General features: G+C 58.0%; 51 protein-coding genes and 5 tRNA genes. 7 read left to right on the forward strand and 49 right to left on the reverse strand.

All coding sequences use genetic code 11. The annotated features are described in order from the left end of the window. Positions 1–122, forward strand: a 122-nt coding sequence (locus D6Z24_RS19040; RefSeq protein WP_162605112.1) for a transposase, incomplete at its 5' end; no start/stop codon positions are given. 46 nt (positions 123–168) lie between these two features. On the opposite strand, the gene D6Z24_RS21725 is transcribed toward D6Z24_RS19040, so the two are convergent. The 6 genes from D6Z24_RS21725 to D6Z24_RS19065 all read right to left on the reverse strand — a co-directional run bounded on the left by D6Z24_RS21725 (position 169) and on the right by D6Z24_RS19065 (position 7,087). Then, positions 169–336, reverse strand: a complete 168-nt coding sequence (locus tag D6Z24_RS21725; RefSeq protein ID WP_198419590.1) for a hypothetical protein — start codon at positions 334–336, stop codon at positions 169–171. Between the two features lie 159 nt (positions 337–495). Continuing rightward, complete coding sequence (locus D6Z24_RS19045) at positions 496–1,146, reverse strand: outer membrane beta-barrel protein (RefSeq protein ID WP_129128207.1); 651 nt, start codon at positions 1,144–1,146, stop codon at positions 496–498. Positions 1,147–1,163: 17 nt separating this feature from the next. Continuing rightward, the gene (locus tag D6Z24_RS19050) at positions 1,164–2,864 is read right to left on the reverse strand and encodes an Ig-like domain-containing protein (protein WP_129128208.1); all 1,701 of its coding nucleotides are present in this window, start codon (positions 2,862–2,864) and stop codon (positions 1,164–1,166) included. A gap of 107 nt (positions 2,865–2,971) precedes the next feature. Beyond that, complete coding sequence (locus D6Z24_RS19055) at positions 2,972–3,613, reverse strand: hypothetical protein (RefSeq protein WP_129128209.1); 642 nt, start codon at positions 3,611–3,613, stop codon at positions 2,972–2,974. Between the two features lie 348 nt (positions 3,614–3,961). Further along, positions 3,962–4,048, reverse strand: a tRNA-Leu gene (locus D6Z24_RS19060). Positions 4,049–4,165: 117 nt separating this feature from the next. After that, a complete protein-coding gene (locus tag D6Z24_RS19065) occupies positions 4,166–7,087 on the reverse strand; it encodes an EAL domain-containing protein (RefSeq protein ID WP_162605192.1) in 2,922 nt (973 codons plus the stop codon). A 434-nt stretch (positions 7,088–7,521) separates the two neighbouring features. Here D6Z24_RS19065 and D6Z24_RS19070 point away from each other — a divergent pair. Then, a tRNA-Ala gene (locus D6Z24_RS19070) sits at positions 7,522–7,597 on the forward strand. Positions 7,598–7,682: 85 nt separating this feature from the next. Here the strand turns inward: D6Z24_RS19070 and D6Z24_RS19075 are convergent. The 12 genes from D6Z24_RS19075 to D6Z24_RS19130 all read right to left on the reverse strand — a co-directional run bounded on the left by D6Z24_RS19075 (position 7,683) and on the right by D6Z24_RS19130 (position 22,888). Next, positions 7,683–8,867 (reverse strand): lipocalin-like domain-containing protein, encoded by a 1,185-nt coding sequence (locus tag D6Z24_RS19075; RefSeq protein WP_129128211.1) that lies wholly within the window; start codon positions 8,865–8,867, stop codon positions 7,683–7,685. A gap of 1 nt (position 8,868) precedes the next feature. Then, on the reverse strand, positions 8,869–11,403 hold the full coding sequence (locus tag D6Z24_RS19080) for an ABC transporter permease (protein WP_129128212.1): 2,535 nt from the start codon (positions 11,401–11,403) through the stop codon (positions 8,869–8,871). Beyond that, positions 11,400–12,098 (reverse strand): ABC transporter ATP-binding protein, encoded by a 699-nt coding sequence (locus tag D6Z24_RS19085; RefSeq protein ID WP_129128213.1) that lies wholly within the window; start codon positions 12,096–12,098, stop codon positions 11,400–11,402. Before D6Z24_RS19085 ends, D6Z24_RS19080 begins: the two co-directional genes overlap by 4 nt. Positions 12,099–12,145: 47 nt before the next feature. Next, positions 12,146–13,063 carry a hypothetical protein gene (locus D6Z24_RS19090; protein ID WP_198419591.1) on the reverse strand — a complete coding sequence of 306 codons (918 nt, stop codon included), beginning with the start codon at positions 13,061–13,063 and terminating at the stop codon, positions 12,146–12,148. A gap of 38 nt (positions 13,064–13,101) precedes the next feature. Continuing rightward, positions 13,102–14,166 (reverse strand): AI-2E family transporter, encoded by a 1,065-nt coding sequence (locus D6Z24_RS19095; RefSeq protein ID WP_129128214.1) that lies wholly within the window; start codon positions 14,164–14,166, stop codon positions 13,102–13,104. Between the two features lie 117 nt (positions 14,167–14,283). Beyond that, on the reverse strand, positions 14,284–14,568 hold the full coding sequence (locus D6Z24_RS19100) for a hypothetical protein (protein ID WP_129128215.1): 285 nt from the start codon (positions 14,566–14,568) through the stop codon (positions 14,284–14,286). A 269-nt stretch (positions 14,569–14,837) separates the two neighbouring features. Further along, entirely contained in the window at positions 14,838–15,539 is a 702-nt protein-coding gene (locus D6Z24_RS19105) for an outer membrane lipoprotein LolB (RefSeq protein ID WP_246014734.1), read from the reverse strand. A gap of 287 nt (positions 15,540–15,826) precedes the next feature. Then, positions 15,827–17,071, reverse strand: coding sequence for a spinster family MFS transporter (locus D6Z24_RS19110; protein ID WP_129128216.1), 1,245 nt, complete (start codon positions 17,069–17,071; stop codon positions 15,827–15,829). A 28-nt stretch (positions 17,072–17,099) separates the two neighbouring features. Continuing rightward, complete coding sequence (locus tag D6Z24_RS19115) at positions 17,100–19,577, reverse strand: AMP-binding protein (protein WP_129128217.1); 2,478 nt, start codon at positions 19,575–19,577, stop codon at positions 17,100–17,102. A 652-nt stretch (positions 19,578–20,229) separates the two neighbouring features. Beyond that, a complete protein-coding gene (locus tag D6Z24_RS19120) occupies positions 20,230–20,475 on the reverse strand; it encodes a hypothetical protein (RefSeq protein ID WP_129128218.1) in 246 nt (81 codons plus the stop codon). 69 nt (positions 20,476–20,544) lie between these two features. Then, complete coding sequence (locus D6Z24_RS19125; RefSeq protein ID WP_129128219.1) at positions 20,545–21,585, reverse strand: cytochrome d ubiquinol oxidase subunit II; 1,041 nt, start codon at positions 21,583–21,585, stop codon at positions 20,545–20,547. After that, positions 21,578–22,888: a cytochrome ubiquinol oxidase subunit I gene (locus D6Z24_RS19130; RefSeq protein WP_129128220.1), complete on the reverse strand. Its 1,311-nt coding sequence runs from the start codon at positions 22,886–22,888 to the stop codon at positions 21,578–21,580. Before D6Z24_RS19130 ends, D6Z24_RS19125 begins: the two co-directional genes overlap by 8 nt. Before the next feature lie 223 nt (positions 22,889–23,111). On the opposite strand from D6Z24_RS19130, the gene D6Z24_RS19135 reads away from it, so the two are divergent. Next, the gene (locus D6Z24_RS19135) at positions 23,112–23,720 is read left to right on the forward strand and encodes a hypothetical protein (RefSeq protein WP_129128221.1); all 609 of its coding nucleotides are present in this window, start codon (positions 23,112–23,114) and stop codon (positions 23,718–23,720) included. A gap of 465 nt (positions 23,721–24,185) precedes the next feature. Here the strand turns inward: D6Z24_RS19135 and D6Z24_RS19140 are convergent, their stop codons facing one another. Then, entirely contained in the window at positions 24,186–25,139 is a 954-nt protein-coding gene (locus D6Z24_RS19140; RefSeq protein ID WP_129128222.1) for a homocysteine S-methyltransferase family protein, read from the reverse strand. A gap of 254 nt (positions 25,140–25,393) precedes the next feature. Between D6Z24_RS19140 and ycaC the strand changes: the two genes are divergently transcribed. After that, positions 25,394–26,020 carry an isochorismate family cysteine hydrolase YcaC gene (gene ycaC, locus D6Z24_RS19145; protein WP_129128223.1) on the forward strand — a complete coding sequence of 209 codons (627 nt, stop codon included), beginning with the start codon at positions 25,394–25,396 and terminating at the stop codon, positions 26,018–26,020. Positions 26,021–26,138: 118 nt separating this feature from the next. Here the strand turns inward: ycaC and D6Z24_RS19150 are convergent, their stop codons facing one another. From D6Z24_RS19150 to D6Z24_RS19170, 5 genes are all read right to left on the reverse strand, one after another. After that, on the reverse strand, positions 26,139–26,543 hold the full coding sequence (locus D6Z24_RS19150; RefSeq protein WP_129128224.1) for a YybH family protein: 405 nt from the start codon (positions 26,541–26,543) through the stop codon (positions 26,139–26,141). A gap of 271 nt (positions 26,544–26,814) precedes the next feature. Continuing rightward, positions 26,815–27,408, reverse strand: coding sequence for a hypothetical protein (locus tag D6Z24_RS19155; RefSeq protein ID WP_129128225.1), 594 nt, complete (start codon positions 27,406–27,408; stop codon positions 26,815–26,817). Between the two features lie 153 nt (positions 27,409–27,561). Then, on the reverse strand, positions 27,562–28,776 hold the full coding sequence (locus D6Z24_RS19160; RefSeq protein ID WP_162605193.1) for a serpin family protein: 1,215 nt from the start codon (positions 28,774–28,776) through the stop codon (positions 27,562–27,564). A gap of 72 nt (positions 28,777–28,848) precedes the next feature. Continuing rightward, positions 28,849–29,457: a hypothetical protein gene (locus D6Z24_RS19165; protein WP_129128227.1), complete on the reverse strand. Its 609-nt coding sequence runs from the start codon at positions 29,455–29,457 to the stop codon at positions 28,849–28,851. An 82-nt stretch (positions 29,458–29,539) separates the two neighbouring features. Further along, entirely contained in the window at positions 29,540–31,225 is a 1,686-nt protein-coding gene (locus D6Z24_RS19170; protein ID WP_129128228.1) for a DUF3592 domain-containing protein, read from the reverse strand. A gap of 146 nt (positions 31,226–31,371) precedes the next feature. Here D6Z24_RS19170 and D6Z24_RS19175 point away from each other — a divergent pair, with 146 nt between their 5' ends. After that, positions 31,372–32,328 carry an IS1595 family transposase gene (locus D6Z24_RS19175; protein WP_129128229.1) on the forward strand — a complete coding sequence of 319 codons (957 nt, stop codon included), beginning with the start codon at positions 31,372–31,374 and terminating at the stop codon, positions 32,326–32,328. Between the two features lie 132 nt (positions 32,329–32,460). Here D6Z24_RS19175 and D6Z24_RS19180 read toward each other — a convergent pair whose 3' ends face one another. Then, on the reverse strand, positions 32,461–33,066 hold the full coding sequence (locus D6Z24_RS19180; protein WP_129128230.1) for a YajG family lipoprotein: 606 nt from the start codon (positions 33,064–33,066) through the stop codon (positions 32,461–32,463). 408 nt (positions 33,067–33,474) lie between these two features. Between D6Z24_RS19180 and D6Z24_RS19190 the strand changes: the two genes are divergently transcribed. Together D6Z24_RS19190 and D6Z24_RS19195 are read left to right on the forward strand one after the other, a co-directional pair. Further along, entirely contained in the window at positions 33,475–33,657 is a 183-nt protein-coding gene (locus tag D6Z24_RS19190; protein WP_129128231.1) for a hypothetical protein, read from the forward strand. Between the two features lie 7 nt (positions 33,658–33,664). Then, positions 33,665–33,943, forward strand: a complete 279-nt coding sequence (locus tag D6Z24_RS19195) for a type II toxin-antitoxin system RelE/ParE family toxin (protein WP_129128232.1) — start codon at positions 33,665–33,667, stop codon at positions 33,941–33,943. 451 nt (positions 33,944–34,394) lie between these two features. Here the strand turns inward: D6Z24_RS19195 and D6Z24_RS19200 are convergent, their stop codons facing one another. From D6Z24_RS19200 to D6Z24_RS19320, 24 genes are all read right to left on the reverse strand, one after another. Next, positions 34,395–34,871, reverse strand: a complete 477-nt coding sequence (locus D6Z24_RS19200; protein ID WP_129128233.1) for a hypothetical protein — start codon at positions 34,869–34,871, stop codon at positions 34,395–34,397. Beyond that, a complete protein-coding gene (locus D6Z24_RS19205) occupies positions 34,864–35,730 on the reverse strand; it encodes a hypothetical protein (RefSeq protein ID WP_129128234.1) in 867 nt (288 codons plus the stop codon). The genes D6Z24_RS19200 and D6Z24_RS19205 overlap by 8 nt, the downstream gene beginning before the upstream one ends. Positions 35,731–35,848: 118 nt before the next feature. After that, a complete protein-coding gene (locus D6Z24_RS19210) occupies positions 35,849–38,356 on the reverse strand; it encodes an SPFH domain-containing protein (protein ID WP_246014735.1) in 2,508 nt (835 codons plus the stop codon). Positions 38,357–38,829: 473 nt separating this feature from the next. Beyond that, on the reverse strand, positions 38,830–39,036 hold the full coding sequence (locus tag D6Z24_RS19220; RefSeq protein WP_129128235.1) for a type II toxin-antitoxin system HicB family antitoxin: 207 nt from the start codon (positions 39,034–39,036) through the stop codon (positions 38,830–38,832). 232 nt (positions 39,037–39,268) lie between these two features. Further along, positions 39,269–39,345, reverse strand: a tRNA-Met gene (locus tag D6Z24_RS19225). 159 nt (positions 39,346–39,504) lie between these two features. After that, a complete protein-coding gene (locus D6Z24_RS19230; protein WP_129128236.1) occupies positions 39,505–40,167 on the reverse strand; it encodes an FKBP-type peptidyl-prolyl cis-trans isomerase in 663 nt (220 codons plus the stop codon). A 173-nt stretch (positions 40,168–40,340) separates the two neighbouring features. After that, the gene (locus tag D6Z24_RS19235; RefSeq protein WP_129128237.1) at positions 40,341–40,874 is read right to left on the reverse strand and encodes a MucR family transcriptional regulator; all 534 of its coding nucleotides are present in this window, start codon (positions 40,872–40,874) and stop codon (positions 40,341–40,343) included. Between the two features lie 244 nt (positions 40,875–41,118). Next, entirely contained in the window at positions 41,119–42,102 is a 984-nt protein-coding gene (gene glk / locus D6Z24_RS19240; RefSeq protein WP_129128238.1) for a glucokinase, read from the reverse strand. A gap of 218 nt (positions 42,103–42,320) precedes the next feature. Then, entirely contained in the window at positions 42,321–42,914 is a 594-nt protein-coding gene (locus D6Z24_RS19245; protein ID WP_129128239.1) for a PqiC family protein, read from the reverse strand. A gap of 2 nt (positions 42,915–42,916) precedes the next feature. Further along, positions 42,917–44,596 (reverse strand): PqiB family protein, encoded by a 1,680-nt coding sequence (locus D6Z24_RS19250; protein ID WP_129128240.1) that lies wholly within the window; start codon positions 44,594–44,596, stop codon positions 42,917–42,919. Further along, positions 44,589–45,230, reverse strand: a complete 642-nt coding sequence (locus D6Z24_RS19255) for a paraquat-inducible protein A (protein WP_246014737.1) — start codon at positions 45,228–45,230, stop codon at positions 44,589–44,591. Before D6Z24_RS19255 ends, D6Z24_RS19250 begins: the two co-directional genes overlap by 8 nt. Then, positions 45,227–45,859, reverse strand: a complete 633-nt coding sequence (locus D6Z24_RS19260; protein WP_129128242.1) for a paraquat-inducible protein A — start codon at positions 45,857–45,859, stop codon at positions 45,227–45,229. Before D6Z24_RS19260 ends, D6Z24_RS19255 begins: the two co-directional genes overlap by 4 nt. A gap of 154 nt (positions 45,860–46,013) precedes the next feature. Beyond that, positions 46,014–46,090, reverse strand: a tRNA-Pro gene (locus D6Z24_RS19265). 14 nt (positions 46,091–46,104) lie between these two features. Further along, a complete protein-coding gene (locus D6Z24_RS19270) occupies positions 46,105–46,443 on the reverse strand; it encodes a MerR family transcriptional regulator (RefSeq protein WP_129128243.1) in 339 nt (112 codons plus the stop codon). A gap of 2 nt (positions 46,444–46,445) precedes the next feature. After that, positions 46,446–46,727: an integration host factor subunit alpha gene (locus tag D6Z24_RS19275; protein WP_129128244.1), complete on the reverse strand. Its 282-nt coding sequence runs from the start codon at positions 46,725–46,727 to the stop codon at positions 46,446–46,448. Between the two features lie 86 nt (positions 46,728–46,813). Then, the gene (pheT, locus tag D6Z24_RS19280; protein WP_129128245.1) at positions 46,814–49,219 is read right to left on the reverse strand and encodes a phenylalanine--tRNA ligase subunit beta; all 2,406 of its coding nucleotides are present in this window, start codon (positions 49,217–49,219) and stop codon (positions 46,814–46,816) included. 114 nt (positions 49,220–49,333) lie between these two features. Next, positions 49,334–50,350 carry a phenylalanine--tRNA ligase subunit alpha gene (gene pheS / locus D6Z24_RS19285; protein ID WP_129128246.1) on the reverse strand — a complete coding sequence of 339 codons (1,017 nt, stop codon included), beginning with the start codon at positions 50,348–50,350 and terminating at the stop codon, positions 49,334–49,336. Between the two features lie 75 nt (positions 50,351–50,425). After that, complete coding sequence (gene rplT / locus D6Z24_RS19290; protein WP_015720525.1) at positions 50,426–50,779, reverse strand: 50S ribosomal protein L20; 354 nt, start codon at positions 50,777–50,779, stop codon at positions 50,426–50,428. 167 nt (positions 50,780–50,946) lie between these two features. After that, a complete protein-coding gene (gene rpmI, locus D6Z24_RS19295) occupies positions 50,947–51,144 on the reverse strand; it encodes a 50S ribosomal protein L35 (RefSeq protein ID WP_129128247.1) in 198 nt (65 codons plus the stop codon). A gap of 27 nt (positions 51,145–51,171) precedes the next feature. Further along, entirely contained in the window at positions 51,172–51,690 is a 519-nt protein-coding gene (gene infC, locus D6Z24_RS19300) for a translation initiation factor IF-3 (RefSeq protein WP_129128248.1), read from the reverse strand. Positions 51,691–51,701: 11 nt separating this feature from the next. Further along, entirely contained in the window at positions 51,702–53,612 is a 1,911-nt protein-coding gene (gene thrS / locus D6Z24_RS19305; protein WP_162605194.1) for a threonine--tRNA ligase, read from the reverse strand. Between the two features lie 94 nt (positions 53,613–53,706). Beyond that, positions 53,707–53,781, reverse strand: a tRNA-Val gene (locus D6Z24_RS19310). Between the two features lie 88 nt (positions 53,782–53,869). Beyond that, positions 53,870–54,970: a glycosyltransferase family 9 protein gene (locus D6Z24_RS19315; RefSeq protein ID WP_129128250.1), complete on the reverse strand. Its 1,101-nt coding sequence runs from the start codon at positions 54,968–54,970 to the stop codon at positions 53,870–53,872. Positions 54,971–55,397: 427 nt separating this feature from the next. After that, positions 55,398–56,927 carry a sigma-54-dependent transcriptional regulator gene (locus tag D6Z24_RS19320; protein ID WP_129128251.1) on the reverse strand — a complete coding sequence of 510 codons (1,530 nt, stop codon included), beginning with the start codon at positions 56,925–56,927 and terminating at the stop codon, positions 55,398–55,400. Positions 56,928–56,945 lie beyond the last annotated feature (18 nt).

Here is a 56,945-nt window from a genome sequence, read left to right on the forward strand (position 1 = left end):
CAGGCATCCTCGAAGGCATCAACAACAAGATCAAAGTGATCAAAAGAGTAGCCTATGGATACCGGGACCATGACTACTTCTTTCTCAAAATCAGAGCAGCATTTCCCGGAATTCCCGGATGAACCTTTGCGAAGGGGGGACGGGGGGGATTTGCTCTTTGCTGGACGCTCACCCCCGGCAGGCTGTGCAGTAACGTTCCAGGGTCCCGTCGATCCTGCAGCCGCAGCTATCACAGGCATTCTCCCACTCGGGGTGCCCCGCCACTTCCGCCCTCTTCTTGGCCTCCAGCCTTCTCACCTCGGCTTCCATCTCTTCGTTGTACTGATTTTCAAACATGCTCAGGCTCCTTAAGCGAAACATCCATTGAATGGATTCAATCCTGCGAAACGTATATCAACTTTTTGGTATCAAAGCCCAACGCTGCGGCTTTAGAAACCAGACGTTCTTTTATTGCAGTTTCCATCCTGGGCGGGTGGATGCGAGGGATAGGAAGGCTCAGAATCCCACCCGCAGACCGACGTCGACACTGTGGCTGAAATAGTCGGTCTTGAACCTCTGGCCGCCGGGTTCGGTAAACGTTGGCGCGGTCGTGCCGAAGAAGCGGTAACCGAAATCTAGACTGAGCGCATCAGTGAGTGCGTAATCGACGCCGGTCCCCAGCTGGTAGGCAAAGACGGTCGTCGTATCCGTGCTCAGGGGCTGACCTGAAACTTTCAGCCCGGAAGCGTCGAGCCGGGCTGCACCAAGACCGATAAGTATGTAAGGAGACCAGCTGCTCTCGTCGCGGATCATGCCGATGCAGTTGAGGAGCAGGCTGTCCGCTGTCAGGTCGCCCCCCCCGGACACCTTCCCTTCAACAAACTCAACGGAGTCGAGCGAGTTGCTCCGCCGGGTGTATTCGAGCTCGACCCGCCCTTCCCCCACGGAACTATTCGGCTTCAGATCCCATCCCACGACGGCGCTCCACTGCAGCGCCGGGCTGTAGCTCATGTTGAAGTTCCCCAGTTCATCGGTTGCCTTGGCGTCCATGAGCAGGTTCACCCCGAAATTAGCTCCCACATAAGGGCCGATGTGCTGCGCCCGGACCGGTCCGCAAATCAGTAGCGACAGGGAGAGGGCAATCATCATCAAGAAGATTCGCTTCATATGTTCTATTACCTTTCCTAGTGTACTGTGATATTGACCGTCTGGCTCTTGCCGCCGAAGCTGGCCGTGAGGACTGCCGTGCTGGTATCGATCCCGACGACCTGCCCCGGCTGGTTAGTGCTGTCGGCGAAAGCAGCAATGTTCAAGTTGTCGATCGTCCAGGTCGCGATCTCGGTCACATTCTGGGACGTGCCGTCGCTGTAGACAGCCGTTGCCGTGAACGCGACAGGATTGCCGATAGCGATCGTGGCAGGGGATGGGGTGACTGTCAGGGCCGTGAGCGTGCGTGCACGAACCGTCATCATGGCCGCAGTCGGGGCGCTAAGGCCGCCATATGCGGCGTTGACGGTGGCGCTCCCGGAAGCGACGCCGTGGACACGTCCTTTGACAATGCCGGTGTTGTCGACCGTGGCAATTCCGGCAGCGCTGGCTGTCCAATTTGCGTTCAAAGTAACGTCCTGCTGCGTACCGTCGCTGAAGGTGGCGGTCGCGGTAAAGCGCCCGGTGGTTCCAACGGCCAGGTCGAGGCTCGCCGGGAAGATGGCGAGGGATTGAAGGAGGGGGGCGGCGACCGTCAGATTGATGTTCCCGGTCACCGCGTTGAACGTCGCCGTTAGCGTGGTCGGTGCCGCCGTCACAGCATTGGCGGTTAGAAGCGCCACGCCTCCCCCGGGAGTGGATACCGAGCCGACGGTCGGGCTGCCGACCGACCACCCGACCACCCCAGTGATGTCGCGTGAACTCCCATTGCTGAAGAAGCCATTGGCACTCAGTTGCACGGTGGTCCCGAGGACCAGCCGCGGGTTGGCGGGCGTGACGGTGATCCCAGTCAAGTTCCCGCCGGTCACCTTGAGGTTCGAGTTTCCGGTGACGCCGTTCAGGGCGGCGCTGATCACGGTAGCTCCCTGCGTAAGGGTCGTGACCTTCCCGGTAGCGGCGATCGTAGCGATGCCGGTCTGCGAGGAACTCCAGATGACTTGGCTGGTGATGTCGGCGCTCGTCCCGTTGGAATACGTGCCGGTGGCGGTGAATTGTTCGGTGGAGGCGCTGAGGGCCTTCGGATTGGCAGGAGTTACGGCGATCGACTGGAGGACCGGCGCCGTGACGGTCATGAGCGTCGAGTTGCTTGCCGTTTGGAAGGCTGCACTGATCGTCGACGTGCCGGCTTTGAGTGTTTTGGCGAGCCCCTCGTCGGTGGCGGTGTCGCCGACAGTCGCTACCGTTGCGTCGCTCGAAGTCCAGGTGGCGTCGAAGGTCAGGTCCTGGGTCGTCCCGTCCGAAAAGGTGCCGGTTGCCGTAAACTGGACGTTTTGTCCCAGTGGAACCGACGGTGTGGCGGGGGTGATCGTGATCAACGAAACCGTGGCGGAGGTCACCATCAGGTTGAAGGTGGCCGATTGCCCTCCCACGGTCGCGGTCAGGACGGCGGGTCCCGGGGCGAGACCGGTCACGCGGCTCGGGCTCGTCGGGGTCACGAAATTGGCCACGGCCGGTGCAGTGCTCGACCAAATCGCCTGACTGGTAACGTCGCGGGTGAAGAGGCCCGAGAAGTTGCCGATGACCGTAAGCTTCGTGGAGGTATTCACCGCGATAGACGGGGCAGCCGCGACGATCTGGATCGACGTCAGCGGGGTGAAATCATTCTGCCGTGTCGGGGTCTCCGTACCGCAGCTAGACAGCAGCAAGATGGCAACCGCTGCACAGATCAACCTGAACATGCTTCCTCCAGAATTGGATAGGTGTTTGATAGCTAGGACCAACTGTAGAATTTACTTTAGGCTTTTTCTTTGCTTTACCTTCATTCTCTTTTCCACTTACCTTTATTTCAATGCTCTTTAAACGCAGCATATGCAGTGTAGACAATAAACAAATGGCAGATAATGCCGATCGTTGCCGGTATGAGTATTTTCTTTTGCCTCTTGGAATAAATCAGGGAGTATATGCCATAAGCAAAACCAGCGGCCAGTACTGACACTAAAGTCACACTTACAACTATGTAGGAAATTTTAGATACTTTTATTGATTCTTTGGTTAAAGATATGATGAAGTCTGCAATCAACGGTGCAGAAAGGGAAAAGTATGCAGCTTTTTGAGGCAGTCTTAGGGCCTTTTGCATCTCGTTATCACCTTGATTCAAGGTGGAAGTATCCTCCTGGGCTGTGCTTGCCGTACCGGAGGTGCAACATCCTTTTGGGCTTGTTTTGTCCTGAAATTTGTTGAAGTACATCAGTGGTAGCGCTATGGGAACAAATAAGAGTGTACCTACAGTCCAAAATAACTTGTCGTCGGCCGTTGTGTCTGATCGCCAAAACTCCACCATGATGAAAACAAAGCCTGCAAGAAGGACTATTTTGATGATGTCTTTTGTCGGCCCAAGCAAGTTAAGGTAATCATCTAGACCCAAAATGCTTGATAAGAGATAGGCAGGGATTGCAATACAGAAAAACATGAGCAACGGTTTCTTCATCGTTATTCCTTTCAACGGAGCTGAGAGGCCTGCACCACCCGATGGCTGGCGGCACAGGTAACCTCCATCGAAAACCTTCCGTGTCCCCCCAGTCATGAGCGCCTCCCGCAGAGGGTACCTACAGGCGTGCGGCAGGTTAACATGCATGGTTAACGGTGATCAATGTAAAAGTTTTGTTATTCCGATTTGAAGATTAGATAGCTGCGATATCGTCTGATTTGCGAACTGTGGGTGAGGCATTGCACTTAGGGAGCGCTGAAGTGGTTGTGGTTAAAGGCGCAGGATGTCCTACCGCAAATACAAAAAAACGGCTTAGCCCTCAAAGAGCTAAGCCGTCGTCCTGTTGTATGGTGCCGGAGGTCGGGGTCGAACCGACACGGGGTTGCCCCCGCTGGATTTTGAGTCCAGTGCGTCTACCAATTTCACCACTCCGGCATTTTTGAAGCGGTTTCTAATATCTCTTGTAAAAAGAGACCCACCTTATATCAGTAAAAAGAAGTGTGGTCAAGTCACTTTGCCAGCAATACCAACTTCTTTTGCTTTCCCCACCCCTCAAAGGGTGTGGAGGTACTCCACGGCATCGTCGGCTGAGAGAGGCTTGCTGAAAAGATACCCCTGTATGATGTCGCAGCCGTGTTGCACCAGAAACTCAAGTTGTGCCGCGGTTTCCACACCTTCCGCCACCACCTTTTTACCCAGGGAATGGGCCATGGCGATGGTCGCCGAGGCGATGGCCGCATCATCCGGGTCCACCTCGATATCCTTCACGAAGGAACGATCGATCTTCAGTTTGTCGACCGGGAAGAGCTTCAGATAGCTAAGGGATGAATACCCGGTGCCGAAATCATCGATGGCAAGGTCTATCCCCATGCTCTTCAGGACGCCTAAGATCCTGATACTCTCCACCGGGCGCTCCATGGTCATACTCTCGGTCACTTCCAGCTCGATCATGCCCGGCTCAACCTCGTAGCGCGCCATGATGCCGGCAAGCATCTCGGGAAGTTCCGGCTGTTGCAGCTGCCGCGCCGACAGATTGACGCTGATCTTTTCGAAGGGCACCGCGGCTTTCTTCCATTTCGCAGCCTGCTCGCACGCCATCTCGAAGACATGCCTGCCGATCTCGAGGATGAGGCCGGTCTCCTCGGCAATGGAGATGAAGCGCTCCGGAGAAACGAGTCCCGCCTCCGGGCTAAGCCAGCGCACCAGCGCCTCGAAGCCCACGACCTTGCCTGTGGCCGCCTCCACCTGCGGCTGGTAATGCAGCACGAACTCGTCGTTGGTGATGGCGCTGCGCAGGTTGTTCTCCATGGCGAGCCGCTGCCGCGCCGCGGTGTGCATCTCGCGGGTGAACATCTGGTAGGTGTTCCTCCCCGCCGACTTCGCGTGGTACATGGCGATGTCGGCGTTCTTGAAGAGCTCCGACACCGACGCGCCGTCGTGGGGGAAGACGCTGATGCCGATGCTCGGGCTCGTGTAAACCGTGTTGTTGTCGAGGAAGTACGGCGCGGAGACGGTCTGCAGGATCTTCTCGGCGAGATGCGCCGGCTCGATCTGCGAACGGATCTGCGGCTGCACCACGACGAATTCGTCGCCGCCGAAACGGGCCACGATGTCTTCCGCGCGCAAGGAGCTCTTGAGCCTTGCGGCCACCTCCTTGAGCAGCAGGTCCCCCACGTGGTGCCCCAGCGTGTCGTTGATGGTCTTGAAGCGGTCCAGGTCGACGAAGAAGACGGCCAGTTGGTGCGAGCCGCGCTTCGCCTGCTCGAGGGCCTGGGAAAGCCTCTCGACCAGGGTGTGCCGGTTCGGAAGCGAGGTGAGCGTGTCGGTGTGGGCAAGCTGCTCGATGCGCCGCTCGGCCTCTTTTCTCTGCGTTATGTCGGAGAAGGAGGCGAAGTAGTTGGTGATCAGGTTGCCCCGCCCGCGTATCGCCGTGATGGTGAGCCACTTGGGATAAAGGGTGCCGTCCTTGCGCTTGTCCCAGATCTCCCCCTGCCAGTAGTTGGTCTCCAGGATGGAACGCCACATCGTTTCATAGAAAGTCTTGTCCTCCACCCCGGATTTAAGGATCCTCGGGTTCTTGCCGAGTGCCTCATCCCGAACGTATCCGGTGAACTGCTCGAAGGCCCTGTTGGTCTCGATGATACGGTTCTCGCTGTCGGTAATGACGATTGCTTCGCCGCTTTCATTGAAGATCTTCGCCAGCAGCTTGATCCGTCGTTGCGCCTTCATCTGATCGGAGGTGTCGCGGATGCACTCGATGGCGCCGACGACCTCCCCCTTGCTGTCGCGCAGCACGCAGGCGGAGGAGGTCAAATAGACGGCATCGCTGCCAAGACCCGGAGCGAAGCACTCGCCGTGCACTATGTCGCCGGTACGGGTGAAACCTTCGTAGTTCTGCTCCTCCACCTCTACGTTCGGGTTGAGAACGAGGTCGATCAGCATCGGCCGCCGCCGGCCATAGAAAGGTAGAGCGTACTCGAAGTCGCCCTTCCCCATCATGGTTTCGGGCGGCACACCGGTCAGTCTTGCCAGTTCCCGGCTCCAGACCACCACGCGCCCTTCCCTGTCGATGATGAGCGTCGCATCGGGCAGGAAGTCGATGATGTTGAGCAGGTGCCGGTGGGAATTACGCAGTTCGTTTTCGAGGTTCTTTCGCTCGGTCACCTCGGTCTCGAGCTGCAGGTTCTTGTCGCGCATCTGCCCCTCGCGGTCGCAGCGCTCGACTTCGAGAACCATGGTGCGCCGGGTGATGAACCCGATGGCGGTTATACCCAAAAGCCAGAGGGCCGCGTAACTCACCAGGACCCCTTGCGTCTGCGCCCACGCCGCCGCATAGAACGGCTCAAGCGGAATGGAGACGTCGGTCCCCCCACGAAGATCTCCCACTTTGATGCCGGTCCAGGCGTGGCATTTAAGGCATGATTGCTCCATGATCATGGGCTGCATCATGCGCAAATGCGGCTTCCCATCGATGGTAACGAGACCGTGGTAATCCTCGCGCGTCCCCTCGACGATGAAAAGCGCGGTCTGCTCCCAGGCGTCCGGAGCGTCCACCGGGTTCAGGTACAGCCGCGAGGTGATCCTGGTCCGAACGCCGTAGAGTTGCGGCGCCTCCCCGGTTATCTCGTTCATGATCATCGCGGGATTTTTCAGGGTCAGGCCGTGCCCTTCCGTGCTCTTTATGTCGCGGTCGGGGACATGGTTCAAAAAGGGGCTTGGGGTGACGAGCGGCCCTTGCAGCAGGTACATGTTGCCGCGTTTGGAGGCCCATTTCCTGAACGCCAGGTCCTTCGCGAGGGAGATCTTCGCCTCCGTCTCCGCGAGTTGGAGCGCCTGGCGACGCGCCTGATGCGCCGTCCAGGTCGCCGCACCGGCTATGAGGATGGTCCACACAATGGCGGTAACCATCCCCCTGATTTTGATGACGTTGGCATTGCTTGTTCTGAAGAAGAGTATTTGTTGCAGTTGGTTCACCTCAGCCTGTCTCCCGGGTGTTAAGAGTGTTCGGCCGGCAACATGAGAAAGGGTCTGTGGACGACTACTGTTTCACATGGTGGGAATTTGTAGGACCGATGCTTAGCTTGCCGGTCAAAACTAGCGCAATACCACGACGCATGCAACCGGCACGTTACCTGCTCTTATCGGCAGCATTTGCTGTAACTGTATAGGTAGAATCGAAATAAATGATTCGAACACCTGTAAAGGGCATGCCTAGCGCGCCGGGATTCTCTTAAACTTCGAGGAAACGGCACATCGCACGGACGCTCCCACACACAGAGTTCCCGACGAGGAGTTTCATCGTGAAACCGCGACCAGTGCGGCTGGACATGTAATTATTTTTTGCAGACAGCGGGAAATTATCTATTGACACCCCATGCGCCGTTTGCTATAAACATGGCTCCTTAGATGGGGCTGTAGCTCAGTTGGGAGAGCGCTTGAATGGCATTCAAGAGGTCGACAGTTCGATCCTGTTCAGCTCCACCATCAATTACAAGGACTTAGGGCTTCCCCTAGGTCCTTTTTTCGTTTCAGTGATCTCACCCTTCGTCCGTCCTTTCCGGCTTGCCCCTTATCGCCCAGCACCGCTTCGATAACCCGTCATCTCCAGATAACCGGAACCGTTCGGGCTTCCCTTTAGTCCCCTGACCGCCACAGCCCCTTCCCAATAGCGAAAGCCTGTTCTTAGCTCCTGGTCCGGAAGCCTCGGCACCACCTCCAGTGCGAGGTTCGCCGTGGGAACCCGCAACCTCCAAAGTGCAGGATAGCGCGCACCGGTTTCGGGGCTCCTCCACCAGGATACGACTTCGAGCTGCACCTCTTCACGCCTGAGCGTCCTCGTGCCGCCGGCGGCCGCCACGAGCGTACCGCCTGAGAAGGGATCACTGCTGCCGTCGCTGCGCCGCAACTGGTAGAACATGAGGTCCCTGCCGTCTTCAAGGTGCAGTGCGAACCAGTCCCAACCGACCTGCCCCTGCTCGAGTGCGGAGGTGCTCCACTCCCGGTCCAGCCAGGAAAGCCCGTTCACCGTGAAGCGCTCGCCGCCTATGCGTATGACACCGGCAGTGGACAGTCTCGGAATGGAATAGTAGTACGAGGCGTTGCCCGGAGTGGCGCTCTTCCGACTGAGCCCCCCTTCCCCGTTCAAGATCTCGGGCTTACCGGCGGCGAGATCGAGATCGATGGCCATGTCGCGGTCCGCGGCGCTGAGGCGCACGCCCCATGGACGCGCCTTGACCTGCCGCGCGCTCCAGTCCTCCAGATGCACGGAGAAGGGGGCTCCGGCGGCCCCGGCAAGCCCGAGCGCGGCACGACTGAAACGTTCGGCGAAATGAAAGCGTTTCCCGTTAACGTCCGTGACCGCGAAATGGGCCATGATAACGTCGTTGGCACCCCAGGCCGACCCCCTTTTCGCGGCATGAGGCGTGAGGGCGGTGGAGAAGAAGGTGAGCTGGTAACCGAAGCGGCGCCCGTCGGCACCGGTCAGATTGCCGGTGAAGTACCACCATTCGTTCCTGAAGCCCGGATGCGGCCCGTGGTCCGCCGGAAACGTGAAGTGCCGCGGCTTCTCCGCTCGCAGGTAACCGGGGTCGGCACTCCCGCCGAGCGCCTGGCTCACGCTGAGCCCACCTTCCTGAAGCGCCCCCCCGGTCCGGTGCCGTACCTGAAGAAGGACGAGAAGCGTCACAAGTGCGAGGAGAGCGGAGCAAAAGGCCCACTTCCACCAGACGTTGAAACCTCCGGCGTCGCGGCGCATGTCAGTCCTCCTCCTTGAGCGCAAGCGCGGGTGAGGTGCGGGCGATCCTCAGCGAAGGGTAGATGCCGGCGATAAGGGCGGCGCTCAGGGAAAGAAGGAGCGCTTCCGCGAGCTGGCGCGGCGTCACGGCGACCTGCATGGTCCATCCGAAGGAGCGCAGGTTGATCACGTAGATGAGCACCAGCGCCTCGATGATGCCAAGCGGCAAGGACAGAACGCCTGCGATGGCGCCGATGATGGCCGTTTCGCCGCAAACCACCCCCCAGACCTGCCCCGGAGTGAGCCCCACCGCACGCATCACGGCAAGCTCCCGTGCCCTTTCCACCTGCATCGCCATGAGGGCCGATAGTATCCCGACGAAGGCGACCAGCATGGTGAGCATGCGCAAAACGCCCGTTATGGCAAAGGTACGGTCGAAAATCTCCACGGTCGCCCGGCGCAGTTCGCCGTTCGAGATCACGGTCACTTCCTCACCCCGCACCTGTTCAAGAACCATGGCCCGCAGTTGATCCGGGTGCATCCCGTCGCGGGCGGTAAAGGACATGCCGTCCACGCTTTCGTCCTTGAAGTTGTCCACGTAGGCGCGTCGACTCATGATGACGATGCCCGCATCGCTTCCGTAGTCGTAGATGATGCCGGCGATCGGAAAGCGCTTCGGACCGCGGGCGGTGCGAAGGGTGACGCCGTCTCCGGGTCCCACTTTATGACGGTAGCTGTAAGGCTCGGATACGAGAACCGCCTCTCCGCGACTGTAGCGCCCCCATATCTGCGCGGGATCTCCCTTTTTGAACGGATAACGCGCGAAGGTATGTTCAGGCACCTCGACGGAGAATACCTCGGTACCACCTTGCGCACCTTCGATCAGTACGCGCCGCGAAAGGGTCACCTGGGCCTTGTCCCTCATCGACAAGAGGCGGCGCACCAGGGCGGGGTCGAGCGGTGGGCGGTAGCGTCCGCCGCCGCGGTCGGCCGAGGTGAGGTAGATATCGGCCTGCAGCCAATCGTGCAGCCAGTTTTGCACCGTGAGACGGAAGCCTCCCACCATGATGCCGACGCCGATTCCGGCCGCGACCGCCACGACGAGCGCCGCCGTCGCGACCCCGGTACGGGAAAGTGAAGCCGCCACGCCGCGTGCAGCCATCTTGCCGATGGAGCCGAGAAAGGGGGTGACCACGGGGAGAAGCAGCGAGGTGATGAGCAGTACGGCTGCGGGAACGAGCAGCGTGTACCCGATGATGAGGATGAAGAGCCCGACGAAGCCGCCGACGATCCCCCCGCGCTCGAAAAGCAGAAGAGCGCCGCCGCAAAGGAGCAAAAAGGTACCGAAGGCGGCCGCACGCGGCACCCTTTTTCTTTGACGCGACTCGACCACGGAACGGGAAAGCACGGCACGCGGCGGTGCGGAAGTCGCCTCCAGCGCTGCCGGGATCGCCGCTGCGAGGGTGGCTACCACGCCGAGCAGGGCGCCCTTGACGAGCGTAGCGGGCAGAAGCGGCGCACCGCGCACCTCGGTGACGAAATAGAGGTCGTTGATAGTCCTGGTGACCAGCCTGGTCAGCTCCGAGCCGAGCAGGAACCCCGCGAAGAGGCCGACCAGGGTACCGGCTGCGCCGATGACGAGAGCCTCTACGCAGATCATGGTGAAGACCTCGGCGCGGCTCACGCCCAGGGCGCGCAGCATGCCGATAAGGCGCCGCCTGCGGATCACCGAGAAGGTCATGGTGTTGTAGATCAGGAACATCCCGACGACGAGGGCGAGGAGGCTCATCGCGGTCAGGTTGAGCCTGAAGGAGCGCGTCAGCCGGTCCAGGGCACCGGCCTTCGCACCGGCTGGGACGATGCCCGCCCCGGCCGGGAGCAGGGAACGCACTTGACGGAGCATCGCCTCTCCCCCCTCCCCTTCCGGAACCACCAGGTCGATGCGGGAGAGGCGCCCTATCTGTCCCGACAGTTCCTGGGCGGTAGCGATGTCGCAGACGAGCACCGAGGCGAGCGCGGCGCGGCTCACCCGGTCGGGAGGCTCGAGGAACCCGGCGAGGTGGAGTTCGCGCCTGACCCCGGCCACCGCGGCAGGGAAACTGGCCCCGCGCGTCAAACGGCGCTCGGAGGCAGTCTCGCGCAGCATGAGCACCGCACCGGGGTTGGTCATCAGGTCGGTGAGGACGCCCTTGTCGGTGAAGCGTGAGGAGAAGGAGCGGATGGGCGGCTCGGAGAAGGGATCGATACCGATCAGTTGGAAGGTGACGCCTGAGATCTGCAGGTGGCCGGTCACGACGGGAGCCGCACCGCGCAAATGAAGCTCGACGCGGAGGCGACGGTAGAGCTCTTCGGGAAGCCCGGTCGGGCCGCCCACGATCTGATGCGTCGCGCGCCCGGCGACGGTCTCGGCGGCGATGCGGAAGGCGCGCTGGGCGGACTCGTTGGCGCGGTCCACCGCGGTAACTACCGCTACGCCGAGGGCGACCCCTAGCACGGCGAGGACGGCAAGCCAGGGGTGCCGCATCACGTTGCGCATCCCGGCACGCCAAAGGATCATGACCCGGCTCCCGCCTCGGCCTCGACCAGCACTCCGTTTCTGATGGTGAGGACGCGGTCGGCCAGGGTCGCCACCTCGCCGCTGTGCGTCACGAGAACGAGCGTGGTCCCCGAAGGCCTGAGCAGACGCTGGAAAAGATCAAGCACCTGGCGCCCAGTCTCCGCGTCCAGGTTTCCCGTGGGTTCATCCGCAAGCACGAGTTTCGGTTCGTGCACGAGGGCCCGGGCCACGGCGACGCGCTGCTGCTCTCCGCCGGAGAGACGATCCGGGAAGGCGCCCGCCCGGTCGGCAAGGCCTACGGCGCCGAGGAGCTCGCGGGCCCGGGTCTTGTGCAAGTCGGTGAGTTGACCGGAAAGTTCGAGGGGAAGAAGGATGTTCTCGAGTACGGTGAGGGTCGGGATCAGGTTGTAGAACTGAAAGACGAAGCCGATGTGGTAGCGGCGGAAAAGGGTGCGTTCCCGCTCGCTCATGCGGTTCAGCGCCCTTCCCTCGATCAGGATTTCACCGCGGTCGGGGAGATCGATGCCGCTTAGCAGGTTTAAAAGGGTCGATTTCCCGGAACCGCTCCGCCCCAGGAGAAAGACCCACTCGCCGGGCGTGATGGCGAGCTGCGCGTCGCGAAAGACCACGCGCTCGCGGTCCCCCTCGACGAAGCTCTTGCCGATCCCCTGCAGTTCAACAATCGGTTCCGCCATCACACTCATCCCCGGGGCCGCGTTAAAGCATGCCGGCCCGCTCCCGCTCAGTTCCCCTCTTTGGACTGGAGGGCCTCCTGCTGTGCCCGCTCCAGACGCTTGTTGCTGAGGTAAGCCGGTTTGTCGATCTCCTTCAGCTGACGGGGGTATTTGGCGGTCAGGTCGTACCAGCGGCTGAGGCGCTGCTCGAAGCGCTCCTTCTCGGGATACTTCAAGGTTTCCAGGTAGGTCTGCAGCGCGAGGTAGTAGCGCATGGTGTTTCTTTCCACCGCGCCGCGCACCCCCTCGATGTACTCCTGCTTCCCGTCCTGCCCCACCATGGTGAAGCCGACCTTGTCGCGCCCGAGAGTCGCGAAGTAGGTCTTGATCGCCATGCGCGCCATGGTTCCGTGACTGTAGGTGTAGCTGAAATGGAGGAAAGTCCCCTGCCCGTCGAGCGGCACCGCCTGGACCCCGATCCGGTGGTCCTTCGTCCCGAGCGGCCCTTCGTCCCCCACGAGGTTCAGGTCGAGGTACTGGGGCTGGCTCGCCGCTACCTTGAAGGCAAGCTTCAGCGGGTAGGCGTCGGAGGGGGGCTGGAAGTACTTGCGCCCGCTGTAGAGGGTCAGCTGGGCATTCTGCTTCACCTTGCGGTAGATGCACGCCTTGATGTTGATATGCAGCGGAGTGATCTCGCACCAAGCGGCCGGGGACTGCAACGCGTCGCGCACCATCTCGAAGGGGAAATGGAAGACGCCGTACATGTCCACCCGAACCGAATCATGCCCCTCCTTCGACTCGAGGAAGATGGGTGCGCCGAACTGGTTCTTGTCCAGCTTCGCCTTGATCTCGCCGTACTTGGCGAGGAGCGCGTGCTCCCCTGCTTGTTCCGTGTCCGCAGCCCAGACTGTCCCGTACAGGAGAACGACGACGAACAAGACGACTGCGACGAAGCAAACACGTTGAAAACGTCCGCCCCTACCCATGTGCCGCCCTCCTTTGCCGCTCTCAGCCGCACCCCGCATCACGGTATCCCACCCTGGTCAGCCGCCTCCACTTCGGAAACCGCGTCATCCCACATGGAGAAAAGAACGGCGAAGATCACCGGGCCGACGATCAGCCCCAAAATACCCATGCTGACCGCCCCGCAGAGAGCACCGAGAACCACGGCGAGCGTGGAGATGTCGCTTGAGGCGCCGATGGCGAGGGGACGAATGGCGTTGTCGGCAAAACCGACGAAGAGAATGCACCATCCCGCGAGGAGCGCGGCCGCCAGATAGGATCCGCCGAGCGCCAGGAAGGCCGCTACCGGGACCCAGACTACACCGGTGCCTACAACGGGTACCAGAGCGGCAATCGCGGTGAGGGTCCCGAAAAAGATCGGTGCGGGGACGCCGGCCGCCCAGTACCCCAATCCTGCAAGAACCCCTTGCGAGGCGCAGGTAAGTACGGTGCCGACAACGACCGCGGTGGTGATGGAGCGGACTTCGCCGGCGAACTGCTGCGCCTTGCGGGGATCGGGGGCGAGCCTGCCGATGCAGATGGAAACGACCCGGTCGCCGTCGCGGTAGACGAAGAAGAGGATGAACAGGGCGATGAGCAGGGTACCTAAGAAGCTCATCATGTTGCGCGCGAGATCCCCGGCAAGCCCCAGGATGATGCCGGAACTGCTGGAGGCGATCTTGCCGCCGATGGCGGCCATATCGATGCCGAAACGGTCGACAAGTGCCATGATCTTCTGGGCGAAGGGGAATTGGCCTATGGCGGTGCTCCCGCTCCTTGCGATGGTGCTGAAAAGCTGCTCCGCCTGCTGGTACCAGTCCGGGGCGTGGACGGCGGCGGTCACCACGAGTGCGGTTACCGGCAGAACGAAGCAGACCGCGACCGCAAGCACCATGAGTCCCGCGGAGCGCCCTTCGCGTCCGTTTGAAAGACGCAGCAGCCGATGGTAGTGAGGCATGGTGGCGATGCCGATGATGAGCGCCCAGACGATGGGCTTCAGGACGGGAGCGGCGAGCAGCACGAGGAGAACGATGGCGCCTGCCGTGGCCAACGCCGCCAGGATGCTTAGGTAAGTTTTTCTATCCATCGGTCTCCCTTTGAAGGTGCAGGTAGTGTCGGGACTGCGAGGAAAATCGGGAAACGCCGCGTGGACGTTCGCGCCGCAGGTCGGTGTGCCCGGCTGCGGCGCGTCATCAAACGGGCCTCAGCGTGTGGTCTCTATTTTGCGCCCCTTCTCGTCGGTCGGTGCCGCCGGACGCTGCACCCCTTCAGGCTGCACCGACTGCTCCGTCTGGAAAGAAGGACGCTCGTTACGCTCGTTGCCGAGGGCGGGCGCCTCTTCGGTCACTTTCCAGTTTTTCCCCACCGGTACTGCGAGTTCCTTCGGCTGTGCCACCTGGTTTGCGGGTGCCTGCTTTGTTTCATAAAGGGTGCAGGCGGGAAGTGAGGAAAGAATGAGCGCTAGGGTGATAAGGCGTGCGTGTGTCATGACGGGACTCCTAAAAGATGTGCTGCCGTTCAAGCTGAATCAGGTTGCCTGGAAGCGTTCGGTCTGCTTTCTTTGCATCGTCCTTGTGTCAGTAAGCATAGCAAGGGAGAGAAATAATTAAAAGTTTGTTTTTGAACGCTTCGACAAATCCAGCGGCAAGAGCGGCAAATCCAGTCGATTCTCACGTCAAAAAGCACACCGAAGTTCAATGAGCGATAAAAGGAACGCTCAATTATGGCAAAGAACCGGCCACGGTCAACCTGGTGGGATCACATCGCCCGGAAATCGGTCAGCGGCAGCACCGTCATCCCGGTCAGATCCGGGCGCAACACCCCCGCCTCGATCGGCGCGTTCAACTGCGGCTCATCGAAGACGATGCGCGCCTCGGCGCCGGAAGCGTCTCTGATGGTGATGGTTTCGGGAAAGGCGATTCCCTCCACCGCCTGATACCCTTCGTAGCGCGCCTCGCTTCCCGAAGCGGAAACCTTTTTCTCCAGCATCCCCGTTTGATCGAAATAGTAGGTCGTCCCGGCGTCGGTCATGGTGTATCGGGGAGGAGCCGGAAGCGGCACGGGAGCAGGAGCCATCACCCATCTGAGGAGCTGTATGCTTTTAAGCGCGCTCGCCTCGGGAAGTTCCGAGAGGGCTCCCGTATAGGCCAACTGGCGGGAGGGGACCACGCAGGTGAAGCGGTCGTTCCCGCCGAAGGCCTCGAGTATGGTCTGGCCGAAGGGGGAAAGGATGGCCAAGTGGTAGAGGTCGGGGGCCTGGTAGATGAGATACCCGCGCCCTGCGCTGCTGCGTCCTGCCGAAGAAGCGCTGATGCTGACCGATGACTGCAGCGTCTCGACGCTACGCCCCGGGATGAGCCCCGTGATCGGCTTTGGAGCCGTCGCACAGCCGAAAAGCTGCACGGCAAGCAGTGAAAGAATGAAGATACGTCCAACGGTGCGGCGGTACACGATGTTCACGATAAACCTCTCCAGTATCCCACGCCCCCCTTTGCAAGGTTCCTCCAGTGTTCCAGAAGAAACATGTGCCTGCTCCCACACGAGCACAAAGCTGCCCAAGCGCACCCCCCTTTTTACGAAGGGGAAAGTTGCCCAAGCGTCCCCCCCTTTGCGAAGGGGGAGCCTGCCCCACGTAGCCTTGGCGAAGGGGGGACAGGGGGGATTTGATTGTTTGATAGTGCGGCGGTCTCTAAAAACAGTTAAAGCAAAAGTAGCCTTAGTGGATCAGAACGAAAGGCGCTCCCGCCTCACCCAACCTCCGGCGGCTCGGCCTGCGCCATATCCTCCGCCACGAACCGGCCGCAGATGAAGCAGAAAACGCCCGCCAGCGCCATGACCAGCGGCGTGGTCAAAAGCGCGTTTCTAAGCCCCCAGAGATCGGAGAACCAGCCGAGGATCGACGGGGAGACCGCATCTCCCAGGGCATGGATGAAGAAGATGTTCACCGCGAAGGCCATGGCGCGCACCGCGGGGTTCGTCACGTTGATGATTACCGTGTTCAGCGGACCGGTGTTCAGAAAGAGGAAAAACTCGGCGACGAATATGGCCGCCATGCAGGCGGGGACGCCCGGCGCCATTATGGCCCAGGCGGCAAAGGGGGCGCCGATGAAGAACCCCCAGCCTGAAACAAGCAGGTACCCCTTGCTGCTTTTCTTCTGCCAGCGGTCCCCTAAGACCCCGCCGACCAGGGTGCCGAGAATGCCGGCCACCACGGTCGTCGCACCGAACATCAGGTTCGCCTTCTCCACGTTCAGCGCGTGGGTGCGGAACAAGAAGGTAGGGATCCACTGGGCGAGCCCGCCGATGGCGAAGGTCATCGCCGCCATGGCAAGGGTGTTGGTGACAAAAGAGCGGTTGTGGAAGAGCTGCAGGTAGGCGCCAATCCCTTTTTCGGCTCCCGTAGCATCCGGATCGACCCGGCGCTCCGGGGCGCGCAGAAACCAAAGCGGCAAGGCGACCAAAAGCCCTGGAAGCCCCACCATGAGAAATGCGTAGTGCCAGCCGAAACGCTGGCCCAGCACACCGCCCATGAGGTATCCGAGGGCGCTCCCCACGGGGATGGCGACGTAGAACCAGGACAGGACGCTGCCGCGTTTCTCCTTCTCGAAAAAGTCGGCGATGAGCCCGGGGGAGACCGTTCCGAAGCTCGCCTCCCCTACCCCGACGGTGGCGCGTGCCGCGAGGAGCGAACGATACCCGGGGGCGAAACCGGCGAGGATGGTGGCGAAGCTCCAGATGACGACACCGGTCGAGGCGAGGCGCACCCGGTTCCAGTGGTCGCCGAGCCAGCCGAACAAGGGTGCGAGGCACATGTAGCTCAGCATGAAGGCGCTGCCGAGAAAACCAAGCTCCGTGTCGGTTATGCCGAAATCGGCCTTTATCAGGGGGAAAACCGCGAAGAGGACCTGCCGGTCGATGTAGTTGAGCAGATTCACCGCGAGGAGAAGTCCCAGGGCGTAGCGGCGATAGGCAGGGGATATGGACAACTTCATCAAGAAAAACCTCCGTCACATCATTGCATCAAAGTTCAGCCACAGCTTTTTGGGCGCGGGCCACGATCTCGGCGGGCTCCTCGAAACGGAACTGGAGCGGCTTTCCGAAGGTGACCGTCACCGTGCCGCGCCGGGGCAGGCTCGCCTGGTGCGGCGGAAGGATCCTGTCTGTGCCGCTGATTTTGACCGGGAGGACCGGGATGCCGAGCTCCTTGGCGATGATCCCTAGGCCCAGCTGGAACTCCTTCATGGTTCCGTCCGGGGAGTGTCCCCCCTCGGGAAAGATCAGGGTGTTCAGACCGCTGTCGGCCAGTTTCCCCATGTATTTCACCGCACCGGAGAAACCGCCCGTTTGAGGCAGCGGGAAAAGGTTCAGAAACATGGTGCCGTACTGGTAGGCAAGGCGCCGCCATACGCGTTCAAAGCCACGGTAATCATCGAAGAAGAACTCCTCCCAAGCTGCCGTCGCGGTGCGGTAGCGGATCTTACGCGGGAGCGCAAACATGAGCGACGGCTGGTCGAAGTAGCCCAGGTGGTTGGCCACCATGATCACCGGCCCGTCGAGCCTTGCGAGGTTTTCCCCGCCCTGCACCTCAACCTTCGCAAACAGGCGGAAGAGCGGGTAGTTTATCAGGGCGTCCCCGATCATGCGCAGTGCGCGGACCGGTGCGGAGTTGGTCCAGAAACGGTAGTGGCCGCGATGATCTCCCTTCTCGCGACGGGAGATGATGCGGCGTAATTCGGAGACGCGGGTCTGCGGCCCGATCTGGGAGTCCTCGATGTCCAGGCGGAACTCCTGCTCAAGGTAGTTCACCAGTTCCAGCCGCCCGATCGAGGTGAGGCCCAGGTCCGCGACCAGCAGGGACTCCTCCTTGATCTGTTCCGGATCGGCGCCGGTCACCTTGGCGAGCAGGTTCACGAGGTGGTCCCGGCTCGCACCGCCGCCCCCCTCGGCACCCCCTTTTTTCACGTGCTCCTTGACCTGGAACTTCCTGATCTTCAGCGTGGTGGTCTTAGGGAACTCCGGTTCGTTCCAGATGGTGTATCCGGTGATCTGGTGCAGCGAGTCGAGCTTCCCGTTCGCTTCGGCAAGGATCTCTTCGGGCCGTCTCCCGCTGTCGTCGAGCAGCAAAACGGCGTGCACTTCCTCGCCGGCACCGCGGTCGAGGCCGATGACGCACGATTCCTTCACTCCCGGAACCTTGTTAAGCACCCCCTCCAGCTCGTCGGGGTAGACGTTCACCCCGCCGCCGGTGACGATGAGCTCTTTTTCCCTCCCCTTGATGGTGAGCCACCCGTCCGGGGCGATCTCCCCCAGGTCGCCGGTTTTGAACCAGCCATCCTCGGTGAAGGCGGCGCGGCTCGCCTCCTCGTTCTGGTAGTAGCCGGGGAAGACGTTGTCGCCTTTTACCACCACCTCCTTCCCGTCGAGGCGAAGCTCCACGCCGGGCAGAGGCGGTCCTACGGAACCGGCCACCTGACGGTCGATGGTGTTGACGCAAAGAACCGGCGAGCACTCGGACAGCCCGTACCCCTCGAGTACGGTGAAGCCCATGGCGTCCCAGAAGCGGAAGACGTCCGGATCGAGGGGCGCCCCGCCGGAAACGAATACGGTGAAGTTGCCGCCGAACTTCTTGTGCACCGGGAAGAAGAGCTTTTTACGCGCCCCATTGGAAAGCCGCTGCGCCTTACCGGCCAGCCAGGCGAAAACACCGTCGAGTTTCTTCTCGGCAAGCTCGCGCTCGATGGAGCTTTTCAGAAGCTGCATCAGGCGCGGCACCGACATGATGACGTAGACGTCCTCCTCCCCGAGCGCCTCCATAATGGCGGAAGGCTTCAGCGTGCGCGGGTAGATCACAGTGGCACCCCGGTAAAGCGGCGTGAAGAATCCCCCCATCTGCTCGAACATGTGCGAAAGGGGAAGAAGCGACAGAAACGAGAAGTCGGGGGTGATGATGGGAACCCCCTCGTTTATCTGCACCATGTTGGCGACCAGGTTCCTGTGGGTCAGGATGACCCCCTTCGGGTTCCCGGTGGTACCGGAGGTGTATATGAGCTGCGCGATGTCGTCCGGTTCGGGATGCACGACATCAGGGTACGGGGCGACCTCCAGCAGAAGGTACTGGAGATCCTCGAGGAACAGCGCATCCGGGACGTCGAGACGCTCAGGTTTGAAGCGGCTTTGCAGTACGAGCCGGGCCTTCGTGAGGCCAAGGATCGACTCGGCGCGCGCCCGGTCCGACATGAAGTCGACGGGAACGGCGATCGCGCCGCGCATTATGATGCCCCAGTAGGCGACACCCCACCAGGAGGAGTTCGGTCCCCAAAGCAGCACCCGGTCGCCCGGGGCGACGCCGCGTTGCGCAAGCAGGTTCGCCATTCTGAGCGAGAGATCCGACAGTTCGCGGTAGGAAACGGCGAAACGACGCACGCCGGTACGGTTGATGAACGCCGTCTTGTCGCCGAGCGGTGCAAAGCTATGAAAGAGATCTACCAGAGTCCTCATATCCGACTCCTCCGTAGGCAACCGCTTCTCCTGAACCGGGAATAGGGATCGGGAAAGTGCGGCAGGTGGCGCTTACGGTGCCGCTAAAGCAGGTACGGTGTTTGATGGTGCGTCAGGAGCATTGTCACATGCTGAGTGCACTTTGGCAACAGCCGGCGGAATGGGTTGCGAGTTTAACCGAACCAGGCTCGAATGCCAATCCGAAACGTCTTACTTCTGTTTTCAACCGAGGAGCGCAGTTGAAACGCTCCCAGCGTCCCCCTCTTGGCGAAGGTTCTTCAGAAAATACATTGGAAGCATGTATAGTTCCGTCTCTCAGCAGTGAGCCGGGCATCACGTTCCCCCCTTTGCGAAGGGTGTATAGACCGGGGACATGGGTGACACATTTGAGATCGTTCCTACGGTCCTCCGTGGGAACGCACGTTAGGGACGCTCCAGCGTCCCTAAGCAGACGCCGGAGCGTCCGAGGCTTTGCGTTCCCACGCTGGAGCGTAGGAACGATGTGACTACTGCCATCATGGTTGCCACGAAGTAGGAAAATGGCAAAACGTCCCCCCCTTTGCGAAGGGGGGCAAGGGGGGATTTGATTTTCACAGCCACAAAAAAGCCGCCCCATTAATAGGGCGGCTCAGGCGCGAACCTGCAAAGGAGGCTACCTCTGCAGGATGGACCCCTTCTCTATCTGGTTCTTGCGAATCTCGTACTCTTTTCTGTCGATCCTTCCCGCCTTGTAGTCGTCCTCCACCTGTTTCATCTGCCGGTGCGCGCTGTACTCGTACGCACCGACCCCGACCGCGGCCCCACCAAGGGCACCGCCGACCGCACTCCCCTCCCTGGACGCACACCCGGAGGCGAGGGCCAAGGAGACCGCCGTAACGACCAGAAGCAGCTTTTTCATGGTTGCACTCCTTTTTTCAGAGGGATTCGGGCAAAAGCCCAGATCAGCTTACCATGACGATTAGATTTTTCACATCTTTTCAGGACTATCACTTTCGGCCCCGGCAGGAGGGAGCGTCGAGGACGGCTCCCCTCGAAACGTCCAGTAGAGGAAGGCGAGCGAGGGGATAAGTATCAGGGCTCCGAAAGGAAGTATCGTGAGATAGGCGACCAGTGACGACCTGGGGGCTGCGGCTGCCTCAAGGGTCATCTCGCCCAGGATGAGATCCGGGGCGAGCGCAGCGGCAAAGCCCGACAGGGTGAGAACGACGGTGGCTGCGGCGGCGACCTGCGCCCACCTGTACCTGCGCCATAGCAAAAGGAGTTGGGTCCCGACTCCGGCAAACACGGCAAGCACGACGAAAAGCATGGGCCAGGACTCGAGAAGCCTTTGGCTGAAACGGGGGGCGTAACGCAGGGCGAACGGAATCATGGCCGCGGTTGCCACCCCCAGCGCGACACCCGCAGCGATAGCCGCATCCCTGAAGTCGTTCTGAAGCGGTGGCGCCACCCGCACCGTCATGTAGACGGGGGCGAGATAGGCGCATATGGCAAGCCCGATCACCCCGCCCATGATGGTGAAGGGGGTGAGCCATACTGCGGTGCCCGTTGCCGTGACGCCGTAGTTGATGGTGATGGTTCCCGAAGCAGTCGCGGAAACGGCCATCCCCAGGGTGAAGGGGGTAAGTACGCTCGCGATCTCGAAAACGCTTGCGCTCAGCGGGACATCTCTCCCGGTTTCCCGGCCGTAATGGCGAAAGGCGAAGGCCGCCCCCCGGAAGTTTATGCCGATCAGGGCGAGAACGAGAGGCGGCATGAGCGCTATGAACATGGCGGCGAATCCGGAGGGGAAGGCGGTGAAGAGCGTCACCACGATGAAGATGAGCCACACGTGGTTCGTCTCCCATACGGGACCGATCGCGTTGAAAAGCGCCTCGCGCTGCTCACGCGCGCGGGGACCGAAGGCGAGCGCGGTCCAAATCCCTCCTCCGAAATCGGCTCCTCCGAACAGGGCGTAGAGCATGAGTGCGACCACCAGAACCATCGCGGCAAGCGTTACTGGATCAGTCATGAGACACCTCCCCGCCCGTTTCCTTAGGCTGCCGCTGCAGCAGCCTCATGATCCCAACGGTAAGGGCAAGGTAGACGAAGAGAAAGGTGGCGAACACCAGTAGGAGCCCGTCGTTCGGGGTGACCGCCTGCGAGGTGCGCAGGTATCCCTTCACCACCCATGGCTGCCTGCCGAATTCGGTGACCATCCAGCCGCTTTCAAGTGCGATGATGCCGAAGGGGGCGGCAAAAGCGACGCACTTCAACTGCGCCCGTCCCGGCTCCGTCTCTTTTCTTCTCCAGCGCGGCCACCAGTACCAGATCAACGCGAGCGCCATGACGAAGAATGAGCCGACCATCAGGTCGAAAAACGGGTGCACCAGGCGCGGGTCCGGCGTCGTCCCCTGGGGGAACGCGTCGAGTCCCTGCACCACGGCATCCGGGTCCTGGTGTGCGAGGAAGCTCAAAAGTTTCGGGATCCTGATCGCGTAAGATACCGTTGCAGTTTCCGGATCGGGCCAGCCGCCGATGATGAGCGGTGCAGCGGCCGAGGTCTTGAAGTGCGCCTCCATGGCGGCAAGCTTCGCACCCTGGTTTTCCGCCACGGCGTCCGCGGCCCAGTCTCCGGTTACCAGCATGAGCGGCGCCGCCACCAGGGCTAAGGAAAGAGAAAGGGAAAGTGCTTTTTTCCCATCCGCCTCTCCCCTACCCTTCAACAGCGCCACCGCATAAAAACCGGCCACGGCAAAGGCGGTCGCAACGTAAGCGGCCAGGGTGCCATGGACGGCCTGGTGCAGCCAAGCCTGGTTTAAGAAGGCGCGCATCGGCTGGACGTTCGCGGGAGCGCCGTCGATCATCTGGAACCCGGCGGGGGTGTTCATCCAACCGTTGGCGCTGATGACGAATACAGCCGATACAGCCGAGGCGAGAGTGAGGGGGATGGTGCAAAGAAACAGCGCACGCCTGGATAGCCGCTCTTCTCCGTATATATACAGGGCGAGAAAGATCGCCTCGGTGAAGAAGGCGAACCCCTCCATGGAAAAGGCAAGGCCGATCATGGGGCCGCTGAAGGCCATGAACTGTGGCCAGAGGAGCCCGAGTTCGAAGGAGAGGATCGTCCCGGATACGGCGCCGATGGCGAAGAGGACCCCGGCGGGTCGGATCCAGCCCCTGGCGAGGCGATGCCATGCATCATCGCCGGTTTTCAGCGCCAGCCCCTCGGCCAGCATGAGCATAAGCGGCAGGCCGATACCGATGGTCGCGTAGACGATGTGGAAGGCAAGCGAAGCGCCCATCAGGGCACGTGCAGCAAGCAGGTTGTCCATAAGGTCCCCAGTGAAGTGACGTGCGTCGGCATCTGCTGTGCGCCCGATGCGCGCTCGCCCCATATTTTTTTAAACTTTCCAAGTTTGGGGATTCAAAGAGGTTTGTCAAGCAACTGCGGGACGCGGAGCATCAGCGTTGACTTGGAATGTTTGCGGAGCAGGGAAAGGGTGCTAAGGTTAGCCTGCTCCAACAAAAACAGCCATTTCATAAAGGAGGTCGGCCATGCCACACAACAATGTTCCACATCCGGAGATGGTAGCGATGTCGGAGGAGGTGCGTCAGGCATATACGCCCCAAGTGCGCGACTACCTGGTGTCACTGTTCCCAACCTCAGAAAGTTATGATGTGTTGCATAACCGTTTCGAGAGAAGCATCACGGGATTTTACAAAGGGGATCCGGAGAAGGTAAAAGAGTGTGAAGAGGCTCGTCGCGAATTGGAGCTAGCAATGTCCGTAATCATGGCAATCCGTAAAGCTGTGAGTGTCATTGACCCCACCGTGTATGAAAAGCCAGAGGGGCCACATCAGAAGTCGTCCACCGCCGGCTCGGCATTGGCTGCGGCCAAAGATCTGAGGATACTTTACGACAGGAATGGACAGCCCTACTGCTCATTTACCAAAATGCCGGGATCAAAGGGGCACGAGATATGGTTCTGTACAGGAGAGCCCGGCGTAGAAGCTAATTGGAGTCTGTTGATGTGGTCAACTACCTGCCAAAAGATGTATCTCAGGGGCTTAAACAGAACGCTGACCAACTATTTGAAGCTAAGGTGTAAAAGAGGCAATGAGTTAGGGCCTTGGTCGAACATGGTCATCTTACCACCCGTGTGACAACTTCCTGCACGCCCCCTCTCCGCTCGAAGGGGGCGTGCAGGCATCACCTTCAAATCGGAAGCCCCCACCACCTTGGTTACGTCAACCTCTCAAGCCAACTGGTAGATCATAATCACCTGTCGACATCCAAGAACTTGGTTCAGATTCGTCATTTCTGAAATTTATTCGTCGTTTCTGAAACCGATTCGTCATTTCTGAAACGGATTCATCGTTTCCGAAACGGATTCGTCATTTCCGAAACGGATTCGTCGTTTCTGAAACGGATTCTTCGTTTCTGAAAATGGATTCGTCGTTTCTGAAATGGATTCGTCGTTTCTGAAATGGATTCGTCGTTTCTGAAATGGATTCGTCGTTTCTGAAATGGATTCGTCGTTTCTGAAATGGATTCGTCGTTTCTGAAATGGATTCGTCGTTTCTGAATCGCATGCGTCGCTCCCCAATGGGATGATCAGATATTAGATATCAGGATGAGGAAGTGGGAGACTGCAGACGTGCGGCCAGAGCAGACAGGTGGCGGGCATCTGTGCCGCAGCACCCGCCAAGTATCTTGAGCCCGAGTTCCATGCCCATGGCGGCCACCGATGCCCCGAATGCCTCCGGGGCCTCTTCAACGAGAGAAGAGCAGTTGTCCAAATCTTCCGGGCTGAGAGCCGCAGTGTTTGCGAGAAGGCCGATGATGCGACGGCGAACTTCAGCAGACGAGTTGGTTTCATGGAGTAAGGCAGATCTGGCGAAGCTGACATGGGTGCAATTGATCATGAACGCAAGCGGTTTGGGATCGGCTACGGCGTCTATCGCCGCTATGGCCTCCTTAAGCGGCGTTCCATCGAGGAGGGTGCCTGTCGGTCGGACCACGAAACTCACCATGTAAGGTTTTCCTGTCTTCGCCAGAGCCAGGGCAAGGCCGGTTGCTTCACTCAGAGCAGGCAGCGTGGCCGCCAAGAGAAAGTCAACCTTCGTCGCCGCGAGCTTTTCCGCCTGCCACGCATGATATTCCGCCGCCTGGTTTACCGGGAGAGCCTCGTCAGGACGGTAGGCGTCACCTTTACAACTCATCAACCCGCAGATGAGGATCTTGTCGGCGTATCCCTGGTAGCTCTGCCTCAAACCTTCCAGAAAGGCCGCGTTGTCGCCGTTCAGGTCGGTGCCCTCGAGGCCGGCCCCGGCGATCCGTTCCCTACTCGCCCGCCACGTCGGCGTGGACATGAGAAGAGGCAGTCCAGCCTGGCAGCCGATGTCGAGGTACTCCCGGCAGATCCCCTCCAGCGCTCTCCGCTTTTCTTCGTCGTAGATGAAAGCCGAGTTGACGACAAAGGGATCAAGCTCAAGCCCCTTCATGCGGCGCAGACGCTCGATTACGGCCCCCTCACCGAGAATGAAAGGGTATCGGCTCAGCATGGTGTCGATGCTGTTCATCGTCTCTCTCCCTTCTCCCGTCTTCGAAAAACGTATAACGACAGTATCTTATGCGTTTCTCCCGTGTCTATGGCAATGAGTGACATTGCGCCATTTCAAAGGTGTCCCTCTGCTCATACATATATTACCTAACTACACGCCTCCCCTGTATCGTTTAGTTACGTTCCTTGACCTCCTCACCGCCGGATCTAAAATTGCGTGAGCATGCTTGGAGTAGGTACCTCGGGACTCCTGGCACGCAAAGGAGGAATACCATGGGCAACAAATACGCGAAACTGTCGAAGGATAGCGCCGCAGTGCTCCTCATCGATCACCAGTCAGGTCTCATCTCCCTGGTTCAGGATTTCTCCCCGGGAGAGTTCAAGAACAACGTGCTCGCGCTGGCCGACTGCGCCAAATACTTCAAACTTCCGACTATCCTTACCACCAGCTTCGAGAGCGGCCCCAACGGTCCGCTGGTCCCGGAGCTCAAGGAGACCTTCGCCAACGCGCCATATATCCCGCGTCCCGGGCAGATCAACGCATGGGATAACGAAGACTTCGTGAAGGCGGTGAAGGACACCGGTTGCAGGCAACTTATCATGGCCGGAGTAGTGACCGAGGTCTGCGTCGCCTTTCCCGCTCTTTCGGCGATAGAAGCCGGGTATGAAGTGTTCGTAGTAACAGACGCTTCAGGCACCTTCAACGAGGTGACGCGGCACGCGGCATGGGCGCGCATGGCGGCCGCCGGCGTCCAACTCATGAACTGGTTCGGCGTAGCCTGCGAGCTCCATCGCGATTGGCGCAACGACATCGAGGGGCTGGGCAACCTTTTCTCCAACCACATCCCGAACTACCGGAACCTGATCACGAGCTATCTGGCCAAAGTAGAAGGAAAATGAGAAGCAAGAGTGCGAGGCGTGCATGAGCACCCTAATTGAATGACGGGTAGACGATTCCCCTCCTGACTTCATGCGTTTCTTCCGCTAGGAAGACACATGAAGTCAGGGGCGTCCCCAATCAAACAGCGCCCGTGTGAGCAAGCAGGTCCGTCCCGTAAGAGTTGTCGATAGTGCAGAGCCACCTCCCTTGCGTGTCCTGTTTGAACACGTAAGTAGCGTGCCGCTCAATGTCGAAGGACTGCCCGTCCTTTGTTCCATTCAGGAGCGTCCGGGCGAGAACCAGTGCCGTCCCGCTCCCTTCGACAAACACCATCCCACCTTGCCTTACCGCCAGCGAATGACCAAAATAATCGAAAATCGCGGCAAAAGCTTCGCGGATCTTCTGTTTTCCCGTTGCGTGCATCCCTGGCTGCACGACCAGCGTGGCGTCTTCGGCGTAGAACTCCATCAGGGCGTCCAGGTTCTCGCAGTTTATGGCATGGTCTGCGGCTTCGATAACACTTCTCAACTCATGTTCAGGCATCTGTTGGCTCCATCGTTGTAATAAGGAAGCGGGAAATAAAAAACCCGCCTCTGTGGGGGCGGGTTGGTCTTGTTCTTACCACATGCGCAGGCCCACCTCTACGGGATAGAGGTGCTAATAATCAGCGCGATGTAGAAGTTGCTAAGTGTCATAACGGAATGATTACACCAAGAAGCGCGGCTTCGTCAAACAAAACCTGCGACTGTCAGAATTAGAATCTATCCCGCTCCGCCCCCTATGCCAGCTTTAAATAGAGCAAACTTTGAGGACACTAGTGCTCGCAAGTCCAGTATAGTTCATGAACCTGCTTAAAGATCCGCCCCTCCTGCTTTAACACGGCCCGCCCTCCACATTCAGCTCCATGGCCATCGAAGACGATTCCCATCTCGCCCGTCAGTTTTACGAGAAATACCATTATTGGAGTGTATGCGGGATCTACGATACCCAGGGAATATTCACAGTCTGAAGGGCCATCCTCTGTAATCATCTGCTTATTATCCAAGAAGACAATCCCAGCGTTGCAGTCGAGGCCATAGGATGACGGAGTAGCTTTTCGGACAATCGCCCAGACGAGTTCGGCGGGTTCGACCAGCCCATCAACCTTTAACTCCGCAACCTGCCGGCAAAATAGAACGTTTTCCGCAGAATCAGTAAGCCGACGTAATATTCTGTCAGAACACGGCACGTTCGCACTGCTCTTAATTGCGAGCGGTCTAGCCCATTGTAGGAAGGCCGTACTTCCAGCCCATGCCTCTCCTTTGAATATCTTGTTATAATCCATTGTCTGCTCAGAGCGTGCTTCCTCGACATTAATTAGTACAGCGCAGGCGACCAGCATGAGTAAAACTAGTGTACCCTGTTTCATTTCCCCTCCCAGCGCAGACTGGTCCGCGGAGTGTGCTCCAGGCGATGGTGTGCGGTCGCTGTTACTCTTCTCACTTGGCTGGTTCCGCCCCTTCACCAGCGTCCATACCGACGGGATCGGCGCTCACCAGTCTTGCATCCTGAAAACCGATATCTACATAGCCTTGGGATCGAGGACCCGTCCGAAAAACAGGATGTTCCCTGTTTCCGTTTCCCTGATAGCAAAGAGGAACGGGTGGTCGGCTTTAAAGGACTTTGCTTTCGTGGGGCGGCCGGTGAGCATGACCGTTGCGGCGGTTGCCGCAGAGGCCTCCGTGCCTTCCTCGTTCACCTCCACGAATGCTTTGTGCAGAACACGCTGGATCACAAACCCCTTTTTGCCGTCCATCCCTGAAAAGTCGGCTTGTTCTTCGAACGCTTTCCGTATCCCTAACTTTTGTAGCGGCTTTACCAGATTGAACGACCCCCATTGCATTTTGAATTTCGGCAGTTCGACGTCGACAGGGCGTTTCTCGATACCGGATAACCACGCTTCCAGATTAACGGCGGCAAGTTGACTTTCGAGCCCGGGAAGTTGCGAATCATCATGGGGGAGGATCACAGTCATAGAGAGCTGTCCCCCCACATAGGGGAGCTCAAGAAGTTTGGCGTCTTTAGTTTCGTTATAGCCAAAACGTCCATTCTGACGCATCATCGGCACCTTTGTCTTCGAGCCGTCTATGCGGGTGAAATCACCTGTAAACGTCCTCTTCGGATCAAACTGCTGCGACCATCTGCCTTTGAAATAGATGGCATTCACAAGTGCCATGGAAGTAGTCCGTGGAAGAGGAGCAGTAATGATATCCTTGATCAGCCCTTGTGTCTTGGTTTCAACCCACTCATTGATGCGTCGTCTTGCCTTTTCCGGATCACGTTTGTAGTCAACAGGCATGACGGAAGAGCCGTAGAATTTTTCTATCAAAGACAAATATTCAGGGCGAAGAGAATGGTCATTTTGCGGCCACAGGGAGTTGGCGATGAGCAGCTTCACGTTGCCCTTTTTTTGAATCTCCTTGAGTCTGTTGTTGTGGATGGCGAACGCTGCACCTGTTTTTACGGGATCGGCCGAGAAGTGGAGAGTCTTAGCCATTTCCGCTGCAGTATCCCCCTTGGCTCCACCGTAGGTCATAGCCAATGCAGAGGAGATACTGTATGGAGAGAAGAACAGGTTGCCTGTTTCCTTCCTAAGCTTGGCATAAAGGTCCAGTGCGAAAGCGTTATTCGCGTTAGCAATCGACGTTATGACAGCCTGATCATCCGCCATAGCTGCCGGCGCCAGGAGTGAGAGTGCAAAGATCACTGCAACAGCAGCTCGTATGGCTTTAGCCATCATTTTGGCCCCTTGTATCGTCAGAAGAGTCATTTAAGCAATAACGAGAGAGTACACGTTCAATTTTCTCCATCACTTTGTGTTGACTAGAAACTTGATCCTGGAAATTTCGTCAAGGCCGATCCTGTGGTCTCCGTTGAAATCAACCCAAGTGTAGCCAAATAACGTGCCGGAGTACCTCGATAAACTTATTTCCTTGCCCGTTTTTAAGAAATAAAGAGTTCCCGCTACGAAAGAATTTCCGGATTTGCCGGCTTTCAGCCCGCTGTAGGGATCCAGAGAATTGTTGGACGACAGGGGATCTGTGTGATCTGCAACAAACAAGGTGTCGGAGTTGCTTTCCGAGGCACCGGTCAGCACCGAGGAAAGCACACTCAGCTTCACTTTTTTGCTTTCCCTGAATTCTCCGACGTCTTTCTCTGCAAGATACATCTTCAGGCTCTCGTATTTAGTTGTGATGGTGAAGTTGCCATTCGTTAACCGGTAAGTCAGGTAGCCGTTCTCCCACTGGGCATTCACCACCCGCCCCTTTTGATAAATGGAGAAGCCTACTTTTTGTCCATCGGTAATGTACATCCCATCACTGTTGGTGCCTTGGGCGGACGTGGGAGAGACGGCCGGTGTCGCACAGGCCGTAAGCAATGCGGTCATTGCAGCAGTTATGTACATTTTCAATAGCATGTGTGGTTCCTGTCGAATGTAACGGCAAGACGGCATTTCATAATCTCCCTACGTCCTTTCCCTGTTCTCGCCCGCCCCGCTCTCAGTTGCCGGGACGATTAACCCCGCAGACCTGCCGCAACTGTCTGGCAATCTCCTCGGCTACGGCTCTCCCTTCAACTCCGTCTCCCAGTGTGATGTTTGTGCCATTGCCGCAATCCGCCGTGATCCGATAGATCAGTTTGGCGGTTGTTCCAGTGCCGCGTGCCCCAAACTTCACGATTTCAACTTTCCTGACTAGAGCAGTTTCTATGGAGGAACTATTGACAGGGATGCCGAATAACCGACGCACTACGGATAGCTCGCCGGCTCCGACAATCACCTTAAGTGAGTTGCTTAAGAGCCATACGGCATAAAGCAGCAAGCCTACCCCTATCACGCCGAAAAAAGGCAGGATTACAAATCCCATTCCAGGCGATTTGACCAGGCAGATTGACACTCCCCCAAGAAACCAGCTGCTGAAAAATACACACAGCAAGCCTGTCTTCAGATTCCGGCGGCATGGGTAGTGGAGCAGTAGCCGTTCGCCCTGACGTTGGACCTGTACTGTCCAAGCAGGGAGCCCTTCGCAGGGCATCATGTCTGGGGCCAGCGGCACGGCCAGCCGGGATGTCTTGGGCGGTTCCTCCCTGATCACAGGAATGGCGAAACTTCGATCCAGGTCCAGGCCGGGAAGTTCAGCGGCTATTCGTACCGTCCACTGGTGCGAATCACCGCTTGGCGGTTCGGTAGCTGGAACGGCAACCCGGAAGGCGATCCGTGTGCCGGCAGGCCCAAGCGTTGACGCGGCACAGCCGGCCTCCTGCCAGATCAGCTCCCTACGGTTGCCATCCCGGTGCTTGACAACCTGTTCGCAGCTTAGGAAAACAGAGAAGACATTGCCGCTGCTGAAGTGGATCGGAAGGTCTATCGTACCGCCGGCCTCGCCTCCGATTGAGGCGGGAAACGGGTCCATACGGAGCTGAATATCTCCGAAAATCCTCACCTGAAGTGTCCTTTTGGCTGCTTCCCAGAGGAGCCAGAACCCAACCAGCGGGAACATCAGCCCGATCGCCGCCAGACGATTACCTTCGTAAATCAGTGCGTTGAGGCAGAAGAATCCCGTGGGCTGGGCGATGGCATTCCAGACAGCGGCAAACAGCCAGAAAAAGGCCGCTTCCCTGCCAGTGGCCGACCTGATCGTTGCCGACTGCCAGTCCGGTTCCGTCTCCCACTCCAGCATCCCCTTCTGCAGCAGCGCCTTTTTCTGTTCCGCATCCTTTACGGAACGTCGTACGGCATAGATCATTCCCCCGCCGATCCCGCTGAAGGAAAGTCCAAGAGCTGAGAGGATGATGACAGGCATCCAGAGGGGGATGAAGCCATTGATCTCTGCGTTTCCCTCGTTTGCCGGGTCGTAGTAGACCTCCAGCCGCTGCCCGACGTTGTATGCCGATCGACTGCCGCTTACTTTGGAGATGAACCTGACCATCCTCCCATCCGGGGTATTAAAGGCGACAGACGGGGCATAGGTGGTCGATTTCGAGCCATGTTTTGCCACAAGCTCTTCCACGGTTCCGATGGTAACGGCAGCGTTCCGGATGAAGATAAGTGTCTTTACAGCTTTGACCGGGGCGTAGAGCAGGCAGCAGCTACCAACAATAAAAAAGATGGTAAGGAAGAGATAGAGAGGCCAGACCGTATGGCCGGTTTTTGGGGGGATACGATTAGATGTGTCGGAAGTAGCCATGTCTTTTCCGTTCTCTAAATAGAAGATAAGGGGACACGTATAAGTTTACCTGATTAGCGCCAATCTTCCGCTGTTGCGGCTGGCCGGACATTTTCTGCCACTAATAGCACCTATAATCACGGCAACTTTACTCGAAGGAGTGCGCCGTGAAAATGAACCGTCTTCAGTTCCAGCAAGGTCTTAGTCTGAAAGCGTTTCTCGCAAACTATGGTGGCGAGGACCAGTGCGAGGCTGCCATTGAGTCGGCGAGGTGGCCGGCAGGTTTCATCTGTCCCAAGTGCAAAGGCACCAGATATTGCAGCTACAAACGAGGTAGAGTCAAAGTATTCCAGTGCAGCGCCTGCAGGAAGCAGACGACATTGACCGAGGATACTGTATTTCACTCTACCAAGTTGCCTCTAACCACTTGGTTCCTAGCGATGTACTTTCTTACTCAGAACAAGAACAATATGTCGTCCTTAGAATTGATGCGGTTGCTTGGACTGACATATCGTGCTGCATGGCGAATTAAACACAAGTTGATGCAAGTTATGTTCGAACGGGAGCAGTCAACAAAGCTCCACGGACGAGTGGAGATAGATGACTCATATCTCGGCGGCGAATACCAAGGAAAAAGAGGCCGTGGTTCAGAAAACAAAGTTCCTTTCATCGCTGCTGTGGAGACAAACAAACAGAACAACCCGGTCTACGCACTGTTTTCGCCAGTCCAAAGCTTCGGTCATAGCGACGTCAAGACCTGGGCTAGTCAAAAGTTGGCACCGTCGGCAACAGTTGTCTCAGATGGCTTCTGGTGCTTTACAGCTGTCACTCAAATTGGATGCTCCCATGAGCGACATGTCGTGAGAAAAGGAACGATGAAAACCCAAAAAATGGAGTGCTTCAAGTGGGTTAACACGATCCTTGGCAACGTAAAGAATGCTATCGTTGGTACCTACCATGCCTTCGATTTCTCAAAATACCCACACCGGTATCTCGGCGAGTATCAGTACCGGTTTAACCGCCGCTTTGATCTTGCCGCTATGCTGCCTCGCCTGATCGCGGCGACTGTTTGTACCGGTCGTCGACCTGAGGTGTGGTTGCGGACAGCGGAAGATTGGCTCTAATCAGGTAAGTTTATAAGATTCGGCAGGATAAACTTATAATTCTTATACCCGTCCCCCTTGTCCCTACGTTCCCCTTGTTCCCCATGCGAATCTCAAAATCTCAACAATGCCCCCAATGCCCCGTTTTCGCTTTTAAGAGGCGCTTTTTTTGGAAACCTCAATCAAAGCCGAGAGGAAAGCAGAATCATCGAATAAAAGCTTCAATCCGTTCGCTAATGCCTTATCTAAAGCCAGGCGTGCATTTTCTCCTGTCATAAGTTGAATGTTCGGTTCGACTCCTTGTGCTACTATTTGCCGTGTATAAAGAATGTTTCCATTCTTGTTTTTTACTAAGATGTTCATGTTTAGATCGGCTATGGAGTCTCCAGAAAAAAAGCCTGATTTGTGATCATTCCAGAACCTCGTCAGCTCACCCGTAATTGATACAAGTGCTTGGCTCCCAATCTTAAACCCACGGGATTGTAGCTCTTGTTCTATTGCCCTTTTGAGCGTTAAGGTTACGTCCTCATTGGCCATAATGGGCGCCATTTCCATTCCAAATCCATTTTTTTTGCAGCTGACTTTGGTGCTTTTATCTTGGCGCTGATCGTTAATATTAACGGCTACTACGACATCTTTCGCACCAGGGATCTCTGGCACACCAACCTGAGGGACGTAAGACAGATCAATCTTATCCGTTGTCAATGCGCAACCCGACAGCCAGGCAGATACAACAAGCAACATGATCAGTTTTTTCATTTTCTCTCCTATTCACGTCTAAGGTATTTGTACTGATTTCAACAGATGCAATGTCACTCCAGCTTCCCTCTTAGCGAGTTTAAAACTCTGCAAGCCTGGCCCCATTTTCCACATCCGCGCTTCGACACAATCAGCCGTGTCTGTTCCGCCCTTGGAGTCCGCTTGGTTGCTGAGCCCCGCCATTAATCCCCGTTTTTTAGCCCGGGTTCCTCGGTTCTAGTCCGACTATACCGGCCTTCTCCCACCTTTACCATGGTGGCCTTGACCGAGAGCGCCAGCAGCCGCGACTAAGGCTGTGGGTTGGATGTTGTTCTTCAATAGCAGTGTGTCTGGTGTCTTTTTGACATCCCGAGCGACTTATGTGATAATCCACCTGCCATGCAGATTAGGCACACGGAGAGGTCATTCATGCCACAGACAACAGCAAAGGATTTCGTCAAAGTTCCGAAGCAGGAATACGCCCTGCTAAAAGAGGTCTACCGCACCGTGCAGCGGCAGGCATTTCTTGTACGCATAGGCGAAGCAGAAAAAAATCTGGCCGAGGGCAAGACCAAGAAGGTCTCTGTCGACGACCTGATTGGCGCCCTGTAGCTTTGGGATGAGACCAAAGGCCATCAATTACGATGCGAGCTTTGAGAAGCAGTGGCTCAAGTATCTGAGAAAGCTCTCCGTCAGGGAGAAAGAGCAACTGAAGGAGCGCCTCTCGATCTTCAAGGAAGATGCCTTTGACAAACGTCTCAAGACCCATCGACTAAAAGGCAACCTGAAGGAATACCATGCCTTTTCCATCTCTTATTCAGACAGAATCGTTTTCAGGCTCCTAGATGACGAAGAAGTGCTCTTCATTCAAATAGGCAGCCACGATATCTGCTATTGAACCCGTCCTTTCACATCCTTTTCCTCTCCCCTTCGTTACTTTCCGTTTGCCTCTCATCCAACGAGCGAGCCATTGACCGGGTTTCACCGATCCACCTGTTTGATTGGGATCACTCCCCTAAATTTGTCCTGAAAGGTAGCACTTTTTGGGGATAGGCTTAATAAGTTATACAAGTTACCAGCGTCCCCGTGTCTGCAAAGGTACCTGGACGAATATGTCTTTAGTTTTAATCGTCGGAGACAAAATTTTTTGGCAAACGGTTCTGGCGCATTGCTCAGTTTGCGGCTGCCTCAAAAACAATTACGGGTGCTCTCATGACCTCAGGCCTATCGACAGCTTGAGCGAAGTAGATAACCAGATAGCGCTAATCAGCTGATTTAATGTGTTACGTCCAAGACCATGACAATGAGTAACGCATAATAGATTGGCAGCCCCCTGCTCCTTCGTGGCCTCAGCTCTTTGCTTTATTAAAGCCACCTATCACTTCCCTCCTGATTTCGATCACAGTGTGGCCAGCTAACACTTGATCAACAGCGCAAACAGCCAGAAACAATATCGAAATAAGCTGCAAATACATGCCATACTGTACAGAAGGCATATATTTCAATAAAGATGTCAATAGGCTGATGACTACAAACAAAGCCATGTTTTGAAAAAGTTCTTTTTTTAATTCAGTAAACAGACTATGAACTTTATAAAATTTCACATCTTTTTCTTCTACTAAATCAGCTACTTTCTGATGAGAATTGTCAATAAGAGTAATCATCCCAAGACTGATGGCGATGAACCCAGTAACACAACAAGCTATTACAGATAGAAAAGAGGTTACTACTGCGTTAGAAAAATTAGGAGATTCTCTACATGCCACTACTGCTAAAAAAATTGACCATGATGCTATAAGAAATTTCTTAAACTTATTTTTAACCATCTTCATCTCTTGACTTATTTAGTATATCAATCAGGACTGAAGCCATAGAATCTGGAGAAACTTCGTTGCTTGATCCATTAGAGGGTGGTACGTCTATGGTTTTAATGCTGTCGCGACTGTAAAATTTCCTTTTAACTCCCTGCAACATCCTTACAATTTTCCACTCTCCTTCTCCCTCAGAAATGTAATCTATGTAATCGTTAGTAGGTTGAACTGGTACCGACAAATTACCAGCATCGTTCTTTAAAGTAATAGTTATCGTGTCTTGAGTAAAAAGCATTTTTAAAGCTGCTAATGACGCCCTTGCGGTCAAATTTGCATCCAATAAATTTGGAGATAGGAGTTTTAGCTCTAAAGCATAAATACGTTCACTTTCATCGACTATATTCCAAAATAAATGTTTGTTAGTTATACCTTTAATAAACACTTTACAGTTGTATTTATCAGAAATTATTCTATTGAGTCCGAACGACATAATGGACATTATACTTCCAATATCAGCAAAAGAAACCTTCTTTTCAATTAAAATATGCTGAGATTCGCAATCGATTAAGCAATTAAGTGGTATCCAGTTGTCATGAGAATCACTTTTTATATCACCTGGTTCATATTCACCTAAGTCGACTTTCTTAAGTTTTGCAAATTTACCAAGGAGGAATCTGCTATTACCTTGTATATGCTGGAATCCGACAAAACTATATTGCACTCCCCAATACCTAAAAAAAACGTCTGCACCAGCATTTGTGAGTGCACCACATATCGCATAACCTTTTGGCGTAGGCAATGGTTCAGCAAAGAGTCTTGCTTGCCCTTCTTCAACCAAGGTATATCTTAGGACATAAAATACTTTTACGTTCATAGGTACCTCCAACCTGAGTTCATCGGAAGGATTACTGCTGACCTGCGCAGCCCCTTAACCAACCATGTCCATCAATCTTATACCGGTCCCCACCTACTCCTTAGCTTCTTCTAGCCTCTTACGCCTTCGGCAACGCCGCCTGCTTGTTCATCAAGGCGGCGAGATCGACTCCAGGTAACACCCGGCTCAACTGCCCCATCAAACCGTCGCCTGCACTAGCGCCGCCGGTGACTAGGACGTCGGGAACGATCTTGATCTTCCCTTCCTGGATGGCGGCGGCGATCAGTTCGACGATCTTGATCTGCTTGATGGCTTCTTCGCCGATGGCTTCCTGCTGCTTGTTGTAGGCCTGCGCGGTGGCTTCACCGATGGCGGCGATCTTGGACGCTTCGCCATCGCCTATCGCTTTTAACCGCTTACCTTCACCGGCCCCTTCCAGCGCCTTGGACTCGGCGTTGCCTTCGGCCAACGTGATCATCTCGGCTTTCTTCTGGGTGGCGACCTTCACGGCGATCTCGGAGGCGACAAGGGTCGGCTGCTGGTCGGCGGTGGCGCGCATCTTCTCCATCTCGGTCCGCTCGGCCTGACTCTTCTGCTCCATCTTGTACATCTCCTGCTGCTGCTCGGCGATGATCCGCTTTGTCTGTGTCTGCATCAGATCCTCGGGAAGCTTGATCTGGCAGATCAGCACGGAGACGCACTCGACGTGGTACTTCTCCAGGTCGGTCCGCGCCCTGGATTCGGCCTTCGCCTGCTCTTCGGAACGGCTCTGCAGGAAGTTCATCGCGGAGGCGGTGGAAGCCTGGTTGCGGAAGGAGGAGTCGATCATCGGGTGAATGACGTGCTGGATGAGGTTGTCTATCGATCCGACCTTGGCGACCATGTACGGCGCCTGGTCCGGACGGACGCGGATGACCACCTTGACGGAGACCTGGATCGGGAAACCGTCCTTGGAGATGACGGTCAACTGGTCGAAACGTGTGTCTTCCTGATCATCCCAGTCGATGGTGATGTTGGTGGTGTCTATGATGTACGCCATGAAGGCGCGGCGGTTGAGATAGTAGCGTCCCGGTCCGGCGACTTCCTCCTGAATGCCGCGGAACCCCTTCGGTACGACGTACTTCTCCTTCCCCTCTTCTTCCGAGGCGCCGGTCTGGGAAGAACCGAGGCGTTTCTTCATTTCCTCGGTCGGGTCTTCTCCCACGTTGGAGACGATGACGCCGACCTGTCCGCGCTCGACCACTGCAACGTCGTCTATGGCGACGCTGAACATAAGCGGGTTGATGTAATAGGTTCCCGGTCGCAACACGTCCAGCTGCGGGCCGCGCTGCCCGTGTTTCAAGAGGAAGGCGGAACCGTCCTGGTAGTCGTTGTGGCCGGTGATCGGGGAGGCAACGTATTCGCGCTCCGGCAGCGGAATGCCGTCCAGGGCGGTCACAAGGCCGATCTTGTTCGCCTCGACCACCGCTGCCTGCGCGACTTGGATATTGAACAGGTTCAGGTTGATACGGTAGGTACCCGGGAGCAGCACGTCGATCTGGGGTCCCTTTTGTCCGCCGTTTTTGAGGAAGGCCTCGCCGTTTTCATAGTTGGAGTGTCCCGGCACGCTCTGCGCGAGAAGTCGTCCCATGGGAATGGGTGCACCGTCCTGGGCGGTGACCATGCCGACCTCGCCTTTCGCGATTATGACTGCCTCGGCCTTGGTCACCTTGAAAAGGTTCGGATGAATACGATAGACGCCCGGCGGCAGGATCTCGGTCTGAGGGCCCTTCTGGCCGCCGTTCACGATGAAATCCTGGCCGGACTGGAAGGAGTTGTGCCCGGAGACAACGGAAGCAAAGATGCGTCCGGCAGGGATGGCCGAACCGTCCGCTGATTCCACCAGGCCGATCTCCCCGTCGCCGATCTTGGTTGCGGAGCTCTTGGTCACCTTGAAGAGGTACGGGTTGATGCGGTAATTGCCGGGAGGGATGATCTCGATCTGTGGGCCTTTCTGTCCGCCGTTATTGATGAACGCTTCGCCGTTTTGGAAAGAGCTGTGTCCTTCTACGGCCTGGGCGAAGATCCTGCCCTCAGGTATGGCGACACCATCCACCGACTCTACGATGCCGATCTCGAAGTCCTTGATCTCGGTGACGTTCCCCTTGGTCAGTTTGAAGAGATACGGGTTGATGCGGTACTTGCCCGGAGGGAGTACCTCGATCTGCGGCCCCTTCTGGCCGCCGTTTCTGATGAAGGCTTCGCCGTCCTGGAACGAGTTATGACCGGCGACGACGGCGGCGAAGATGCGCCCGGACGGGATGGAGGTGCCGTCGACCGATTCGATCAGGCCGATTTCGTTTTCCAGTATCTCGGTGAAGACGCTTTTCGTCGCCTTGTAGATGAAAGGAATGAGAAAGTGCAGTCCCGGTCCGAGGGTGCGGGCCTGGATGCCGACTTCATTTCCGAGCGCCACGACGCGCCCCTGCGGCATCTTGCTGCCGAACCAGCGCCGCTCGATGAGGGCGATCTCGTTGCCCCCGACGATCACCACCGAGTTCCAGAGCAGTATGACTACGGCGGCAAAGGCAAGAAGGTAGAGATAGTGGTTACCAATCCAGATGAAGATATTTGCGGGGTCTGACATGGCGCCTCCTAGAAGTGCGGTGCGTTAGGAACAAATAAATATAAATCCATTAAAAAAGCCGCCAGTGCTTGTGGTTCGCACTGGCGGCTTGAAATTGTGACAATCTGCCTCTTCCTATAGTCATGCTGACCTATTAGCAGGATTTGGAGCGACAATATTTATACGCTCATTTGAACCGTTTGGTCAATGAGAATGGATCAACATGCGATATTTCTGATTGAAGCGTGTTGGATTCATTTTACGAAAAAAGGATTTCCAGCAGATTTTCACGCGTCAGTTTGTGGTGGGATTCGATATCGGAGAGGATGGCGGCAAGCGTGCCGACGTTGAGAGGAATATGGGCGGTGTAATATGATGCTCGCCGTCTGCGGTTGTTGAAAGGCGGATATGACTGCCTGTCTGGTGGGTAATCGTATAACCCAATTTGCGAAGAGCTTTTGCTAGGTCATAGCCGGTGATATCACGCGGCAGTTTCATACAGCCAAGACTTCTTCATGGACAAAATGCAGGCGGATCATCTTTGGTGCCGCACCTGCGTCGAAGTGGCACAGGACCGCATCTCGCACATTAGTATGGAGTTCTTCAAGGGTGTCAGCCTCGGTAAATATTGATTCGCCAAGAGCCTTGGCGACATACCCACCTTCCGGCGCACTCTCTACAACAAACAAGATCTCATTCATAGTCAGCACCTCTCGAGGAAATATATCAAAGAGCGGAGTAAGACGCAACACGAGCGAAGAGAACTCCAAGGTGCTGAAGATAGATGAGACAATGCTAAATATGAGCGGAACGTTTCTTTCTGCTTAGCCACCTTTCCAAAGCACTAAGGGGACAGGCGCCCGGTGGAAACCGGGCGCCTGGCGTACAAAGCAAAAGAGCCTTCCGGCGTTAACCGAAAGGCTCTTTCTTGTATGGTGGCGGTGCAGGGACTTGAACCCCGGACAACACGGATATGAGCCGTGTGCTCTAACCAGCTGAGCTACACCGCCAAGCTCTTATTTGTAATGATGTCAACTACCTGCTGTTCTCTCGCAACGTTTACTGCCGCGCCTCAAGAGACACTCTTTATAGTCTAGAGCGCCTTCGTTGTCAATAAAAAATAGCGCTAAAACTTTCTCATGCTGCATCGGCATCACTGCAGCAAGGATTTACTTCAGTATGTCCAGAAGCTCGACCTCGAATACCAGTGTCGCATTGGCGGGAATCATCCCGGAACCCTGCTCACCGTATGCCAGTTCGGGAGGACAGACGAGTTGTGCCTTGCCGCCGACCTTCATCTTCTGCACGCCCTCGGTCCAGCACTTGATGACTTGGTTTAACCCGAACTCGACCGGACGGCCGGCAGCGTAGGAGCTGTCAAATTCCTTGCCGTCGATGAGGGTGCCACGGTAGTTGACTTTCACCTTGTCGGTAGCTGAGGGACTAGCTCCGGTCCCTTCCTTGATGGACTTGTAAACGAGCCCGGAAGCGGTTTTGACCGCACCTTTCTCGCTTGCGGCCTTCTCGACGAATTCCTTGGACTTGGCGGCAAGACGATCGCCCTGTGCGGCACGACGCGCCATGGCAAGCTGCTGGATTTTCGCCTTGTAAGGCTCGATATCGAAGTCCGGCTTTTTCCCGGCGATACCGTCCTTAACACCTTTCAGCACATGGTCCAGTTCATCCGGCGTCATGTCGAAGATGGCCAACTGGCGTGCCATTACCTGGCCTACGGCGTAAAGGGTCTTTTGATCTTCGGCTTTCTTGTCGTCGGCGGCAAAGGCGGGGACGGCGAGAAGCAATAACAGCGCGGCTGCAATGAGTCTGGTCATGTTTTTTCCTCCTGAGATTGGATGGTATGCCATCTAAAAGCAAATCCCCCCTGCCCCCCCTTCGCAAAGGGGGGAACGTGAGGCAACGGTCTCAGCAAAATATCTAGTTACGGGTACTTTTGGACCAAAAAAAGCACCCCTGGGGGTGCTTTTTTACAGACGTTTGACTCGGCCTACTTCTTTGCCTTGGGGGCCGCCTTCGCTTTGGGGGCTTTGGCCTTGGCAGCAGGGGCCTTGGGGGCCTTCGCGGCTTTCGCAGGCTTGGCTACGGTCTCTTTCTTCGCCTCGATGTTGGCCATGCGCACTTCCCGCGCCTTGGCGAGGTTGTCGGCCAGACCGCGGTCCTGCGCCATCTTGCGACGGGACTCGGAGTAGCTCTTCGCAGACAAGGCCTGTTTGCTCGGAATGCCGAACTGCTTCTTGTAGGCGCCGGGCTTCATGCCGTGTGCCGTGCTCAGGTGACGCGCGAGGGTCTTGAACCCGCCTTTGCCACAAACAAGGCAGACCACTTCGTTCTTCTTGAAGGCTTCTTTGATGGAGAGTGAAGATTTTGTCTCTTCGACGCCTTCCACGCCCTGTCCTGCTTCAAGATTCTTCAGCGCAGCGTGAACTTTGGCTATTTCCGCGAGAAGCTCGTCCGATGTCATCGGCGTGCTGGAGGCATGCGATGCAACGAGTTGTGCAGCTATTTCTACCAAGGTCGCCATTTACCACCCTCCTTCAAAGTTATAGTTAGGTGATTAATAGCAGAGACGGAGATATTGTCAATAATAAAGTAAAAATAACGTTGCAGGACTGAGTATACGGATCGACAAAAATGAACAAACTTAATCGCTGAAGGGATCGACTTGAAATGATAAGGGACGCTGGATCGGAAAGAGCGTTTTTTGAGTCGGCAGGATCATGCCGCCGCCCACCGCCTGCAAAGATCACGAAGAAAGAAACTGTACTTCACAGATGTGCATAGAATGCAGCCCTTCCGGCACCTAAAAGAGCGGTTTTTTCATTCAGTATGACGTGCACCGGAATAGACTGCACCAGGGGACTCAGCCTTCCTTTTGCGGTGAAAGAAAGCATGAATGCGGGTCCTTTCAGCAGGTCGAGAATCTTCGGTGCGATCCCGCCGCCAAGGTAGACGCCGCCTGTGGCGAGAAACCTGAGGGCGGCGTTGCCCGCCTCGGCTCCGTAGACGGATATGAAGACTTCGAGAGCCTTGCCGCACATCGGGCAACGCGATTCCAAGGCCGCCTTGGTGATGACCGCGGGCGGATCGCCGGCGCTCATCGCTGCGGCGATGGATTCCTCTTCAGGATAGTAATGTCCATCACGTAGAAAACGATAGATATCCAGGAGCCCGGGGCCGGACAACACGCGTTCGTAGCTGACCCGGCCGTGCTTAGTCTGCAGGTAAAGAAGGAGTTCCGCTTCCAGTTCGTTGCGCGCGGCGAAATCGGCGTGTCCCGCTTCGCTGGGAAGCGGATGATGGATCCCTCCCAGGAAGTAGGCGAGCGACTCGCCAAGTCCGGTTCCTGCCGAGACCACGGCAATGGTGCCGGAAGGATTGGCAACACCTGGGTTGAGGGTGAAGAGGTCCTGCTGTTTCAGCGATGCGATGCCGTAGGTGTTCGCCTCGAGGTCGTTTATGAGCAGCACGCTTGGGAGTTCCAACGCGGCGGCAAGCTCCTCGCTCTCAATGGTCCAAGGGAGGTTAGGTGTGCGCACCCGTCCCTCGATGATGGGACCGGCGATACCGAAACAGGCACGCTCCGCGCTGATGTGATGCTGCGAGGCGAAGTGGCGCACGATATCGATGAGGCTTCCGTGTGCGGCGCTTTTGTACTGCGCCTCGGCAAGCGTGGTGAGTCCGGCGGGATCGGCCTGGAAGTAGGCAATACGGGTCGAGGTTCCCCCCACGTCTCCTGCGAGAATGAGCATATGACCTCCCGGTCACGGCACGGCCGTGTGCCAGCGTTAGCTGTTAATTACCCCCCCCTCAAAAAAACAAATCCCCCCCGTCCCCCCTTCGCAAAGGGGGGAGCGCGAGGTCACCTGCGTCGCTTCATGGGCAAATCTGTTGCCGTTCCCGAAATTCCCTGATGAACCTTCGCATAGGGGGGACGCGAGGTCACCTGCAACGCTTAGTATCTGCGAGGTTACTTGGGGATGGCGTCCGCGGCAAGGACGGTTTTCACGATCTCGGCGCTTAGGGCGTTAAGGGCGCGACTCGTCGCGTCGGCCACGGCATCGTAACCGGGTCCGGTCGTTTTTTCGCGGACCACGGCGCGCCCTACCCTGCTGTCACTTCCCCTGCGCACACTCCAGACGGCCTCGATGGTGACCGCTTCACCGGTGACGGCTTCGAGTCTCAGGATATCGACCGGCACTCCGTACTTGGCATCAGTACCGCTACTTTGGCCGTAGGCAAACACGCGGCCCGAACCGAGTCTGCGCCCCATATCCTGCGCTAAAAGCCTCGGAATTTCCTCTTTCAGCGGTTCGGCCCAGCGGTGCGCTTCCAGAATGTCGACACGGTTGGGAGCGACGCGCACGACGAGCTGGGGGCGATCCAAAAGTTCCGGCAGCGTTACCGGTCCGACTCTCACCGATAAGGGCTGCGCGGACGACGCTTCCACTTCCTGGACAGCCGCCGGAGTCAGTGTGTAAAAGGTGACGCCGGGGGACCTGACGCATCCGGCGCACAGGAGAAAAAATCCAAACAAGACCGGGAGTACGGAGACGGTGCGCATGGCTATTTTTCCTCCTTTTTGCCGCGTATCAGTGATTCCGGGTGCTGTTCGAGATAATCCCCTAGAACCCGCAGCGAACGGGCCGCACGCGAGACCTCGCGCATGGTGTCACGCAAATCGACCTGCACGGGGGCGTCGGCGCTCAGAACGCCGCTGGCACCGCCCAAAGTGGTCCGCGCTTCGGATAGCGTCTTTCTCACGTCCTCGAGCGTCATCTTCGTCTCAGTGAGCACCGATTTCGCCTCGGGAACAAGGGACTTGTCCATGTTCTGCAACAACCGGTCGGCGCTCTTCAAGGAATCGTCGAGGGAGCGCATGGTCTGTCCGGCATCTCCGGCGAGTTTTTCCAGCGGCAGCTTCTCGATCCGCTGCACGATCTCGATCAGGTTCTTCTGCAGCTTCTCCATGGAACCGGGCACGGTCGGGAAGCGCGGCGGCGAACTGTTCCAGTTGATGCGGCCGGCACGGGCGTCGGGTACGAAGTCGAGCGCCACGTAGAGCTGGCCGGTCAGCAGGCTGCCGCTTTTGATCTGGGCGCGGAAGCCGTGTGCCACCAGGTCGTCGAGAAGCCGGTGCGCCTCGGCGGTGCCCGGCTGGGGCATATTGCCGCCGCTGTCCTTGCGGAACTGGGTCTGCAGGTGTTCCGGGTAGAGCTGGATCTCGACCGGTACGGAGAAATCCTTGCGGCTGCGGTCGAGCACCACGTTGATGTTGGTGACCTCGCCCACGGTGACGCCGCGCAGATCAACCGGAGCGCCGACGGCAAGACCGCGCACCGATTCGCGGAACTCGAGGATGAATTTTTCCGAGGCGGCTGAGTTCTTGAGGGCCTCGTCGCGGGTACCGTAAAGGGTGTACGCGGTGTCGGCGGGAGCGGCGACGGCGCCGGAGACCGACTCCTCGAAGGAAATGCCGCCCAAAAGAACGGCAAGCATCGATTCGGTGTTCAGCTTCACGCCGCCCGGGGTAACGGTCAAGTCGACGCCGCTTGCCTGCCAGAAATAGGTGCTGGTGGTGACAAAGCGGTCGTAAGGCGACTTGATGAAGACACGGACGGTGACCCCTTTGCCGTCCCGGTCGAGGTCGGTGGAGATGACCTGTCCCACCTGCATGCGACGGAAAAACACCGGGGAACCGGTGTAGAGCGAGCCTACGTCGTCGGTGTGCAGCACGAACTGGCGCCCCGGGACATCCATGGAAACGGCGGGGGGAGACTCGAGGCCGATGAAACTGTCGCTGAGTTCCTTCGAGGTTCCCGCCTCGACCCCGATATAGGAGCCGCCGAGAAGCGTGGTGAGGCCGGAGACGTTACCGCCGGAGATGCGCGCACGCACCACCCAGAAACGGGTGTCTTTCACCATGAGCCCCTTGGCGTCCTTGGTGACCTCCGCGGTGACGACGACATGGGTGCGGTCGTCGGAGATGGCGATCGATTTCACCTCGCCGATCATGACGTCCTTGTACTTGAGCTTGGTCTTGCCCGCCTCGAGCCCCTCACCGGTCTTGAAGGAGATGGTGATGGTCTCACCGCGGTCCACCCACGCCTTGGCTGCGATGGAAAGACCTATGACGGCGGCGACTATGGGGATGATCCAGACGAGCTGGATCGAGAAGCGCCGCTTCGGCTCGCTTACCGCCTCGGGAAGGTCCTGCATCTCTTGTCTGTCGGATGGTTCAGTCATGGAAATCCTCTTTCTGCAACGGGTCCCAGATCAGGCGCGGGTCGAACTCCATGGTGGCTAGCATGGTGAGGACGACCACCGCGCCGAAAGCGATCGCGGCGGGACCGGCCTTCACCACGGCCAGCGAGCCCAGTTGCACGAGCGCCGCGAGCAGGGTGACTACGTAGATATCCAGCATGGACCAGCGCCCCACCGCTTCCACCAAGCGGTAAAGCCGGGTGCGCTGCTGCGGGTTCCAGGTCGATTTGCGCTGCACGGAGATGAGCAGCAGGGTGAGGGAAAAGAGTTTCAGAAGCGGTATCGCCACGCTCGCTACGAAGACGATGACGGCGATCATCCAGGACCCGGTCCTCCAAAGGTGCACGACGCCGCTCACGATGGTGTCCTTGCGGTAGCTGATCAGGGAGCCGGTCTCCATCATGACCAGGGTGTTGGCCGGTATATAGAGTATGTAGGACGCGATGACGAGCGCCCAGCAGCGCTGCACGCTGCCCGGTCTGCGCAAATGGAGCCGGGCGCCGCAGCGCGGGCAGTACTGCGCGCGCGAAGTGCCGGTGCTCCGGGAGACCAGCTGACAGACATGGCAGGAGCAAAGCCCGCGGCCGGCTGCGATGGGGGAATCGGCCGAGTTCACCTTGACTCCAAATCCTGTCGCTTCGCGTCGAGCCGGGCCCATACGTCGCGCGCATTGAAGGCGGTGGCCGCAGCGGCGAGCAACAGGGTGAGCACCGCGAAGGACCACAACGCCATACCCGGTATGACACGGAAGTTGTTGGTAAGCTTCACCAGGGAAACGAGCACGCCGAGCATCAACACCTCCACCATCCCCCAAGGCTCGATGCACTGCAGGGTGCGCATGAAAAGCGGATATTTCGGAGGCACCTTGCCGAGTTTCAGGGGAAGCAGCAGGTAGGTGAGCGAGGCAAGTTCCAGCGCCGGGACGATGATCGCCGTGATAAGGACGAGGGCGGAGACGCTTCTCATCCCCTGGTCCCAAAGAGAGAGGACCGCTCCGAAAAGGGTGATGGCGCTGCGGTCGCCCTGCACCTCGATGGCGAAGATGGGGAAAAGATTCGCGCCCAGAAAGACCATGCATGCCGCCAGGGTATAGGCGAGGGTGCGGTCGACGCTGTCGGTGGCGTTACGGTAAAGTACGGCACCGCAACGCCTGCAGCTCGCATAGCACCCGGGGTTGAGCGGGATGTCGCGCTGCAACAGGTCGCATTCGTGGCAGGCGATCAGTTGTGCGTTACGATCGGTCATCAGGGAGACGCTCCCTCCTATGAGACCCCAAGAAGCAATGACAAACGCATGGAAAAGTGTAAGTCAAAGAAATGTGACAGAAGAAAACATACCACAGTTGCAGGGCGAAAACTAAATCAGCCGCCCAGGAAGTCTCCCAAGCGGCTGATTGAAATGGTCGGTGCGACTGGATTCGAACCAGCGACCACTAGACCCCCAGTCTAGTGCGCTACCAGGCTGCGCTACGCACCGATTAAACCTGATAATTACAACTGATCCCGCAAACTCATCAATTCCAGCTTCACATCCTGAAGCAGTGCCGCAAGCGCTTCACCGGAAAGGTCAGATTTTCGGTACTTTTTTTTGGCTTCCAGACGCTTCCTAGCCCCCTCGATGGTCAGCTTTTCCGCGTAAAGAAGTTCTTTTATCTCATGGACCAGCTCGACGTCTTTCTTGGAGTAGAGCCTTTGTCCGCTGCTGCTTTTTCTCGGCGCGAGCCCCGGGAATTCCGTCTCCCAGTAACGCAGCACCGAGGTGGGGAGACCAGTTGCCGCGGACACCTCGCCGATTCTGAGGTAAAGCTTGTCCGGGGAGCCGGTCGCCATGATTACGGCTGGGTGTTGATCGCGCTCTTCAGTACCTGGCTCGGTTTGAAGGTGAGGATCTTGCGAGCGACGATGGTGATCTCTTCGCCGGTCTGCGGGTTCCTGCCGCGACGGTCGGACTTCTCTTTCACTACGAAGTTGCCGAATCCGGCAATCTTGATTTTGTCGCCTTCTTCAAGAGTGGACTTAATCAGGTCGAAGACCGTCTCAACGAGTTCGGCGGATTCTTTCTTGGAGAAACCGACCTTCTCATAAATTTTTTCTACGATGTCCGCTTTGGTCATAATCCCCTCAACAGGTGAAACATTTCAGTGTGTTCTCAACAGCGGCTTAATCTAATACCATAGCGTTTTCGATTTCGCAACCGTTTTTATCTGAAGGAAACATTTAATTTTTTCTGCAGTGCCTCGGTTACCTTCGTGTGCAGACGGGTTACTTCTTCGTCGGTAAGGGTCTTCTCCTTGGAACCGTAGCGTACGCGAACGGCGACGCTCTTCTCATGAGCGGCAATGTTCCCACCCATGTACAAGTCGAAGATTTCCACCCCTTCCAGCTCGGGCGCCTTGATGCCGTTAACGCAGGAAACGATGTCGGCGACGGGAAGTTCACGCGGCAAAAGCATGGCGATGTCGCGGAAGGTGGACGGGAAGCGCGAGGGAACCTGGGCGGCGCCCTGTTTCTTCCTGGCCGAGAGGAGCGCCTCGAAGTTGAGCTCCAGGTAGTAAAGCGGCGTGGAGATGCCGTAGTTCTCCTGTACGGTCGGATGGAGCTCGCCCATGGAGCCAAGCGCCTTCTTGCCGCTTAAGATGCGGCAGGCCTTGCCCGGATGGTAGTACGGATCGAGCTCGTCGACGCTGTAGTTGACCCCGCCTACGTTCAGGTCGGCGAGGAGGTTCTCCGCGATCCCCTTGACGTCGAAGAAGTCGATATCACCCTTGGCCTGATTCCACCCCTCGGGATCGCGTCTGCCGGTCAGCAGAGCCGATATGTAGAGCGGCTCTTCGGGGAGTTCGGCCCCCTCGACGGGGAGGTAGATGCGGCGCATCTCGAAGATGCCGAGGTTCAGCGTCCTGAAGCTTATGTTCTTGACCGCGGTATCGAGAAGCCCCGGGAGCATCGTCGTGCGCATGACGGAGAGCTCGTCGGAGATCGGGTTCAAAAGGACCATGCCGTTGCTGCGGAAGTCGTCCGCCGGGAGCATGATCTTCTCGCAGGAAGAAGGTGCGACGAAACTGTAGTTGATCACCTCGGAAAGACCGTGCGAGACGAGCAGGCTCTTCACCCTACCCGCTTGGCGCTGCGCGTCGGAAGGAAGATCGGAGAAGACCGACGCCTGCGGGAGCGTGGCGGGTACCTTCTCGAAGCCGTTCACGCGGACCACCTCTTCGACGAGGTCTATCTCGCGCTCGATGTCGACCCTGAAAAGCGGCACCTTGACGGTGAAGACACCCGGCTCACCCTGCTTCACCTCGAATTCGAGGCTCTCGAAGATATCCTGCACCTCGGCTGCGGAAAGGTTCAGCCCGGAGACCGCGTTGATGCGCGACAGGCGCGCGGTGATGACCCGCGGCTCGACCGGCGCCGGATACACGTCGATGACCCCCTTGGCCACCTTGCCGCCGGAAAGCTCGGCGATGAGCTGGGCGGCGCGATCGAGAGCCCGGGTGAGCCCGGCGACGTCGGCGCCGCGTTCGAAGCGGTGCGACGACTCGGTGTGGATCCCGAGACGCTTGGAGGTCTTGCGGATCGCGGACGGGTTGAAGTAGGCGCTCTCAAGCAGCACCTCGGTGGTCCCCTCCCCTATTTCGGAGTTGCCCCCTCCCATGATCCCGGCCAACGCCACGGCCTTTTCGCCGTCGCGTATGGTGAGGTCGTTCGCGGTAAGGATGCGCTCCTGGCCGTCGAGGGTGGTGAACTTCTCCCCCTCCCCCGCCGCGGCGACGACGATCCTGCCGCCTGCGAGGAGCTTGTAATCGAAGGCGTGCAGGGGGTGACCGTACTCGAGGAGCACGTAGTTGGTCACGTCGACGATGTTGTTGATGGAGCGGATCCCGGCGGCCATGAGCCTGTTGGCGAGCCAGGCCGGCGAATCGGCGAGCGTGCAGCCGGTGATGTGGCGCGCGGTGTAGCGCGGGCAGAGCTCGGGAGCGAGGATCTCGACCTTGGCGACCGAATCAACGGGTGCCCCCTCCTCTTTCACCTCGAGGCCGGGGTAGTGCACCTTCTTGCCGAGCTTCGCCGCGACCTCGCGCGCGATGCCGACGACGCTCAGGCAGTCCGCGCGGTTCGGGGTGAGCCCGATCTCGAAGACGACGTCCTTGGTGCCGAGCGCGTCGAAGAGCGGGGTGCCGAGGACGAAGTTTTCCGGAAGGATCATGATACCGGAAGATTCTGCGGAGAGGGCGAGCTCCTTCTCTGAGCAGAGCATGCCGCACGACTCCTCGCCGCGGATCTTCGAACGCTTGATCTTGAAGTCGCCGGGAAGCGTCGCGCCGATCTGGGCCAGGGCGACCTTGTCGCCGGCCTTGAAGTTCTGCGCGCCGCAGACGACGTTCACGATCTCGCTTCCGTTGTCGACCTTGCACAGCGAGAGCTTGTCGGCATTGGGGTGCTGGTTCTTCTCAACCACCTGCGCGACGACCACGTCGTCCATGCCACCGCCGACCACTTCCATACGCTCGACCTCGAGGCCCAGCATGGTGAGCATGTGCGAGAGTTCAGCCGCCGGGAGGTCGCAATCGACGAATTCCTTGATCCAGTTGTAGGTAACTATCATATGAATTCCTTCAAGTCGAAAATCAATTAACAGGGATAAAAGGGATACAGGGGATAAAACAAAGAGCCTTTCGCCTTATCCTCTTCGTCCCCTTTATCCCTGTTCAAACGCTTTTTAGAACTGCTTCAGGAACCTGAGATCGTTCTCGAAGAGCAGCCTCATGTCGGCGATGCCGTACTTGAGCATCGCGATCCTCTCGATCCCCATCCCGAAGGCGAAGCCGGTGTACTGCTCGGAGTCGTAACCCACGTGGCGGTACACCTCGGGGTCGACCATGCCGGCGCCCAGGATCTCGAGCCACCCGGTCTCCTTGCAGACACGGCACCCCTTGCCCCGGCAGATGACGCAGGCGATGTCCACCTCTGCCGAAGGCTCGGTGAAGGGGAAGAAGGAGGGACGCAGCCTCACGCCGATGTCCTTGCCGAAGAGCTGGCTGATGAAGAGGGTCAGGATCCCCTTGAGGTCGGCGAAGGTGATCCCCTTGTCGACCATGAGCCCTTCGACCTGGTGGAACATGGGGGAGTGGGTCGCGTCGGAGTCGCAGCGGTACACGGTTCCGGGTGCTATGATGCGCACCGGCGGCGGCTGCTTCAGCATGGTGCGGATCTGCACCGGCGAGGTGTGGGTCCTCAAGAGAACGCTCTCGCCGAAGTAGAAGGTGTCCTGCATGTCGCGGGCGGGGTGATCCTTCGGGAGGTTCAGCGCCTCGAAGTTGTAGAAATCGAGCTCGATCTCGGGACCTTCGGCGACGGCGAAGCCGAGCGCTCCGAAGATGGAGCTGATCTCCTCGGTCACCAGCGTGATCGGGTGTTTCGAGCCCATGGCCTGGCGCCTGCCCGGAAGCGTCACGTCGATCTTCTCGCCGGCAAGCCGCGCGGCCTTGACCGCCTCACGCACCTCGGTGGCGCGCGCGTCGAGGGCATCCTCGAGCTTCGCCTTCACGGTGTTCACGACCTGGCCGACCAGAGGCCTTTCCTCGGCGGAAAGCGCACCCAGCCCCTTCATGACGCCGGTGAGCGCCCCCTTCTTGCCCAGGTACTTGACCCTAAGTTCCTGCAGCCCCTCTTCCGTGGAGGCCTGAGCCAGCTCGGAGAGGGCCTCTTCTAAAAGTGCTTCCAGTTTATCCTTCATCGCATGACCCTATTTTCGGAAAAAAAAAGAAATGGGACATCGCTATCCCATTTCTCTTTATGCCCGCGGTATGTATTAAAATTTTGCTTTGGCTGCTGCCGCGATAGCTGCGAAACCTTTCGGATCGGAGACGGCCAGGTCGGCCATCACTTTCCTGTCGATTTCAACGTTTGCGAGCTTCAGACCGTGGATCAGCTTGCTGTAGGAAAGACCGTTGATCCTTGCCGCAGCGTTGATCCTGGTGATCCAGAGGGCCCTGAAGTCCCGCTTTTTCACCCTTCTGTCCCTGAACGCGTAGTTCAGTGCGCGGTCCACCGCTTCGGTGGCGCTCCTGAACAGTTTGCTTCTCGCGCCGCGGTAGCCCTTGGCAAGTTTCAATACTTTGTTTCTTCTCTGTCTCGCTTTAAAACCGCGCTTTACTCTTGGCATACATACTCCTTCTGGTTTTTAAATTAGCCGGATCCGCAAGGGGAGACGTTTCCTCACGGTTCTCGGACTTCGGTAACGGGCGAAAACGGCGGTTGGCGACGAACAGCTCCGAGGCGCACCTCGATGCCGGTGTTCCAGTCCCTAGTCCCCAGCCCCCAGTCCCGGTTTTATTTGTAGGGGATCAGGCAGCAGATGTTCTTGTGGTCGGAGGCTGCTACGATACCGCTTTTACGGAGGTTGCGCTTGGTTTTCCTGGTCTTGGAGGTCAGGATGTGGCTGGTGAAGGCGTGAGCCATCTTGATTTTGCCTGTGCCGGTCTTGCTGAAACGCTTGGCGGCGCCCCTATGGGTCTTCATTTTAGGCATTGTTTTACTACTCCTTTGTTGTGGTGTTTATTTTTTTACTTTGGGGGCGATGATCATGAACATGCTGCGCCCTTCCATCTTCTGCTTTACCTCGACCACGCCGATATCGGCGAGCTCGGCGGTTATCTTTTCCAGTGCGGCCATGCCGAGTTCCTGGTGCGTGATCTCACGACCGCGGAAAACGACCGTTATCTTCGCCTTGTTCCCTTCTTCCAGGAAGCGACGTACGTGCTTAACCTTGAACTCCAGGTCGTGCGTATCGGTCTTGGGACGAAGCTTCACTTCCTTCAGCTCGACCTGCACCTGTTTCTTCTTTGCCTCAGCCTGCTTCTTAGCCTGCTGATATTTGAACTTGCCGTAATCCATGATACGGCAGACAGGGGGAACGGCCGTCGGCGAAACCTCTACCAGATCCAGTTGCAGACTCTCAGCCAACGCCAGAGCCTCGCGAAGCGGAAGAATACCAAGCTGCTCACTTTCGGCACCTACTACCCTTACCTCTTTGGCCCTGATGGTCTGATTGATGTTGACTGTAGGTTTAGCTATGACGCCACCTCCTATTTGTAGGTTTTAACTTCGTTCTCAATGAAGGCGATGAACTGTTCGGGAGTCATCGCTTCGAGGTTCTTGCCGTCGCGGAAACGCGGCGCGAGCAGGCCGCCTTCGACCTCCTTGTCGCCCACCACCAGCATGTACGGTATCTTCTGCAGCTGGGCCTCGCGGATCTTGAAGCCGAGCTTTTCGTTCCTGAAATCCTTCTGAACCCGAACGCCGGCGGCACGCAGCTTGTCGAACGCTGCCTGCGCGTAAGGAATCTGGTTGTCGGTGACCGTGAGAACGGTCGCCTGGACCGGTGCCAGCCAAGTCGGGAAGTTTCCGGCGAAGTGCTCGATGAGGACACCGATGAAGCGCTCGATGGCGCCAAGGATAACCCTGTGCACCATGACAGGGCGTTTCTTTTCACCATCCGCGTCGACATAGGTGAGATCGAAACGCTCCGGAAGGGTAAAATCGCACTGGATAGTAGCACATTGCCATCTTCTGTCAAGAGCGTCGCGCAGTTTGATGTCTATCTTGGGCCCGTAGAATGCGCCGTCACCCTCATTTATCTCATAGGGACGACCGGAATCCTTCAGTGCATTCAGAAGCGCGTTGGTGGCGAGTTCCCATGCATCGTCGGAGCCGATCGACTTCTCCGGACGGGTGGAAAGCTCCATCTCGAAGTCGAAGCCGAAGATCGCCATCACCTCGGTGACGAACTGGATGACCCCCTTGATCTCGCCGTCCAGCTGTTCCGGGGTGCAGAGGATGTGCGCGTCGTCCTGGGTGAAGCCGCGTACGCGCAAGAGGCCGTGCAGAACGCCCGCCCTCTCGTGACGGTGCACCGTGCCGAGCTCGAAGTAGCGCAGCGGCAGGTCGCGGTAGGAGCGAAGCTGCGAGCGGTAGATCATCATGTGGGCCAGGCAGTTCATCGGCTTCACGCCGTAGCTCTGCTCGTCCACCGTGGTGAAGTACATGTTCTCGCGGTAGTTCTCGTAGTGGCCGGAACGCTGCCAGAGTTCGGTCTTCAGGATCTGCGGACCCTGGACGATGTCATAGCCGCGCTTCAAGTGCTCCTTCCTCTCGAAGTCCTCGAGGATGGTGCGCAGCATCGCCCCTTTCGGATGCCAGATGACCAGACCGGCGCCGACCTCGTCGTTGAAGGAGAAGAGGTCGAGCTCGCGGCCGAGTTTCCTGTGGTCGCGCTTCTTCGCCTCCTCGATCCTTTCGAGGTAAGCCTCCAGTTCCTTCTTGTCGGCAAAGGCGGTGCCGTAGACGCGCTGCAACATGGCGCGCTTTTCGTCGCCGCGCCAGTAGGCGCCTGCGATGGAAGTGAGTTTGAACGCCTTGCACCAGGAGGTGCTCGGCAGGTGCGGACCACGGCAGAGGTCGGCAAAGTCGCCCTGGGTGTAAAGGGAAACCTTGTCGGCGCCGAGGTCCTCGATCAGCTCGACCTTGTAGTCCTCACCCATCTTCTTGAAGAGGGCGACGGCGTCGGCGCTGGAAAGCTCGGAGCGGACGATCTTCAGATCGGACTTGGCGAGCTCGCGCATCTTCGCCTCGATCTTCTCGAGGTCTTCGGGGGTGAAGGGATGGTCGACGTCGAAGTCGTAATAGAAACCGGTCTCGATGGCGGGACCGATGGTCACCTTGGCCTGCGGGAAGAGTGCCTTCACCGCCTGGGCCATCAGGTGCGAGGTGGAGTGCCTGATGATCTCGATGGCCTCGGGGCTTTTCTCCGTGACTATCTCGACACGGGCGCCGTCGGCCAACTTGGTGTTCAGGTCGACAAGGTTGCCGTCGATTTTGCCGGCGATGGCAGCCTTGGCGAGACCGGCCCCGATGGAGGCGGCCAGATCGTAGATAGAGGAGCCTTCAGGCAAGGGCCTTTGGGAACCGTCCGGAAGCGTGACCTTAATCTCGTTCATGCAAGACCCCTTTTGAGAAAATCGAATACAAACAGAAAGAGGCATCGAAACTCGATGCCTCCGTCGAACCTCGTACTGAAGGTCTCTGTTTAATTGGTAGGCGCGGGCGGTTTCGAACCGCCGACCCCTAGCGTGTCGAGCTAGTGCTCTACCCCTGAGCTACGCGCCTGTTTTTATTGCTGCTTCGTGGAACTCGGACTTTGTACCAATTCGCCGTTTCAAAGTCAAGGTTTTATTTTCATGCACATGAATTTTTCTCATTGGAGAGACGACGTCGCCGCACATGCCGCGTCAAGCAGCCGTATCAGCGCCCTTGAGACCTCGGAAGGATCGGCATCCACGCAACTCCCCTCATGTGAACAGGCCGGTATGGTGCCCCACCTGGAGCATGGAGCACAGGAAAGGGTCGAGGCGAAAACGCGGTGCCACTCCCCTTTGGGGGCCCATTTGACGGGATCGCTCGGGCCGAAGAGCGATACGGTCGGCGTGCCGAGACCGGCCGCGATATGCAGAAGGCCGGAGTCGCCGGAGAGTAGCGCCTTTGCCCGGCCGATCACGGCGGCGCTTTCGGCGAGGCTCCCCTTCCCCGAAAGATCGAGCGCACCGGTGGACCGGGCAATCATCTCGCACGCCTCAGCTTCCCCCTCCCCGCCCAGAAGGACGACGGCGTACCCGGCGAGCACGGCGGAGGAGGCGATCTGACGGAATCTGCCGATGCCCCATTCCTTGCGCGGGACACTCGCACCGGGAAAGATGGCCACGAAGGGGCGTTCACCGATGAAGGCCAAAAGGCGCTCAGCGCCCTCCACCGCCTCCGGCGGCAGGGTCAGGAAGGGAACGGAAAGCTCGGGCGGAGCGGTGATGCCGAGCGGGGCCAGCAGGCGAAAGAAGGAATACGGCTCGTAGTCGTCCAGGGCGTAGGGAACGGCATCGCTGAAGAGCCTCTTTCTCTCGTTGGTGGCGAAACCGATGGAACGGCCGGCTCGAACCACGCGGGAGACGACTGCCGAGAGGCGGTACCACTGCTCGGTGTCGATGACGAGGTCGTAGCGGTTGCCAAGGACGCGGCGGAGCTCTCCCGGGGCGTCGTAGCGGTGCACGGCGTGGAGGCCGGGACAGAACCGGAAGGCGGCGGCGTTTCTGGTTTCGGCGAGGATTTCGATGCGGCAGGAGGGATAGGCCGATTGCAGCGCGCGCAGCGCCGGGATGAGGAGGATGGCGTCGCCGATCCCGCCGGGGCGGATCACGAGGACGCTTTGCGGCGCGACGGTAGTACCGGGGCGGCGACGGCGCGGTAGCAGATGGACCAGCAGGGGGGAGGCGATGGCGTCTATGCGCTTAAGGAGTGTCGGCTGCAATGGTGGCTCCCTTTTTAGTTCTTCGGCACCGGTGGGGGCGGTGCGCATTATTTATTACAGAAAACGCGCGGCTTTGGCAATAGGGCGAAAGCCCCCCTCCCGACCTCCCCCCTCCAGGGGGAGGAGCGTGGACGGAAGCGTGGACGGAAGCGTGGACGGAAGCGTGGACTGGAAGCGTGGACTGGAACGTGGACTGAAGCGTGGACTTAAACGTGGACTTAAACGTGGACTTAAACGTGGACTTAAACGTGGACTTAAACGTGGACTTAAACGTGGACTTAAACGTGGACTGAGGAGGGGAGTGAGGCGATGGCTAAAACGGGGGGAGTGAGGCGAGCGGGGTCCCCTCCCCTGGAGGGGGAGGGGCAGGGAGGGGGAAGCCGCACTTTGGCTTCTGCGGAAGCCCCCGCCTCACCGTCTCTCCGCCTCAGCGGCCGGGGAGCTCCAGCTCCTTCATCTTCCTGTAGAGCGTGTTGCGGGCGATGCCCAGGGCCTTGGCGGCTTCCGTGATGTTGCCGTCGTACTGCGAAAGCGCTTCCTTGATGGTCTCGGCTTCGGAATCCTTGAGGGCGTGCATGGGGGGGACGATCTTCTTCCTGCGCATGACGGCCAAAAGGTTGGACTGGGCCTGGCGCAGCGAGCTTAGCATCCGGTTCAGTTCCTCGGCTCCCATCCGCTCGAGCGTCTCGCAGCTCCCGCACTGCTCGACCAGTTCCGCCTCGGGTGCAGCGGAGGTCTGCGCTGCTGCGGTGACGGCGGCCTCGGTACGTCGCGGGGCGGAAGGACCGGCCAGGAAAGTCCCCCCCAGGTGTTCGGGGAGGATGGTGTCGCCGTTGCAGATGACGACGGCACGCCGCATCACGTTGGCAAGCTCCCTTATGTTTCCGGGCCAGGAATACCCCTGCAAAAGCCGGACGGTGCCGGGGGCCAGGCGCAGATCGCGGTTCAACTGCTGCACGAAGTGTTCGGCCAGAAGCGGGATGTCTTCGCTGCGTGCGCTAAGTGACGGGATCTCGAGGCGCACGACGTTCAGCCGGTAAAAGAGGTCCTCACGGAAGCTCTTCTCGCGGATCGCCTGCTCGAGGTCGACGTTGGTAGCCGCAATGACGCGCACGTCGGTCTTGATCGGGCGCTCCCCCCCTACCCTCATGAACTCGCCGGTCTCCAGCACGCGCAACAGTTTCACCTGGATCTGCGGCGTCGCGTCACCGATCTCGTCCAGAAGAAGGGTGCCGTTGTTGGCGAGTTCGAAGATGCCGCGCCGTGTCTGGTTCGCGCCGGTGAAGGCCCCCTTTTCGTGCCCGAAGAGCTCGCTTTCCAAAAGGTTCTCCGGAAGGGCGCCGCAGTTAACCGGGATGAAGGGCTGACCGGCACGCGCGGAAGCGGCATGGATGAAGCGGGCGAGGACCTCCTTGCCGGTACCGGTCTTACCCTGGATCAAAACGGAGATGTCCTTCCCGGCGACCTTGTACGCGAGGGAAACCATCCGCTTCATCGCGGGCGCGCTGCCGACCCTGAAGCCCACCCCCTGCGCGACCTCGGCCCATTCGTCGGCGGAAGCATCACCCCTTCTGTGCACGGCACCGGCCCCGGCGGCCCTGGCGACCAACTGCTCGATCATGTCGATGTCGTCGAAGGGCTTCTCGAGGTATTCGTAGGCGCCTAGCTGCATGGCGGTGACCGCGGTTTTCACCGTGGAGTAGCCGGTCATGATGATGACTTCGCAGGAAGGCTGACGCGACTTGATGATCTCCAAAAGCGTGATGCCGTCGGTGTCGGGGAGCTTCAGATCGACCAGGGCCACGTTGAAGCGCCCCGTCTCCAGTGCGGCCATCGCCTCGGGCTCGTTCGCCGCAGTCACCACATCGTACCCCCTGCGCGCCAGGAGGCGCTTGAAGAAGGTACAGACATCCCTCTCGTCGTCTATTATCAAAACCTGCGTTAGAGAATCACTCACGGCCTGCTCCACAATTCG

The sequence above is a fragment of the Geomonas oryzae genome (assembly GCF_004117875.1).
GTDB lineage: Bacteria > Desulfobacterota > Desulfuromonadia > Geobacterales > Geobacteraceae > Geomonas > Geomonas oryzae.

What these genes read in the sequence shown, in the direction of transcription:
- ycaC (WP_129128223.1), top strand. Translation starts at nt 25,394, where the DNA reads ATGGGCAACAAATACGCGAAACTGTCGAAGGATAGCGCCGCAGTGCTC.
- D6Z24_RS19140 (WP_129128222.1), bottom strand. Translation starts at nt 25,139, where the DNA reads ATGAACAGCATCGACACCATGCTGAGCCGATACCCTTTCATTCTCGGT.
- D6Z24_RS19110 (WP_129128216.1), bottom strand. Translation starts at nt 17,071, where the DNA reads ATGAAGTTGTCCATATCCCCTGCCTATCGCCGCTACGCCCTGGGACTT.
- D6Z24_RS19200 (WP_129128233.1), bottom strand. Translation starts at nt 34,871, where the DNA reads ATGGTTAAAAATAAGTTTAAGAAATTTCTTATAGCATCATGGTCAATT.
- D6Z24_RS19115 (WP_129128217.1), bottom strand. Translation starts at nt 19,577, where the DNA reads ATGAGGACTCTGGTAGATCTCTTTCATAGCTTTGCACCGCTCGGCGAC.
- rpmI (WP_129128247.1), bottom strand. Translation starts at nt 51,144, where the DNA reads ATGCCTAAAATGAAGACCCATAGGGGCGCCGCCAAGCGTTTCAGCAAG.
- D6Z24_RS19125 (WP_129128219.1), bottom strand. Translation starts at nt 21,585, where the DNA reads ATGACTGATCCAGTAACGCTTGCCGCGATGGTTCTGGTGGTCGCACTC.
- D6Z24_RS19100 (WP_129128215.1), bottom strand. Translation starts at nt 14,568, where the DNA reads ATGACACACGCACGCCTTATCACCCTAGCGCTCATTCTTTCCTCACTT.
- D6Z24_RS19270 (WP_129128243.1), bottom strand. Translation starts at nt 46,443, where the DNA reads ATGGCGACCGGCTCCCCGGACAAGCTTTACCTCAGAATCGGCGAGGTG.
- D6Z24_RS19085 (WP_129128213.1), bottom strand. Translation starts at nt 12,098, where the DNA reads ATGGCGGAACCGATTGTTGAACTGCAGGGGATCGGCAAGAGCTTCGTC.
- D6Z24_RS19170 (WP_129128228.1), bottom strand. Translation starts at nt 31,225, where the DNA reads ATGGCTACTTCCGACACATCTAATCGTATCCCCCCAAAAACCGGCCAT.
- D6Z24_RS19050 (WP_129128208.1), bottom strand. Translation starts at nt 2,864, where the DNA reads ATGTTCAGGTTGATCTGTGCAGCGGTTGCCATCTTGCTGCTGTCTAGC.
- D6Z24_RS19095 (WP_129128214.1), bottom strand. Translation starts at nt 14,166, where the DNA reads ATGGATAGAAAAACTTACCTAAGCATCCTGGCGGCGTTGGCCACGGCA.
- D6Z24_RS19180 (WP_129128230.1), bottom strand. Translation starts at nt 33,066, where the DNA reads ATGAAAAAACTGATCATGTTGCTTGTTGTATCTGCCTGGCTGTCGGGT.
- D6Z24_RS19275 (WP_129128244.1), bottom strand. Translation starts at nt 46,727, where the DNA reads ATGACCAAAGCGGACATCGTAGAAAAAATTTATGAGAAGGTCGGTTTC.
- D6Z24_RS19205 (WP_129128234.1), bottom strand. Translation starts at nt 35,730, where the DNA reads ATGAACGTAAAAGTATTTTATGTCCTAAGATATACCTTGGTTGAAGAA.
- glk (WP_129128238.1), bottom strand. Translation starts at nt 42,102, where the DNA reads ATGCTCATTCTCGCAGGAGACGTGGGGGGAACCTCGACCCGTATTGCC.
- D6Z24_RS19220 (WP_129128235.1), bottom strand. Translation starts at nt 39,036, where the DNA reads ATGAATGAGATCTTGTTTGTTGTAGAGAGTGCGCCGGAAGGTGGGTAT.
- D6Z24_RS19190 (WP_129128231.1), top strand. Translation starts at nt 33,475, where the DNA reads ATGCCACAGACAACAGCAAAGGATTTCGTCAAAGTTCCGAAGCAGGAA.
- D6Z24_RS19195 (WP_129128232.1), top strand. Translation starts at nt 33,665, where the DNA reads ATGAGACCAAAGGCCATCAATTACGATGCGAGCTTTGAGAAGCAGTGG.
- D6Z24_RS19160 (WP_162605193.1), bottom strand. Translation starts at nt 28,776, where the DNA reads ATGGCTAAAGCCATACGAGCTGCTGTTGCAGTGATCTTTGCACTCTCA.
- D6Z24_RS19155 (WP_129128225.1), bottom strand. Translation starts at nt 27,408, where the DNA reads ATGAAACAGGGTACACTAGTTTTACTCATGCTGGTCGCCTGCGCTGTA.
- pheT (WP_129128245.1), bottom strand. Translation starts at nt 49,219, where the DNA reads ATGATAGTTACCTACAACTGGATCAAGGAATTCGTCGATTGCGACCTC.
- rplT (WP_015720525.1), bottom strand. Translation starts at nt 50,779, where the DNA reads ATGCCAAGAGTAAAGCGCGGTTTTAAAGCGAGACAGAGAAGAAACAAA.
- D6Z24_RS19130 (WP_129128220.1), bottom strand. Translation starts at nt 22,888, where the DNA reads ATGGACAACCTGCTTGCTGCACGTGCCCTGATGGGCGCTTCGCTTGCC.
- D6Z24_RS19120 (WP_129128218.1), bottom strand. Translation starts at nt 20,475, where the DNA reads ATGAAAAAGCTGCTTCTGGTCGTTACGGCGGTCTCCTTGGCCCTCGCC.
- D6Z24_RS19045 (WP_129128207.1), bottom strand. Translation starts at nt 1,146, where the DNA reads ATGAAGCGAATCTTCTTGATGATGATTGCCCTCTCCCTGTCGCTACTG.
- D6Z24_RS19250 (WP_129128240.1), bottom strand. Translation starts at nt 44,596, where the DNA reads ATGACTGAACCATCCGACAGACAAGAGATGCAGGACCTTCCCGAGGCG.
- D6Z24_RS19235 (WP_129128237.1), bottom strand. Translation starts at nt 40,874, where the DNA reads ATGGCGACCTTGGTAGAAATAGCTGCACAACTCGTTGCATCGCATGCC.
- D6Z24_RS19165 (WP_129128227.1), bottom strand. Translation starts at nt 29,457, where the DNA reads ATGCTATTGAAAATGTACATAACTGCTGCAATGACCGCATTGCTTACG.
- thrS (WP_162605194.1), bottom strand. Translation starts at nt 53,612, where the DNA reads ATGAACGAGATTAAGGTCACGCTTCCGGACGGTTCCCAAAGGCCCTTG.
- D6Z24_RS19080 (WP_129128212.1), bottom strand. Translation starts at nt 11,403, where the DNA reads ATGATCCTTTGGCGTGCCGGGATGCGCAACGTGATGCGGCACCCCTGG.
- D6Z24_RS19245 (WP_129128239.1), bottom strand. Translation starts at nt 42,914, where the DNA reads ATGCGCACCGTCTCCGTACTCCCGGTCTTGTTTGGATTTTTTCTCCTG.
- D6Z24_RS19055 (WP_129128209.1), bottom strand. Translation starts at nt 3,613, where the DNA reads ATGAAGAAACCGTTGCTCATGTTTTTCTGTATTGCAATCCCTGCCTAT.
- D6Z24_RS19135 (WP_129128221.1), top strand. Translation starts at nt 23,112, where the DNA reads ATGCCACACAACAATGTTCCACATCCGGAGATGGTAGCGATGTCGGAG.
- D6Z24_RS19260 (WP_129128242.1), bottom strand. Translation starts at nt 45,859, where the DNA reads ATGACCGATCGTAACGCACAACTGATCGCCTGCCACGAATGCGACCTG.
- D6Z24_RS19090 (WP_198419591.1), bottom strand. Translation starts at nt 13,063, where the DNA reads ATGGGTAGGGGCGGACGTTTTCAACGTGTTTGCTTCGTCGCAGTCGTC.
- D6Z24_RS19210 (WP_246014735.1), bottom strand. Translation starts at nt 38,356, where the DNA reads ATGTCAGACCCCGCAAATATCTTCATCTGGATTGGTAACCACTATCTC.
- D6Z24_RS21725 (WP_198419590.1), bottom strand. Translation starts at nt 336, where the DNA reads ATGTTTGAAAATCAGTACAACGAAGAGATGGAAGCCGAGGTGAGAAGG.
- D6Z24_RS19230 (WP_129128236.1), bottom strand. Translation starts at nt 40,167, where the DNA reads ATGACCAGACTCATTGCAGCCGCGCTGTTATTGCTTCTCGCCGTCCCC.
- pheS (WP_129128246.1), bottom strand. Translation starts at nt 50,350, where the DNA reads ATGAAGGATAAACTGGAAGCACTTTTAGAAGAGGCCCTCTCCGAGCTG.
- D6Z24_RS19075 (WP_129128211.1), bottom strand. Translation starts at nt 8,867, where the DNA reads ATGCGCCGCGACGCCGGAGGTTTCAACGTCTGGTGGAAGTGGGCCTTT.
- D6Z24_RS19150 (WP_129128224.1), bottom strand. Translation starts at nt 26,543, where the DNA reads ATGCCTGAACATGAGTTGAGAAGTGTTATCGAAGCCGCAGACCATGCC.